The following is a 57,671-nucleotide window of genomic DNA, read 5'->3' on the forward strand; positions in this document are numbered from 1 at the left end:
TCTCGAGAGCGCCCCCCCCCCCCCCTCCCCCTTTTTTTTGTTTCTCTCTTCCCCCCTCTCCTTTTGTTTCGTTGCCCCTCCCGACCGGGGGAGGATCCGGCCGGCCGGCACCGAGGGGATGATCAGCTGGGCAGTCGCCAGGACTGATTGGCTCCGCCGTCGCAGTCCCAGATGTCCAGCCGGGTGCCGTTCGTCGTGTTGAGGGCCGGGTCGTCCAGACAGCGTCCGGACTGGAGGCTCTTCAGGCTGCCGTTCGGCTGCGGCGACCACTGCTGGTTGGCGCCGCCGTTGCAGTCCCAGAGCTCGACGGGTGAGCCGTTGGCCGTGGCCTGGCCGGTGACGTCCAGGCACTTGCCGTTGTGCTTGAGGTTGCCGCTGTCCAGGGTCCAGACCTGGGACGAGCCGCCGGTGCAGTCCGACAGTTGCACCCGGGCGCCGTTCAGGCCGGAGTCCTGATCGACGTCCACGCACTTGCCGGCCGCGAGACCGGAGGTGATCGGGCCGGTGGGCAGCGGGGTGGCGGCGCCCGGGGTGAGGGCGAAGTTGTCGAACTGCTGGGTCCGGTAGCCTCCACTGCCCAGCCCGAGACCTGCCAGGCCGCTGTTGAACGAGGTGTCGGTGGCCCGGCCGACCTCCTGGCCGCCGACGCTCGCGATCAGGGTCGAGCCCTGCAGGGTGAAGGCGACGCCGGTCCAGGTGTTCAGACCGGGTGCCGCGACCGACCCGGTGGCGAGGGTGGTGAAGTTCCAACTGGTGTCGCTCTTGAGGATGGACCACGTGCCGGTGTCGGAGAGCCGCAGGTGGTAGGCGTTGAGGCCGTTGTTGTTGTGCCCCTGCTGGCCGATCCGTCCGAGCAGTTCGACACTGCCGGGTTGCTCGAACAGGACGTCCGAGGCGACGGTGTAGTTCTGCCAGGTGCGCTCACCCATGATCGTGTACGGGGAGTTGAACGGTTCGTCGGTCCAGCGCATCGGCACGCTGGGGGCCATCTGCCGCACGCACGTCCCGGTCCGGCCGCCGCCGCAGGCCACCGTCTTGAAGGCGCCGTTCATGTCGGAGAAGTACTTCGGCGAGGTGGTGGCCGCAGGTGTCTCGAAGTCGTCCGCGTAGGGCAGTTGGAGGACGCTGCCGGGCGGGGGCGTGGCGGTGCCCTTGCCCTGCCCGGTGGTGGTGGTCACGGTGTAGACGTAACCGGGCTGGAGGGTCAGGGAGTAGCGGCCGCCGCCCGTCACGGACGGGTCCGCCTGTCGGACGAACCAGTCGCTGCTGTTGTTCGACCGCACGTTGGTCGCCCACACGTGTACCTGGCCGGTGGGCAGGCCGCCGGTGACGGTGAAGTTCACGGTCTGCGCGGCGGTGGCGTCCATGGTCTCGATGACGGTGGAGTACGAGGAGTTGTCGGCCGACCTCAGGGTCGCGTAGCTGCCGTTGGTGCGCTTGTTGCCGATGTAGTTGCTGGCGGTGTCGATGTAGTGCCAGCCGGGCCGGGTGAACTGGGTGGTGTGTGCGGTGACCCAGGCCGTCTTGCCCACGGTGTAGCTGCCGGACCACGGCTGGTTGGCGAGCGCCATTCCGTCGGTGGAGAACTCCAGGTTGCCGTACAGCGCGGCGACGACCGGCCAGTTGACGAAGGCGGTGAACCGGGAGTCGATGTACCCGCGGTTGATGCCGCGGGCCACCGAGCTCGCTCCGGTCTGGTAGTCCTCGGAGCCGTTCTCGCTCGCCCAGACCGGCTTGCCGAGCCCCTGGGCCTTGTCGATCGAGGCGGCGTCCGCGGCCGGCTTGCAGTTGCTGAAGTCGCTGTTGTACCCGCAGGGGTAGTGCACGCCGACGACGTCGACGGCGTCGCGGAAGGCGGCGTCGTCGGCCATCTGGTCGACGACCCGGTAGCCGAACTGGTCCGGGGCGACGACCTTCACCGAGCCGTAGCCGCCCGCGACGAGCTTGTTCTTCAGGCCCACGTACCACTGCGGGTCGGCGTCGTGCTCGTTCCAGCCGCCGAGGTAGTCGATGGTGAGGTTGTGCTGCCGGGCGCAGCCGAGCCACGAGAGCAGGTAGTCGTGCATCTTCGCGGTGTAGACGGTGTTGCTGGTGGTGCTGTTGTCGTTGACCCAGCCGGGCGCGCCCCAGGAGAGCGCGGCCAGCTTGATGGCCGGGTTGCGGGCCTTGGCCTGCTCCATCATCGTCCACTCGTAGCCCTGGTTGCAGTCCACGGTGTCGGCGGTGTGCATGTGGCTGGCCTCGGCGCCGTCGGTGGAGTTGGTGTCACCGCCGATCTCCACCTTGAGGATCTGGAGCGCGGCGCCGTAACCGGGCTTGAACAGGTAGTCCAGCACCTGGCTGCGCTGCGGTTCCGGATAGTCCGCCAGCAGCCGGGAGTTGCCGCCGCCGCCGGAGATCGCGCCGACGCCGTCGAACACCCGGCCCGGCTGCGTGCCGTCGATGGTGATCGTGGTCGCGGCGGCGGCCTGCGCGGGGGTGGTCGCCGCCACGCCGGTGAGCGTGCCCACCGTCAGGGCGAGGGCGGAGAGCAGGGTGGTGCGTGGTCGTGATCGCCAGGTCATACCAGCTCCTTGTGGGGGAATCCGTACAGCTCGGACGGACCGTCCGAGGGTCGTGGGGGCGGCTCGTGCGGCAGCCCGCGTGTTTCGTGCGACGCGGTGCGGGCCCTCGGGGCGACGCGGTGCGGGCCCTCGGGTGACGCGGTGCGGGCCCTCGGGTGACGCGGTGCGGGCCCTGAGGGCGGCGGGTCAGGCCGGCAGGCCGACGGCGCGTTCGCCGCTGCGGCGCTGCTGGACGACGACCGCGACAACCAGCAGGGTGCCCTGGGCCACGTTCTGCCAGAAGGAGTTGATGCCCTGGACGGTGAGTCCGTTCTCCAGGCAGCCGAGCAGGGCGACGGCGAGCAGGGTGCCGCCGATCCCGCCCTTGCCGCCCTTGAGGGCGCAGCCGCCGAGCGCGGCCGCGGTGATCGCCTTGAGTTCGAGGCCCTCGCTGCCGGAGACCGGCTGGCCGGACCCGGTGCGGGCGGTGAGCAGGATGCCGGCGACGGCGGCGACCACGCCGATCAGGCCGTACACGGCCACCAGGTACCTGTTGATGTTGATGCCGGCGAGGCGGGCGGCGGTGTCGTTGCCGCCGATGGCGTAGATGTTGCGGCCGATGTCGGTGCGGGTGAGCAGGATGTGCACGCCGACGGCGACGAGGATGAGGATCCACACCATGACCGGCAGCCCGGCGATCTTCCCCCGGCCGAGGAAGACGAAGACGTCGTCATTGAGGACGTAGCCCTGGGCCCGTCCGTCGGAGACGAGTTGGGCGAGACCCTTGTACGCGGCGAGGCCGGCGAGAGTGGCGATGGTGGGGTTGACCCGGCCGTAGACGACGATCGCGCCGTTGAGCAGGCCGATCAGGAGGCCGACGCCGACCGCCGCGGCCATCCCGGCGAAGGCGTTGGAGCCGGTCGAGGTGAAGGCCATGGCGCTGACCACCGAGGCGACGCCGGCCTGGGAGCCGACCGAGATGTCGAGGCCGCCGCAGATGATGACGACGGTCTGGACCACGGCGAGCAGGCCGGTGATGGTGGCCGCCTCCGCGATCACCTGCATGTTGTTCAGGCTGAGGTAGTTGTCGTTCAGCACTCCGAAGAGCGTGAGAACGAGGGCGAGCGCGCCGATCAGGCTGAGGTTCTGACCGCCGATGGCGGCGAGGGCCGCCGAAGGGGTCGAGGCGGCGGTGCGCCGGGCGGGTGCCTGCTTGGTCGCGGGCGGGGTGGTGGTGGTCATGACGGTGCTCCAGAGGAGGTCGCGCCGACGATGTCGTCGGCCATGGCGAGGGCGAGGATGGCCTCCTCGGTGGCGTTCTCGTGGCTCAGCTCACCGGTGACCCGGCCGTTCTGCATCACCACGACCCGGTCGGCCAGGCCCAGGAGTTCAGGCAGTTCGGAGGAGATCACCAGCAGCGCGACGCCCTGTTCGGCGAGGTCGGCGATGATCTGGTAGATCTCGGCCTTCGCCCCGATGTCGATGCCGCGAGTGGGCTCGTCGAGGATGAGCACCTTCGGCTTGCGGGCGAGCCAGCGGGCGAGCACGACCTTCTGCTGGTTGCCGCCGGAGAGCTTGCGGACCTCCTGCTCGATCGAGGGGGTGCGCACCCGCAGCCGGTCCGCGTACTCCTGGGCGAGTTCGCGCTCCGCGCCGCGCCGGACGAAGCGCAGTCGGCGCAGCCGTTCCAGGCTGACCAGTGAGGTGTTGTCGCGGATCGAGCGGTGCAGGAACAGCGCCTGCGCCTTGCGCTCCTCGGGGGCGAGGCCGAGGCCGGCCCGGATCGCGTCGCCGGGGGTGGCGGCCCGCAGCGGGACGCCGTCCAGGGTGATGCTGCCGCGGTGGACCGGCCGGTCGCCGGCCAGTGCGAGGGCGAGCTCGGAGCGGCCGGCGCCGATCAGGCCGGCCAGTCCCACCACCTCGCCGGCGTGGATCCTCAGGCTGACGTCGTGTACGTCGTCGGTGGTGACGTCGTCCACATCCAGGACCAGCCGGTCGGTGGCGGTGCGGCGGCGGGAGAACAGTGCGGACAGGTCGCGGCCGACCATCAGCCGGACGATCTCGCTCTCCGTGGTGGACCGGGCGTCCTTGACTCCGGCGAGTGTGCCGTCGCGCAGCACGGCAATCCGGTCGGAGAGTTGGAAGATCTCCTGCATGCGGTGCGAGACGTAGATGACGGCGACGCCGTCGTCGCGCAGGCGGCGGATCAGCCGGAACAGGGCGTCGACCTCGTGGTCCGACAGCGAGGAGGTGGGTTCGTCGAATGCGATCACCCTGGCCTCGCCGGTCAGTGCCCGCAGGATCTCCACCAACTGCCGCTGAGCGGGCGTCAGTTGTGAGCCGAGCAGGTCGGGGTCGAGGACTCCGGCGAAGCCGAGCCGGTCGAGGTCGGCGGTGATCCGGCGGCGCAGCTCGGCGCGGTCCAGCCGCCGCCCGGCCCGGCGGGGCAGGGCGCCGGCGTAGACGTTCTCGGCGACCGAGACGTGCGGGATGATCTCCGGTTCCTGCGGGATGATCCGGATGCCCGCCGCCCGGGCGGCGGCGGGCGAGGCGAGGTCGAGCCGCCGGCCGTCGAGGGTCACGTGGCCCTCGGTCGGCCGGTGGTCGCCGGTGAGGATCTTCAGCAGGGTGGACTTGCCCGCGCCGTTCTCCCCCATCAGGGCGGTGATCCGGCCGGCGGGGAAGTCGAGGGTGATCCCGCCGAGGGCCTGTACCGGACCGAAACGCTTGGTCAGGCCGTGCACGGCGGCGCCCTCGTCGGCGGCACCTGGGGGTCGGGGGTCGGGGGTCGAGCGGCGTGCTGTGCTCATGGCGGGGTCACCTCGGGTGGGTTCGCGACGCTGGGAATTTGAACTGACGTATCGTCAGTTGCAGCTGACTCCAGCCGACTTCCATGTGGTGGCGTCGACCATTTGGGTCGGGGCGAAGGCCTCGGCGGGGAAGTCCTTGCCGTTCTTCAGCCGGTCGTACATGGTCTGGACGGCCAGCGCGCCGACGTCCTTGCCGTTGATGAACAGGGCCGCCTTCATGCCGGACGGCTTGTCGCTGCCCCAGTTCTTGCAGGCGAGGTACGCGCCGAGGCCGACCCCGATGACGTTGTCCGCGCTGATGCCGGCGTTCTGGAGGGCGGTGACGCCACCCTGCACGTTCTCGTCGTTGCAGCCCCAGAGCACCCAGTGCTTGACGCCCGGGTTGGCGGTGACGGTCGCGGCGATCTTGTCCTGGGCGCCGGTGGGGGTGTTGTCGGTGGCGACGTCGATGTTCTGCACACCGGTGACGGCGGCGCCGAAGGTCTCCTTGGCCGCCTTGACGCGGTCTCCGCAGACCGTGACGTCCTGCTTCCAGGCCGAGATGATCCGGGTGTCGGCCGGGTTCCAGCCCGCCTTCCTGAAGTCCTCCGCCGCGCGCTTGCCGACCTCGCCGCCCATCTGGGCGCCGCTGAAGCCGATCCGCGGGACGAGCTTGGCCTTGTCGCAGGCGGCCGGGTCCGGGCCGGTCGCGCAGATCTGGTCGTCCGAGGTGAGCAGCGCGACCTTGGCGTCCTTGGCGGCCTGCACGACCTGGGGGCCGACGGCGGGGTCGGGGACGACGACGATGAGGCCGTTCGTCTTCTGGGCGATCGCGGACTGCACCTCGCTGACGGTCTTGTTGGCGTCGTTGCCGAGGTTCACGACCTTGAGGTCGATGCCGAGCTCGGCGGCCTTGGCCTTGGCACCGGCCGCCTCGCCGACGAAGTACTCCTGGTCGCCCTGCTTCTGCAGGTAGGTCAGCGAGATCTTGCCGGACACCGGGGCCACCGAGCCCTCGGCGGAGCCGGAGGTGGACTCCTGGCCGGTGGAACAGGCCGTGGCCGCCAGGCCGAGGGTCATGAGCGCGGCGGTGGCGGCCAGGCGGCCGGAGAGAATTCTCGACATGAGGGTGCTCCTTCGAGCCCCCCGCGCCGCGAGGGCGCGGGGAGTGGGACTGGGTGGGGTGACCGGTCTCGCCGCCGCACAGTGCGACGAGACCGGCCATGAATCAGGCCGGCGCCATGCCGTACCGGCGGTGCGAGGTGCTACTGCGTCGTGGTCCACTGCTGGTTGGCCTTGCCCGGACCGCAGGTCCACTGGATGGCCTGCGCGCCGTCGGTGGTGGAGGCACCGGTGACGTCCAGGCACTTGCCGCTGCCGGCGGAGACCAGCTGGACGGCGCCGGTACCCGCCACAGGGGCGAGCGTCCACTGCTGGTTGGCCTTGCCCGGACCGCAGGTCCACTGGATGGCCTGCGCGCCGTCGGCGGTGGAGGCACCGGTGACGTCCAGGCACTTGCCGCTGCTGACGCTGGTGACCGGGGTGACCGCCGGACCGGCGAGCGGGGTGACGGCGAGGTTGGCGAAGTCGGCGTGCTGGAAGCCGCCGACGGCAAGACCGCTCTGGCCGACGACGTGGCCGGCGTCGGTGACGGCGGCGACCTGGACGTTGTCGACGGACGCGGTGATCGACGGGCCCTGCATCGCGAGCGCGAGGTTGTGCCAGGTCCCGGCGCCGGCGCCGGAGTAGTTGCCGCTCGCCAGCAGCGTGTCCGTGCCGGAGCGGTTCTCGGTGGACAGCCTCCACGTCCCGGCGTCGTCGATCTTCAGGTGGTAGGCGGACCGGTCGTGGTCCACGTGGTCGATCCGGCCGAGGAGTTCGGCGGAGCTGCCGCCCTGTTCGAGCAGAACGTCCGTGCTGACCCGGTAGTTGCTCCAGGTCGGATCGCCCATCAGGGTGGCGGGCGTGTAGTTCATGTCCCAGTGCCACGGGTGAGGCGCCTGGGTGAGGACCTGGCGCAGGCACGTCGGGGTGCCGGCCCCGGCCGGGCAGGGTGCGGTCTCGAATGCGCCCGCCCAGTCGTGGAAGTAGCGGGCCGTCCCCCCGGTCTGGTAGCCGCTCAGGTCGGCCTGGTAGGGCAGCGGGAACGACTTCGCCGCCGGCGCGACGGCGTCACCCTTGCCCTGACCGGTGGTGGTGGTCACGGTGTAGACGTAGCCGGGCTGGAGGGTGAGCGAGAAGGCTCCACGCTGCGGGGTGACGTCCTGGGTGTGGACGAACCACTGGGAGGAGTCGGTGCTGTTCATGTTGGTGGCCCAGACGTGCACCGCGCCGGTGGACAGGCCGCCGGTGACCGTGAAGTCGACCGTCCTCGCGGCGGAGGCGTTGGTGGTCTCGATGACGGTGCTGTAGTCCTGGCCGGACTTGAGGGTGACGTAACTCCCGCTGTGGCGGTCACCGTTGATGCCGGCACCGGACAGGTAGCCGACCGAGGTGTCCAGGTACCGCCAGCCCGGCTGGGCGAACTGCGTGGTGTGGGCCATCGCCCAGATGTTGCGGCTCACCGAGTAGCTGCCCGACCAGGGCTGGTCGGCCGCCATCAGGCCGGCCCCGGCGAACGGCAGGTTCGATGGCCAGGAGCTGACCAGCGCCCACTTGATGTCCGAGGTTATCTTGGCGTCGATGTACTCACGGTTGAGGTTGCGCGCGAGCGCCGCCGGCTGGGAGCCGTAGCTGTCGACGTCGTCCTCGGCGACCCAGAGCGGCTTGCCGAGCCCCTCGGCGGTGGCGCTGCCGGGGCAGGCGGTGTACTCCGGGGTCGAGTGCCAGCAGACACCGTGCAGGCCGACGGCGGCGACGGCCTTGTTGAAGGCCGGGTCGGCGGCCAGGTCGTCCGCCACCGACCAGTTCTGGTCGTCGTTGTCGGACGCCACCAGCAGGGTGTCGCTGTGACCGCTGCTGTCGAGGGCGGCGCGGAGGCTCTCGTACCAGGCCTTGTTGTAGCCGTTCTCGTTCCAGCCGCCCAGGTAGCCGACCTTCAGGCCGTGGCTCTCGGCGCACCCCAGCCAGGACTGGAGGTAGGTGATGTTGTCCTGGGACCACACCCCGCCGTTCAGCCAGCCCGACGCGGCCCACTCCAGGCCGTAGAACTTGATGTCCGGATTGCGCGCCTTGGCCTGCTCCATCAGCCACCACTCGTAACCCCGGTCGCAGTTGACCTCGGTGGGGGTACGCATGTGGCTGGGCTCGGGGCCGTCGGAGGAGTTTCCGTCGCCCCCGATCTCCACCTTCAGCATCTGCAGCGAGGCGCCGTAGCCGGGCTTGAACAGGTAGTCCAGCACCTGGCTGCGCTGCGGCTCCGGGTAGTCGACCAGCAGCCGCGAGGTGGCGCCGCCGCCGCTGATGGCCCCAAGTCCGTCGAAAGCGCGGCCACTTGACGAGCCGTCGATGGTGATCCGCTGCTGCTGCGCAGCCTGGGCTTCCGACGCCACGGCGGGCGTCCAGGTGGCGGCGATGCCCAGGGCCAGCGCCGCCAGCGCAGTGATCCCGCCTCTGGGGGCGCGGGGAAGTGTTCGCACGGAATGCTCCAGTTCCATGGATGGGGGTCCTGTCGCGGAGGGCTCGCAACGGGATGGAACGCATGGGCCTTTGATGCCCCGGTTGGGTGGGCCGGGCTTGAGCGCACGCCGGAGCCCGATGCCGGGCCGGCGGTGCGAGCGCTCAATTTCGCCCAATATGAAGCGCAATCACACAGAAGTCAACATGACTGCACAGGCACTTGCGCCTTTCGTTTGCCGAGGAGATGCCAGGGGGCGGCGCCCCCTCTTCGATGCTCGACTGGCCTGGACCGACCGCACGAAGGTCGGGGGTTCACCGGCGGCTCCGCCCCGCAGCGGGAGGGCAGGCTGCAGCCCTGGCCGGCGGGGAGCGGTCGGCGATACCGCATGCAGAGTGTCCGGCGGAGTCGACCTGTCGGCGAATGGTTCGCCTTGGCAGAATCCGGCATGGCGGAAAGATGACAGCCTCACTTGCCGGATCCGGTCGGCCTCGTGAGACGATCGAGAGATGTATTCGCTCCATGGCATAGGTATGAACGAGACGGCCGAGAGCGCCTACCTCCTCCTCGTCGAGCGCGGCCCGCTGGCCCCTGCCGAGCTGGCGGGCGCCCTGCGGGTGACCTCGCACGCCATGAGCACGGCGGTCGGCGAACTGACCGGCCTCGGCCTGGTCGAACCGGACGGCGCACGGCTGGTCGCCCGCCCCCCGCGCGCCGCACTGGACGTCGTCGTGAGCAGGCGCACCAAGGAACTCGCCGCCCTGCACGACGGCGTCGAGGAACTGTCCCGCTTCTGGCGCGACCACCACCACGCCGATGGAGCCGACTACATCGAAGTCGCCCGGACGGAGGCGGCCCGCAGTGCACTGGTCCGGCGGCTCTACGACGAGGCCACCGGCCGGGTGCGCGGCCTGACCATCGGCTTCACCGGCCGATCCGCACAGCCCAACATGCTGGCCCCCGGCTGCCGGGAGGCGCTGACCCGCGGCGTCAAGTGCACGGTCGTCTACGGGTCCCGGGTACTGCGGGACGGGGCCGCCCGGCAGGCCGTCCAGACCTCCATCGACCTCGGGGAACGAGCCCGTGTCTTTCCCGAGGTCCCGCTCAACATGGGCATCTGCGACGACCGATTCGCCCTCGTTTGTCCCCCATCCAGCGACTTTGACCGTCGGCACCACATCCTCGTGCAGCGATCGGACCTCCTCGACTCGCTGATCGGCGTGTTCGAGTCGTTCTGGCAGATCGCCGTCCCGCTGCCGGCCGCAGTCGAGACGACGGACGACAGCGGGACGGCTCCCGGAGTCGAGAGCCGGCAGCTGCTCACCTACCTGAGCGGCGGTCTGACCGACGAGTCGATCGCCCGCGAGATCGGCGTCAGCGAGCGGACGGTGGCCCGCCGCATCACCCGCCTCCAGGAGGTCCTCGGCGCGCGGACGCGGTTCCAGCTCGGCGTCCAGGCAAGCCGTCGCGGCTGGCTCTGACAGCGGAGCCCGGCCCTCGCCCGCTCGCGATGTCCGCCGGCTGCGCGGCCGCGCTCCAAGAATTGGTGGAGCTCGCCGAGCTTCAGCGAGGGCAGGATGTGGCCCTGGGCGGAACCGTCGGTCCGTCGTAGCCGCGATCCCGCACCGGCGAGCCAGGAGAGTACCGCCCTACGGCGGGTGTTCCAGGGTGTTCACCAGGGAGGATTCCAGGGGGCGCGGGAGTAACCCGGCCTACCTGTCACCCAGTTGTGGAGCTCCCGGCCGGGTCGGGGCCGGGAGCGTCATTCGTCCCAGGCGGCCGCCGCGCTCCCGGCGGTCATGACCAGCCAGCCGAGGGCGGGGATGCCCAGGGTGACGGCGAGCGGCCACTGCGTCGACATGAGGATGAGGCCGCCGAAGAACGAGAGGAAGCTGAGGAAGGCGGCGATGAGGATGGGGCCCGCTTGCGCGCCGGAACGCCACCAGGTCAGGCCGTGGGCGGTGAGCGCCGATCCCAGGCCGGCCAGGAGGGCCACCTTCAAGCTGGTCAGCCAGGGCGTGTTCGGGTTCTGGGCGCGGTGCCCGTGGTAGGAGACCTCGGACACGTGCCCCCGAAAGACCGCCAGGTCCACGTCCAGGCCGACTTTCGCGTCGTCGTAGAAGGCCTTGCCGACCACATAGGTGTGTTTGGGGGCCGTCTCGCGTGCCACGGTCAGCGAGTAGGTGGTGCCTTCGTCGCCGTTGTCGGCCCTCCGCGCCGTCACCTTGCCGGTCTCGTGCAGTACGCAGTCCGCGCCGGGCGTGGCCGCCGCCGTGCCGCACACCGGGGCGTGGCGGTAGGCGCCCACCGCGTGGTAGCCGTCGACGAACCAGTTGAAGCCGAGCACGGTGGTGGCCAGTCCGGCCACCAGGAACAGGACCTGCGTCAGCACGCGGACGACCGGCCCGGCGATCCGTCGGAATCCGCCGGGCGGCCTCGCGTCCCTGATTTGCGCGTGCATCGCAACCCCCTCGATCGCGTACCCGGGCACCTCCCCGATGCCCGGCAACGATGCTTTCAGGGACGTGGCCGTCGGGGGAGGGGGCCCGGCGTCCTTGTGACGAACCTGTGGAAGTTTGATCGGCGGGCCGGGCAAGGGCAGCAGGATGACCGCCAGTTCGTCGAGCAGCTCGTCGACCGCGTGCCTGGTCCGGGTCCGAGCCGGTCTGAAAGGGTCGAGGCCGTAGAAGGCGGGGACGTGACCAGACAGGGTTCCGGCACGACACCAGGGCGCCGGATCCCTCGTCCTGCTCTACGGCATCCCCGGTGAACGCCTCCGCCACCTGACCGCCGAACAGATCCACGGTGCCACAACCGAGAAGACTTCTCTCCAACTCGGCCAGTCAAGGCTATGGATCCCACCACGCCTGGCCGAACTCCTCCACCAACTCGCCGACGCGCCGTACCAGCGCTCTGCCATGACCCGAAACCTCACCGGTCAGCCGCCGCGGCTGTTCCCCGGCGTCGTTCCCGGCCGTCCACTCAGTCGCAAAGCGTTCAACGACCGGCTCGCGCGCCAGGACATCCACACCAGACCCGCCCGCACTGCAGCCCTCATCGCCCTCGCCACCGAGCTACCCGCACCGGTACTGGCCGACCTCCTCGACATTCACATCCATACTGCGCTGAAGTGGGCCCGCCACGCGCAACGCGACTGGAGCACCTACCTCACCGCGAGAGCCACCGACCTGACTGCTGCCACGCAACCAGCTCGGCCATGAACGACCTGCAGCACAACCCGGTGGCGTCTCCGGAGGGCCAATTAGGAGACTACGAGCGTCCATCTCATTGACACTGAGCAAGAATTGACGTTCATTCTGTTGGTTTCGTTCAGCGTGGGGCTGCTCGGGGGCGCCCTGCTCATCCATCGTGAGGAGCCCTGGCTTGACTGTCTCATGGGATCTGCTGATATCCACCGCAGGTGGTGTCACCGCAACGGTCGTGGGCGTCATCGCCGGCGGTGTCGTCGGGCGCCGCAGCCAGCACCAGCAATGGCTGCAGGGTACGCAGACCGCCGCCTACGAGAAGTTCCTGCAGGCGTTCGGGGGCGTGGAGGCGGAGCTGCGCGAGGCCCTCCTCGACGAGCGCAGGCCCGCCGGTGACTGGGTGCCTTTCGTGGCCGCCCAGCACTCGGTCAGCCTAGTTGCCGACCCGGCGACCAGCGCAGCAGCCGAGCGGGTCTGCGAGATCCTGGAGGACTTCACCATCCTCTTCCATGGTCGTCAGCCGACCGACCTCGAAGAACTGCGGCCGATTCATGCCGCGCTGGGGGAGGCTCACCTGAGCTTCGTCAATGCGGCCCGCTGTTCCCTTGCCCCGTCCCAACGGCGCCTGGACCGATCACTGGGCGGCCCCTCGCCCTGGCGGGGCGTCGAGTCCTTCTACACCCGACCTGACAGAAGCCTCGACTGAGCCTTGGCTGGACGTCCGACTGAAAGGTAGGAATAGCATGAATCTCCCGTGGGGAACCCTCATATCCACCGCCAGCGGAGTGGCCGCGACAATCCTTGGCATCCTCGTAGGCACCCTGGCCGGGCGCCGCAATGAATCCGGGCAGTGGATACGCGATCGGAAGATCGCGGCGTACGAGCGCCTTCTCCAGAGCTTCGGCGCGGTCGAGATCGGCATGCGCCACGCGTACTGGGAGCAGCGCGAGCCCGAGGGGATCGACTGGGAGGAGTGGAACGCCGCCTTGGTGTCGGTCAGCCTGGTAGCCGATACCGATGTGGGGATCGCTGCGGAGCAACTCGCCTCAGTCGTAGGAGAGTTCAGTGCCTTCCCGTTCGGGGAGTCAAAGGACATGGCGATGCTTCGTCAGATTCATACGAAACTCGACGCTGCACAACGGGAGTTCGTCAACGCCGCCAGGCGATCGATCCACGCGTCAGACGCGAAGCAAGTCCCCTGGCGTTTGGGTGGTCCGCCACCCTGGGGTGAGATTGAACAGATCCATCAGCGAGACAACGACATCGGTCGCGTCATCCCCTGAACCACATTGGGTTTGGAGCGTCACGGGACATGCACAAAGGGCCCTTCCCATACCATGTCGGGCCGAACAGTCACGCGAATGACGGCCACCGGTAGGCGGCCCACTCCCGCCAGCCCGCCCAGCCAGAGGGCGGGCCGGCGACCTCGCCGCCTCCCAACTCCGCCGCGTCGGGCTCCTCGAAGTGCGCCCGGCCATCCTGGATGTCGGCCTCGGTCATCGGGAACGTCTCCTCGGGGGTAGTCGCCCAGCGATGGGCGATCCGGGCGCGCTGGGTCGTATCGTCCACCGGCAGGTAGAGCATGCGGAAGGACGCGCCCTCGGCCTGCGCCAGCCACCGGATCGCAGACCGTTCGTCACGGGACCAACAGCCGTAGTCCACCACAACGGCACCTGGAGGAGACCGCGCGGGCGGCCCGCTACCGGACGCTCTCCCTGGTCGCCGTGCACGGCTCGCAGACGATGTGGACGCTGCTGGGCTACCGCACCCGGCCGGAGACCCGGCTGCCCGCGAGCTACGGTGCCGAGGCGGTCTACATGGCGAAGCCGCTGGGACCCGCTGTGACCGATCAGGCCCGCCACGGAGGAATCCACCGCTGAGGATGAGGCCCCGGGCCGCCGCTGTACCGATGGCCCGGGGTCCTGTGGGCGATCACCTGTCGAGCAGCGGGGCTCGGTTTGTCTCGTGATCCGCGTGCGCGCGATGTGCGCCCGTGTGCCCGCGAGCCGGAGGAGTGATGATCATGCCTCGTCAGTACCGCCAGCGGACGGCCTCGATGACGTCCTCGTCCGTGTGTGCGGCGAACAGTTCCGCCTCCGCCCGCCGTACGGCCAGCACGTTCTCGTACAGCTCGGGGCCGAGCGCCTGCCGCAGCAGTGCGGACTTCTCGTACGCGTCGGTCGCCTCCGACAGGCTCGCCGGGAGGCGCTCGGCGCTGCCGAGGGCGGCGGGGTCGCTCCGGGTCTCGGGCGGGAGGGGCAGGCCGGCGTCGAGGCCGGCGAGCCCGGCGGCCAGCACGCCGCCGATCGCCAGGTACGGGTTGGCGGCGGCGTCGAAGCACTTGAACTCGGCGTTGGCCTGCCCGGCGGTGGAGCCGGCGATCAGGCGCAGCGCCGCCTCGCGGTTCTCCAGGCCCCAGCAGCGGTAGGCGCCGGCGAAGTGGGAGGGGACCAGGCGCAGGTAGGAGGCGACGCTGGGCGCGCCGAGGGCGAGCAGGGCGGGCAGTTCGGCCAGCGCGCCCGCGAGGAACTGCTCGGCTTCGGGGTGCAGCCCGTGGCGGCCGGGGCCGCCGTGCCCGAGGTTCCGGCCCTGTCGCCAGAGGCTGAGGTGCAGGTGGCCGCCGTTGCCGATCGCGCCCTTGGTGAAGACGGGCGCGTACGAGACCCGCAGGCCGTGCCGGGCGGAGACGGCCCGGATGGTGTGGCGCACCAGCATCGCGGTGTCGGCAGCCTCCACGGGCCCCTCGGCGGCGACCGAGACCTCGAACTGCCCGGCGGCGTACTCGGGGTGGACCTGCAGCACGGCCAGCCCCTGTTCGGTGAGGGCGCGCAGCACCTCCCGCAGGTAGTCGGAGTGCTCGATGAAGCGGGCCATCCCGTACGCGGGCTCGACCGTCGCGGGGTTTCCGGCGGCGTCGGCCACCACCCACTCGATCTCGATCCCGGCCTGCACCGAGAGTCCGCGTCGCTCGACGGCCTCGGCGGCCCGGCGGGCGAAGCTGCGCTGGCAGCCGGGGTGCGGGGTGCCGTCCTGGGTGTGGCGGTCGGCCGGGGCCCAGGCCCAGCCGGGCTGGGCGGCGAGCGGGGTGAGCCGGTCGAGGTCGGGGACGAGCCGCAGGTCGCCCACCGGGCCGGTGCTCGAAGGCGTGGTGGTGAAGGAGTCGTCCACCAGGGAGAGGTCGAAACAGGGTACGGCGCCGACGCCGTACTCGGCGGCGTGTTCGAGCTGGTTGAGCGGGACGGACTTCACCCGGGTGATCCCGGCGTTGTCGACCCAGCCGAACACCACCCCGTCGATTCCGTCGGCAGCGAGCTGGACTTCGGCCGACCGGGCCTGGGCGGCCCGTTCGGCCCGGGAGCGCATGGTGGTCATGACGTCCATGCTGGTGCTCGCGGCGGCGGGCGTGCCGAGAAATCGGCTGGGGTTCACTCGTTCGTGAACGCCTGAAGCGGCGACGTGACACAGGACGCACGCGCGGGGGACGCCGGGGAGGCCCTTGTCGGTCCGGAGGATCGTTCAGGCGTGCCGGAGGCAGAGGGTGCCCCACTGGAAGCCCGCGCCGATCCCGGACAGCACGTAGGTGTCTCCCGGGAGCAGGGAGCCTGCGGAGACGGCGCAGTGGAGCGCGGTGAACAGGCCGGCCGATCCGGTGTTGCCCAGCCGGTCGACGGTGACGGGCACGCGCTCACGGGGAACGCCCAAGGCTGCCAGGGCCGCGGTGAGGATGTTCAGGTTGGCCTGGTGCAGGAAGAAGTACCGGATCTCGTCGATCGACACTTCGGCTCGCTGGGCGGCGCTGGTGATGCTCTCGGGCAGGCGGGTGGTGGCCGCGTTCCAGACGGCGCGACCGTCCATGGACAGGTAGTGGTCTCCGGCGGCGACGGTGGCGGCGCTGGCGGGCAGCCGTGAGCCGCCGGCGGGAATCTGCACGCCGTAGGACAGTTGGGAGCCGAGATCGTAGGAGAGCAGGCCCGATCCGGGGGTGTCGGAGCGGGTGAGGACGACGGCTGCCGCGGCGTCCCCGAAGAAGACGGCGGTGGTGCGGTCGGTGGGGTCGGTGATCCTGGAGGCGCAGTCGGCCGCGAGGACCAGGACGGTGGTGATGGAGGGGTTCTGCAGGAGGTGGGCGGCGATCAGCACGGCCTGGATGCCGGAGGCGCAGGCAGCCTGGGTGACGTCCAGGGACAGGGCGCGGTGGGCGCCGAGGGCGTCCTTGACGATCAGCGCGGTCGACACGAGCGGCTGGTCCCCGGTGTAGGTGGCGACGATGACCGCGTCCAGCCGGGCGGGCTCGATGCCGGCGGCCTCCAGGGCCGGGTGGGCGGCGGCGACGCACATGTCGGAGGTCGCCAGGTGCGGGGCCAGGCGGCGGCGTTCGCGGATGCCGGTGCGACTGGTGATCCACTCGTCGCTGGTGTCCAGCGTGCGGGTGAGCTCCTGGTTGGTGACGACCGCCGGTGGCAGGTGCATCCCCGTCCCCGCGATGGAGAACGGCACGGACAGGCCGGCACCGGTCTGATGGAACAGGGTCTGGTCCACGGCCACGGTCATGCCGCGGCGCTCCGTCCTGGTGCGATCGGCGCACCTCGAAGAACTCCCATATTCCGTTCCTTTCACTGTCGTCCGTGAATGGCCTGGCGCTCCCGGGCCGGTCTAATTCCGACGCCGCCGAATCGTCTCACGGAAAACAGGTGAGGAGATTGCTCTTTAATCCCTGGGTGTGAGGAACATTTGATCGCTTGACATCGCAGTGCCGGAAAACGGGCCGAGGCCGGGGATCTCGTCGGCCGCCGCGATCCGGGCGGTACCGTGGTCCGCCAGGGGGGTGGTCGTCGAGGAGGCGGCGGCGCCGCCGCAGCCGCTCAGCGCGGGTCGAGGCGGTGAGGGAAGCTGCCGGGATGACCGGCGGGGTGCGTCGGGGCACGGCGTCATGGCGTCATGGCGTCATGGTGTCATCGGGTCCGCTCGTGGTGAACCAACTCACGTGTGCAGCAAACGCGTTCGAGCATCCGGAGGCGCCTGGTGGCTGGCCCGGGAGTCCCCCGGGGTGAGGGGGTGCGCGATCGTTGTTCGCCCCGTCGAGGGAGTGGTGGGGGCTCGCTGCCGCGAGCCCGACGGGGCGGGAAGCCGCCGTTCCCGGGGCTGCGGCGGTGGGCGGCGCGGCAGTGTGACGCTCATCCGGGGCGGATGGTCGGGTCATAGCACCACATGGTGTTCGAGTGCGCTGGGCTTCGGGTTTCGCGGAAGGCCATAGGACCACTCACATGAGTGAACCCGGCCGGATCCATTTGGTTCAGGCCGATGTGGTTCGAGTACGGTGACCATGGGAGCGGGCGGCGCGATCCGGTGTCCGGGAATTCGATTCGTTAGGTGAATTCCGGATTTCGAGATGGAATGCTTCCATCCGCCCGGCTGTGCGCTGCTCCGGTGTTCGCCGTGCCCGGGTTCCCTGTCATACGTATGCGCAGAGAGGACGGAGCATCATGCCGCCCCTGGTTCCCCCCTTCCTGATCGGTCTCATCGTCGCCCCGCTGGCCAAGCGACTTCTCAAGCCACTGGTGCGCGGAGTCGTCAAGACATCCGTCGGCATCGCGATGGAGGTGAAGAAGGCGGCCCACGAGGCCGGGGAGAGCATCCACGGCCTCGCGGCAGAAGTGGCCGCCGACGTGGTGGCCTCCCAGATCGCCGCCGGTGAGACCGAGGACCACTCCGGCGACGGCCGGCACACCGCCGGGAACGCCGCAAAGCCAGGGGCTGCCGGCCACGCCGAGGGGGACGCGAGGACCCCGAAGATCCGGGCGGCCGCCGGCACCCCCGCCGGAACGTCGCACTGACGGTCCATGAGGAACTGCGGCCGCCGCCAGGCGCGCACGCCGATCGATTTCGGCGGACGCGCTTGGGCGGGGCCGTCCGCAGGCAGGCCGTTCGGCCGCGCAGAACCGCTGTCCAGAATCTCCGCTCCGTCGCCGTGATCCGTCGTCTCCGTGACAGTTCTCCGTGACCTCCGCAAACAGGTGATCGTACACATGCCATCGCTACTGGGTGCCGCAGCCGGATCCGGCTCCGTGGAACCGGGCGTGAGCCCCCGCTCGGTCATCCCGGGCCGCCAGCGCTGGGACGTCAAGCTGGTGCTCGGACGGCCCCGGACGGCCGAGATCCTCGCCGCCGCGCTGCGCCGCGTTCCGGGGATCACCGAGGCCCGGGCCAACCCGGTCACCGGCGGGGTGCTCGTCCGGCACGACGCGCGGCTGCGCCCTGCGGACGTCGGCCGGATCGTCCGCAGGGCCGTCACCCGGGTCGCGCAGGACCTGACCGGGGCTGGACGCCAGGGGCCGGCCCGGCCCGCCCCCGCCCCGCAGCCGGGCCGCGGCGTGGTCGTGCGCCCCGTGCTGGCCGTCGGCGGCGGAGTCGCGGCCGGGATCGCGCTGGTCAAGGGGTCGGCATTGAGCCGGCAGTTGGTGGCGGTGGGCGGCGTTGCCGCGGCGACCGCCGTCGTCCTGCGGAAGGCCTGGCACAGAACGGCCGACGCGTCCCGGGACGCGGCCGGGCCCGGTACCGAACGCCACGCACTGCTGGAGATCGTCGGACCGCACCGCCGCCGCCTCTACCGGGCCGCCGCCCTGTCCGTCGCCTGCCAGGTCGCGGAAGTCGCACTCGGCACCTTCCTCGGCTGGAGCGGCCTGGTCCTCATCAAGGGTGAGGCAGCTCCGCTGGTCAGCCTCGGCCTGACCACGGCCTCCGCCCAACTCTGGGGACTGGCCGGGCTGGTGGCCGTCTCCTGCGCCGCGGTGGCGGGCCTCTCGTACGTCTCGAACCTCCAGTGGCGCCGACTCGGCCAGGACATCGAGCACGACTGGCGGAGCCGCACGTACCGACACGTCCAGCGCCTCGAACTGGGGCACCTGGAGGGCGAGCGGACCAGCCGGGTGGCCGGCACGCTCACCAACGACGTCGGCCAGCTGGGCGCGTTCTTCGCCGGCCCGGCCAACGACGTGCTGCAACTCGGCACCAGCCTGGCCCTTCTGGTGCCGGCGTTCCTCCTGCTGGCACCGCAGATCGCCTGGATCGCGTTCCTGCCGATCCCGGTCATCGCCTGGCTGTCGCTGCACCACCAGGACAAGGTCGCGGCCGACTACGCCGCCGTCGGCGAGCGCCGGGCCAGGCTGGGCAGCCAGGTGATCAACTCGCTCGAAGCCGGTGCGACCGTCAAGAGCTTCTGCACCGAGGACTACGAGGCCGCACGCATCGACGGGCTGAGCGAGGAGGTCCAGGAGAGCAGCCGGCAGACCGATCTGAGCACGATCCGCCACGCCGAGACCGTCCGGGCCTGCACCACCGCGTCGATGGCCGGCACCCTGCTGATCGGCGGCCGCGCGGTGCTCAACGGCACCCTGCGCTTCGAGGTGTTCAGTCCGCTGATCGGGCTGCCCCAGATGGTGCTGATGCGGATGAGCCGGCTCGGCGGCATCGCCGACCAGTACCAGCGCACCCTCGCCTCCTACGACCGGGTGCAGCGGTTGCGCGCTCTGCCCGTTGAGGCCGACAGCGGCGACGGGACGCTCGACCCCGCCGAGGTGCGGGGCGAGATGCTCCTCGACGGGGTCACCTTCGCCTACCCCGGCCGGCCGGCGGCACTGGAGGACCTCTCACTGACCATCCCGGCCGGGCAGGTGACCGCCCTGGTGGGCGCCACCGGCTCCGGCAAGACGACGATCGCCAAACTGTTGATGCGCTTCCAGGACGCGGAGTTCGGCCGGGTGCTGCTCGACGGACAGGACGTCCGGGACCTGCGGCGGCACGAGCTGCGCCACGCCATCGGCTTCGTCGCCCAGGACCCGTTCCTCTTCGACGGCAGCATCGCCGACAACATCCGCTACGGCAGCTTCGGGGCCTCGGACGAGGCCGTGGTCCAGGCCGCCGCCATGGCCGAGGCGCACCCCTTCATCGCGATGCTGCCGGACGGCTACGACACCCTGATCGGCGAACGCGGCGCCGCGCTCTCCGGCGGCCAGCGGCAGCGGATCGCCCTGGCGCGCGCGATCCTCAAGGACTCGCCGGTCGTCATCCTCGACGAGGCCACCTCCGCCGTGGACAACGAGACCGAGGCCGCCATCCAGCGCACACTGCGCAGCTTCGCGGACCACCGGACGATGGTCGTCATCGCCCACCGCCTCTCCACGGTCCGCCACGCCGACCGGATCTACGTCATGGACAAGGGCGGCACCGTCGCCGAACAGGGCACCCACGACGAACTCGTCGCCCAGCACGGACTCTACGCATCCCTCTGGCAGCTCCAGGCCGGCGAACTCGCCGCCTGACCGCAGAGAACCACCCCGCCCGCCGACCGCGTGACGCCACCGCGGTCGGCGAGGCCCGGCATGCCCTGCGTGCCTGCCCGCCCACACTTCTGAGAGGTACCCCCATGTCCCGCCCGCCCCGCCGTCACGGCGACGTCCTTCCTCTGACCGCGGCCCAGCGGGAGATCTGGCTCGCCGAGCAGAGCTCCCGGACGCCAATCCCGGGCTACCGCGTCGGGGAGTGCCTGGAGATCCACGGGCCGGTCGATCCGGAGCTGTTCGAAGCCGCGCTGCGCCGGGTGGTCGACGAGGTCGACGCCCTGCACGTGACCTTCGTCGACGACGGTGAGGGCCCGCGGCAGATCCTCCGCGAGAGCTGGGACTGGGCGCCCGCGCACCTCGACCTCGGCGCGGAGCCGGACCCCCGGGCCGCGGCCATGGCATGGATGGAACGGGACCTGGCCCGCCCGCTGGACCTCGCCCGTGACCCGCTGTTCGGCCACGCGCTGATCCGGCTGTCGCCGACGGAGTTCCTCTGGTACCTGAACTACCACCACGTGGTGCTGGACGCGATCAGCAGCTCCATGGTCCGGCAGCGGGTCGGCGAGGTGTACTCGGCGCTGGCCGAGGACGAAGCCGTCCCGCCCTGCCCGTTCGGCTCGCTCCGGGACCTGGTCGACAGCGACGCCGCCTACCGCTCGTCCACCGACTTCACCGCCGACCGTGCCTACTGGACCGGGCGCTTCGCTGATCTGCCCGCCCCGACCAGGCTCACCGACACCTCCGTGACCGACCCGCACCGGGCCCTGCGCCTGGCCCAGGAACGGGCACTGCGCAGCCCCGAGGCGCTGCGGGCGGCGGCAGGCCGGGCCGGTGTCCGGTGGTCCCGGCTGGTGATCGCGGCGACGGCGCTCTACGCCCACCGGCTGAGCGGTGCCCAGGACGTGGTGCTCGCCCTCCCCGTCACCGCCCGCCGGGGCTCCGAACGCGACCTGATGTCGGTGCCCGGCACGATGTCCAACGTGGTGCCGCTGCGGCTGGCCGTGCGACCGGACATGCCGTGGGGCGAGCTCGTCGCCCAGGTGGCGCGGGAAGTCGACGCGGCCGTCGCGCACGAGCGCTACCGCAGCGAGGACCTGCTGCGCGACCTCGGCGCGCCCGGCAGTATCGGAACGGCCTTCCCGCTGATCGTCAACATCATGGCCTTCAACGCCAGGCCGAGCTTCGCCGGGCACCCCGCCGCGGTGCACCACTTCGTGTCGGGGTCGACCACCGACCTGGCCGTCTGGGTGTTCGACTACCGGGACGGCAACCCCCCGCTGCTCAGGCTGCACGGCGCACCGCAGGCGTACGGCGACGGTGACCTCGCCGCACACCAGCAGCGACTGCTCGCCCTGCTCGACGCCGTCGCGGACTGCGACCCGGACGAGACGGTCGGCCGGATCGACCTGCTCACGGCCGAGGAGCGCGGCGAGCTGGCGGCGCTGGGCGCCGGACCGGTGGCGCAGGCTCCCAGCGCGAGCCTGCCGGAGCTGTTCCGGGCGCAGGTGGCGGCGATCCCGGACGCCCTCGCGGTGGTGGGGCCGGAGGCGTCGCTGACGTACGCGGAGCTGGACGCGCGGGCGAACCGGTTGGCGCAGGCGCTGATCGCGGGGGGTGCGGGCCCGGAGCGGCTGGTGGCGGTGGCGCTGCCGAGGTCGGCCGAGCTGGTGGTGGCGATCCTGGCGGTGCTGAAGACCGGTGCCGCGTACGTGCCGGTGGACCCGCAGTACCCGGCGGCCCGGATCGGGTACCTGCTGGAGGATGCCCGGCCGGCCCTGGTGGTGACCGACGGCGCGTCCGCGGAGCGGCTGCCCGACGGTGGTCCGTTCGGCAGGCTGGTGCTGGACGATCCGGAGATGTCCGCCCTGGTGGGGTCCTGCCCGGCGACGGACCCGATGGTGGCCGTCGATCCGGCGCACCCGGCGTACGTCATCTACACCTCCGGATCCACCGGCAGGCCCAAGGGCGTGGCGGTGACGCACGGCGGCCTGCTCAACCTGCTCGCCGAACTCCGTCAGGTGCACCTCCCGCCCGTGACCGATGAGCGGCGGCGGCAACGGGTGGCCCTGACCACGTCGGTGTCGTTCGACGCGTCGTGGAACCAGTTGCTCGCCCTGTTCGCGGGCCACGAACTGCACGTCCTGGACCACGCGACGTGGACCGACCCGGACGCCTTCGTCGACTACGCGCGGCGCTGCGGCCTGGACTACGTCGAAGCCACTCCCTCCTATCTGCACGACCTCGTGGAGCACGGGCTGCTGGGCGGCGAAGGGTGGCGTCCGGCGGTGGTCGCCGCGGGCGGCGAAGCCGTCCCGGAGCGGCTGTGGGAGCGGCTGCGGGCGGCGGACGGAGTGTCCTGCCTCAACCTCTACGGCCCGTCCGAGTGCACCGTCAACCCGGTGATCGCGTCAGTGGGTCCGAGCCCGCGCCCGGTCATCGGCCGACCCGTCGCCAACACCCGGCTGTACGTGCTCGACGGCGCGTTGCAGCCGGTGCCGGCGGGTGTGCCGGGTGAGTTGTACATCGCGGGTGCGGGTCTGGCGCGCGGCTACCTGAACCGACCCGGCCTGACCGCCGGGCGGTTCGTGGCGGACCCGTTCGGTCCGGGTGGGGACGGGCCCCTCCTGCCCGGTGGCGGGCACGGAGGTGGGCCCCTCCTGCCCGGTGGCGGGCAAGGAGGGAGGATGTACCGGACCGGCGACCTGGTGCGGTGGAACCCGGCCGGGAATCTGGAGTTCCTCGGCCGCACCGACGACCAGGTCAAGATCCGTGGCTTCCGGGTGGAGCTCGGCGAGATCGAGGCCGTCCTCGCCGAACACCCGCAGGTCGCCCGGGCCGCCGTCACGGTGCGCGGCGAGGAGGAGCCCCGGCTGGTCGCCTACGCCGTCCTCGTGTCCGGCGCCACGACGACCGGCACCGTCCTGCGCGAGTACCTGCGTGAGCGGCTGCCCGCCCACATGGTGCCTTCGGCGCTGATGGTCCTGGACGCGCTGCCGCTGACCCCGAACGGCAAGCTGGACCGGCGCGCCCTCCCGGCGCCCGAATGGCAGTCCGCCGCACCGGGCCGTGCTCCGCGCACGGCGGTCGAGCACCTGCTCGCCGGGCTGTTCGCCGAGGTGCTGGGGGTCGCCGGGGTCGGGCTGGACGACAGCTTCTTCGAGCTGGGCGGTCACTCCCTGCTGGCCACCCGGCTGGTTGCCCGGGCCCGGTCGGTGCTGGGCGTGGAGCTGAGGCTGAGCGACCTGTTCGACGCGCCGACGGTCGCGGACCTGGCGGCCGCGGTGGACGTCGCGGCCCTGGCCAGGCCCGCGCTCGCGGTCAGCGAGCGGCCCGGGACCGTCCCGCTCTCCTTCGCACAGCGCCGCCTGTGGTTCCTGCACCGCATGGAGGGCCCGAGCGCCACCTACAACATCCCGCTGGAACTGCGGCTCTCCGGAAGCCTGGACCAGCGCGCCCTGGAAACCGCTCTGGCGGACGTGGTCGAGCGGCACGAGAGCCTGCGCACCGTCTTCCCGGTGGTCGACGGCGTGCCGTGCCAGCGGGTGCTCGACCCGGATGCGGCCCGGCTGCGGTTGCGGGTGACCGCGACCGGCGAACGCGGCCTGCCACAGCGGCTGGCGGCGGCGGCGCGGCACGGCTTCGAGCTGGCGGAGGAACCACCGCTGCGCGCCGAACTGTTCGAGCTCGGCCCCGAGGAGCACGTGCTGCTGCTGGTGGTGCACCACATCGCCGGCGACGGCTGGTCGACGGGGCCGCTCTCGCGGGACCTGGCGACCGCCTACGCGGCCCGCAGCGAGGGATCGAAGCCGGAGTGGTCGCCGCTGCCGGTCCAGTACGCCGACTACACCCTCTGGCAGCGGGAACTGCTGGGCGACGCCGCCGACCCGGACAGCCTGATCAGCGGCCAACTCACCTACTGGCGACAGCAGCTGGCCGGCCTGCCCGAGCAGGTCGAGCTGCCCTTCGACCGGCCCCGGCCCGCGGTGATGTCCTACCGGGGAGCCCAGCTGCCGGTACGGATCGACGCCGAACTGCACCAGGGCCTGCGCGCCCTCGCCCGCGACGGCGGAGCCAGCCTCTTCATGGTGCTCCAGGCCGGCCTGGCCGCCCTGCTGGGCAAGCTCGGCGCCGGCACCGACGTCCCGATCGGCACGCCGGTCGCGGGGCGCACCGACGAGGCCCTGGACGACCTGGTCGGGTTCTTCGTCAACACCCTGGTGCTGCGCACCGACCTGTCCGGCGACCCGTCGTTCACCGAACTGCTGGGCCGGGTGCGCTCCGACGCGCTGGCCGCGTACGCGCACCAGGACGTGCCGTTCGAGCACCTCGTCGAGGCCCTCAACCCGACCCGGACGCTCGCGCACCACCCGCTGTTCCAGACCATGCTCACCCTGCAGAACGCGCCGTCCGGCACCTTCGACCTGCCGCGGCTGCGGGTGGCGGCCGATCTGGTCCCGACCGGGACGGCCAAGTGCGACCTGACCTTCGTCCTGGCCGAACAGCCCGGCGCGGACGGGCTGTCGGGCGTGGTGGAGTACAGCACCGACCTGTTCGACGCGGCCACCGTCACCGGGATCGTCGAGCGGTGGCTGCGGCTGCTGCGCGCCGTCGCCGCCGACCCCGGCCGGCGGATCGGCCGGGTGGACGTGCTGTCCGCCGACGAACTCCGGGCCCTGCTGCCGACCGCCGCCGGCCGGGCCGGGAAGCTCCCGGAGAACGGCCTGCCCGCGCTGTTCGAGCGGCAGGTGCGGGCGAACCCCGCCGCGACCGCCCTCACCGACGGCGAAGTCCACCTGACGTACGGCGAGTTGAACTCCCGCGCCAACCGCCTCGCGCACGCCCTGATCGACCGGGGAGTGGGGCCCGAGCAGTTGGTGGCGCTCGCCCTGCCGCGCTCGGCCGAGCTGGTCGTCGCGGTGCTCGCGGTGCTCAAGGCCGGCGCCGCGTACGTCCCGGTGGACCCGGAGTACCCGGCTGCCCGGATCGCCTTCCTGCTCCAGGACACCCGGCCCGCGCTGCTCGTGACGACGAGCCGGACCGGCGGACTTCCGGGGGCGGAGCACGTCGACCGGCTGTTGCTGGACACCGCCGACCTGGACGGGAGGCCGGACACCGACCCGGCGGTCGCCGTCGACCCCGGCCACGCCGCCTACGTCATCCACACCTCCGGCTCCACCGGCAACCCCAAGGGCGTGGTGGTCCCGCACCGCAACGTGGTGCGCCTGTTCGACACCACCCGGGAGTTGTTCGGCTTCTGTGCCGAGGACGTCTGGACGCTCTTCCACTCCTACGCCTTCGACTTCTCGGTGTGGGAGCTGTGGGGCCCGCTGCTGCACGGCGGGCGCCTGGTGGTCGTCGACCACGAGACCAGCCGCTCGCCCGGCCGGTTCCTGGACCTGCTCGCCCGGGAGCGGGTGACAGTGCTCAACCAGACGCCGTCCGCCTTCTACCAGCTGATGCAGGCGGACGAGGAGGCACCGGAGACCGGCCGGTCGCTCGCCCTGCGCACCGTGGTGTTCGGCGGCGAGGCACTGGAGCACGCCCGGCTGGAGGGCTGGTACGAGCGGCACCCGCAGGACGCGCCGCTGCTGGTCAACATGTACGGCATCACCGAGACCACGGTGCACGTCACGTACGCGGCGCTCGACCGCTCCGGCACCGCCGCAGGACAGGTCGGCACGTCCCTCCCGGACCTGCGGGCGTACGTGCTCGACGCCGGCCTGCGGCCGGTGGCCCCGGGCGTGCCCGGCGAGCTGTACGTCGCGGGCCCGGGCCTGGCGCGCGGCTACCTGAACCGGCCCGGCCTGACCGCCGGGCGGTTCGTGGCGGACCCGTTCGGGCCGCCGGGGTCGCGGATGTACCGCAGCGGCGACGTGGTGCGCCGAGGGGCGGACTGCAGCCTGCGCTACGTCGGCCGGGCCGACCAGCAGGTGAAGGTGCGCGGCTTCCGGATCGAGCTCGGCGAGATCGAGGCGGCGCTGGCCGCCCACCCCGGCGTCGCCCAGGTCGCCGTCCTGGCGCGGCAGGACCGGGCCGACGACACCCGGCTGGCCGCGTACCTGGTGCCGGCCGCAGGCACCGCGCCGAGCCCGGCCGAGCTGCGGGCGCACCTGCGCGAGCGGCTGCCGGAGTACATGGTGCCGTCGGCGTTCGTCGCGCTGGACGCGCTGCCGCTGACCGCCAACGGCAAGCTGGACCACCGGGCCCTGCCCGCCCCCGACCTCGCCCCGGCCACTGCCTCCCGCGCGCCGCGCACCCCGCAGGAACAGGTCCTCTGCGAGCTGTTCGCCGAGGTCCTGGGCGTGGCGTCGGCCGGCGTCGAGGACGGGTTCTTCGACCTGGGCGGACACTCCCTGCTCGCCACCCGCCTGGCCGCCCGGATCCGCGCGACGCTCGGCGTGGAGATGCCGCTGCGCACCCTGTTCGAGGCGCCGACCCCCGAGGGCCTGGCCGCCGCCCTGGTGGCCGCCGGGCCGGCCCAGACCGCCCTGCTGCGGCGCGAGCGCCCCGAGACGGTCCCGCTGTCCTTCGCGCAGCGACGGCTGTGGTTCCTGCACCAGTTGGAGGGCGCCGGCGCGAACTACCACATCTCGCTGGCCTGGCGGCTGTCCGGCGAGTTGGACCGGCGGGCCCTGGAGGCCGCCGTGGCGGACGTCGTCGAGCGCCACGAGAGCCTGCGCACCGTCTTCCCGGCAGTGGACGGCGTGCCGTGCCAGCAGGTGCTGGACGCAGTGGCGGCCCGCCCGCGGCTGCTCGTGCACCGGACCACCGAGGCAGAGCTGTCAACCGCGCTGGCGGAGGCGAAGGCCCGCCCGTTCGACCTGGCGGTCGACGTGCCGCTGCGGGCCGAGCTGTTCGAGCTGGCGCCGGACGAGCACGTCCTCCAGCTGGTGCTTCACCACATCGCCGGTGACGGCTGGTCGCTGGGCCCGCTCGTGCAGGGGCTGACCGCCGCCTACGCGGCCCGCCGCCGGGGCGAGGAGCCGCGGTGGACGCCGCTGCCCGTGCAGTACGCCGACTACACCCTGTGGCAGCACGAACTGCTCGGCGACTCCACCGACCCGGACAGCCTGTTCGCCGGCCAGGCGGACTACTGGACCCGGCAACTGGCCGGCCTGCCGGAGCGGATCCAGCTGCCCACCGACCGGCCCCGCCCGGCGGTCGCCTCGCACCGGGGCGGCTCCGTGCGCGCCGGGCTGGACGCCGAACTCCACCGCGGTCTGCGCGAACTCGCCCGGGAGCACGGGACCAGTCTGTTCATGGTGCTCCAGGCGGCTCTGGCCGCGCTGCTGAGCAAGCTCGGTGCGGGCGACGACATCCCGGTCGGCAGTCCGGTCGCCGGACGCACCGACCAGGCGCAGGACGAGCTGGTCGGCTACTTCGTCAACACCCTGGTCGTCCGCACCGACACCTCGGGCGACCCGACGTTCGCCGAGCTGCTGGGCCGGGTCCGGGACACCGCGCTGGCCGGATACGCCCATCAGGACCTCCCGTTCGAGTACCTCGTCGAGGTCCTGAACCCGTCCCGGTCGCTGGCGCACCACCCGCTGTTCCAGGTCATGCTGGTGCTGCAGAACGTGCCCCGGGCCGACTTCGCGCCGCCCGGCCTGCACGTCGAGGACCTGCCGCAGTCCTCGACCACCGCCAAGCTCGACCTGATCTTCACCATGTCCGAGCAGCACGCGCAGGACGGCACTCCGGAGGGGATCGACGGGTCCGTCGAGTACACCAGCGACCTGTACGACCCGGCCACCGTCGAGACGATGATCAGGCGGTGGGAGCGGCTGCTCCGTGCCGCCGTCGCCGAGCCGCGGCGGCGGCTCAGCAGGCTCGACCTGCTCACCGCCGAGGAGCGGGCCGGGCTGGCGACGCTGGGTACCGGTCCGGCCGCCCAGGACTTCACCGCGAGCCTGCCGGAGCTGTTCCGCGAGCACGTCCGGGCGACCCCGGACCTTGTCGCCCTGGTGTGCGGCGACGTGTCGTTGTCGTACGCGGAGCTGGACGTGCGGGCGAACCGGTTGGCGCAGGCGCTGGTCGCGCGGGGTGCGGGGCCGGAGCGGTTGGTGGCGGTGGCGCTGCCGAGGTCGGCGGAACTGGTGGTGGCGATCCTGGCGGTACTGAAGACGGGTGCGGCGTACGTTCCGGTGGACCCGCAGTACCCGGTGGCCCGGATCGCCTACCTCCTGGAGGACGCGTCTGCGGCTCTGGTGGTGACCGATACCGCGTCCGCGGAGCGGCTGCCCGACGGTGGTCCCCTCGACCGGCTGGTGCTCGACGCCCCGGAGACGGCCGTCCTGCTGGCGGCCTGTCCGCAGACGGACCCGATGGTGGCCGTCGGTCCCGACCATCCGGTCTACGTCATCTACACCTCCGGTTCCACCGGTAGGCCCAAGGGCGTCATGGTGACGCACGGCGGCCTGCTCAACCTGTTCGCCAACCAGGTCCCGCTGGTCTTCCGGACGGGGGAGCGGATGCGGGTCGGACTGACCACGTCCGTGTCCTTCGACGCCTCCTGCGACCAGCTGTTCGCCCTCTTCGCGGGCCACGAGCTGCACGTCCTGGACGAGGCGACCTGGACCGACCCGGACGCCTACCTCGCGTACGCGGTGCGGGCCGGGCTGGACACCGTCGGCGGCACTCCTTCCTACGTGCAGGTCCTCGTCGAACACGGCCTGCTGGACCACCCGCAGTGGCGCCCCTCGATGATCGGGCTGGGCGGGGAGACCGTCCCCGAGCAGCTGTGGGAGCGGCTGCGGGCCGCCGAGGGAGTGCTCTCCCTGAACTACTACGGGCCGTCCGAGTGCACGGTGGACTCGGTCTTCGCGCCGTTGGGGTCGAGCCCGCGGCAGGTGATCGGCCGACCGCTCGGCGGAGTCCGGCTGTACGTGCTCGACGGTGCGTTGCAGCCGGTGCCGGCGGGTGTGCCGGGTGAGCTGTACATCGCCGGTGCGGGTCTGGCGCGCGGCTACCTGAACCGGCCGGGCCTGACGGCCGGGCGGTTCGTGGCGGACCCGTCCGGTCCGAGCGGATCGAGGATGTACCGGACCGGCGACCTGGTGCGGTGGAACCCGGAGGGGAACCTGGAGTTCCTCGGCCGCACCGATGACCAGGTCAAGATCCGCGGCTTCCGGGTGGAGCTCGGCGAGATCGAGGCCGTCCTCACCGAACACCCCCAGGTCGCCCGGGCCGCCGTGGTGGTACGGAAGGACCGGGCACGAGACCCCCGCCTGGTCGCCTACCTGCAGCCCGCCACCGGGGCGGAGCTGCGGCCCGAGGAGCTGCGGGTGCACCTGCGCGAGCGGCTGCCGGAGTACATGGTGCCGACCGCGTTCGTGACCATGGAGAGCCTGCCGCTGACCGTCAACGGCAAGCTGGACCGGCGCGCCCTGCCCGAGCCCGAGTCCACCGCGCCGCACGTCGGCCGGGCACCGCACACCCCGCAGGAGCAGGTGCTCGCCGGGCTTTTCGCCGAGGTGCTGGGCCTGCCGCAGGTCGGCGTCGACGACGACTTCTTCGACCTCGGCGGGCACTCCCTGCTCGCCACCCGGCTGGTCGCCCGGGCCAGGGCGGCCCTCGGGGTCGAGCTGGAACTGCGCTCCCTGTTCCGCACCCCGACCGTGGCCGGGCTGGCCGCCGACCTGGGCGGCGCGGACCGGGCCCGGCTCGCCCTGGAGCGGGCGGAGCGGCCCGCGCTGGTGCCGCTGTCGTCCGCCCAGCGGCGGCTGTGGTTCCTGCGCCAACTGGAAGGCGCCGACTCGGTCTACAACATGCCGCTCGCGTGGCGGCTCACCGGACCGCTGGACCCGGCAGCTCTGGAGGCGGCGCTGGGCGACCTCGCCGACCGGCACGAGACACTGCGCACGGTCTTCCCGGCCGTGGACGGCGTGCCCCACCAGCAGGTGCTGGCCGTCGGGGAAGCACGGCCCAGGCTGGCAGTCACCCCGACCGCCGAGTCGTCCCTGGGGGAGCTGCTGGCGGGATCCGCCGCGCGCGGATTCGACCTCGCGGCCGAACCGCCTCTGCGCGCAGAGGTGTTCGAGATCTCGCCGGACGAGCACGTGCTGCTGCTGGTCATGCACCACATCGCGGGCGACGGCTGGTCGCTGGGCCCGCTGGCCGCCGACCTGGCCACCGCGTACGCGGCCCGCCGCCGGGGCGATGAGCCGCAGTGGGCGCCGCTGCCCGTGCAGTACGCCGACTACACCCTGTGGCAGCAACGGCTGCTCGGCGACGCGGCCGACCCGGACAGCCTGTTCGCCCGTCAGACGGATTACTGGAAGCGGACGCTGGCGGACCTGCCGGAGCAGATCAGGCTTCCCGCCGACCGGCACCGTCCCGCGATCCCCTCCCACTCCGGTGGCCACCTGGCGGTCGAACTGGACGCCGACCTGCACGCCGGACTGGTCAGGCTGGGCCGGGAGCACGGCGCCAGCGTCTACATGGTGATGCAGGCCGCCCTGGCCTCGCTGCTGGACAAGCTCGGCGCGGGCACGGACATCCCGGTCGGCAGCCTGATCGCCGGCCGGACCGACCAGGCGCTGGACGACCTCGTCGGGTTCTTCGTCAACACCCTGGTGCTCCGTACGGACACCAGCGGCGACCCGTCCTTCGCCGAACTGCTGGTGCGGGTCCGGGAGGCCGCGCTCGGCGCGTACGCGCACCAGGACCTGCCGTTCGAGCACGTCGTCGAGGCGCTCAACCCGTCCCGGTTCCTGGCCCGTCAGCCACTCTTCCAGGTCCTGCTCGCGTTGCAGAACGTGCCCAGCACCGAGTTCGCGCTGGACGGCCTGGACGCCGAGATCGTCCTGGTGCGGACCCCGACCACGATGTTCGACCTCGGCTTCCACCTGCTGGAGCGCGGCGGCACCGGCGGCCCGGCCGAGGGCATCGTCGGACGGGTCGAGTACAGCACCGACCTGTTCGACCCCGCCACGGTGGAGACCCTGGTCGCCCGGTGGCTGCGCCTGCTGGCGGCTGTGGTCGCCGAGCCGTCCCTGCCGCTGAGCCGGATCGGCGTCCTCACCGCCGAGGAGCGTCGCGAGCTGCTGGTCGCCCGCAACGACACCGCCTGCCCGGCCCCCGATGCCACCCTGCCCGCGCTGTTCGAGGCGCAGATCCGGGCGACACCGGAGGCCCCGGCGGTGCTGTTCGAGGACACCGTCCTGACCTACCGCGAGCTGAACCGCCGGGCCAACCGCCTGGCACACGCGCTGATCGCGCGCGGGGTGGGCCCCGAGCAGGTCGTCGCGCTGCGGTTGCCGCGCTCCGCCGAGTTGGTGGTCGCCGTTCTCGCGGTGCTCAAGACGGGCGCGGCGTACCTACCGGTCGACCCGGACTATCCGGCCGCCCGTATCACGTACATGCTGGAGGACGCGCGTCCTGCCGTGGTGCTCGACGACCTCGCGGCCGTCACCCCGCCCGGGGACCTGCCGGAGCACGACCCGGCCGTCCCCGTGGACGCCCGGCACCCGGCGTACGTCATCTACACCTCCGGCTCCACCGGCCGGCCCAAGGCCGTGGTGATGCCCGCCGCCGGGCTGCTGAACCTGCTGGCGTGGCACCACCGGGCCGTCGGCGGCGAACCCGGCACCCGCACCGCGCAGTTCACCGCGATCAGCTTCGACGTCTCCGTGCAGGAGATGCTCTCCGCGCTGCTGTACGGCAAGACCCTGGTCGTGCCGACCGAGGAGCAGCGCCGCAGCGCCGAACTGTTCGCCCACTGGCTGGACCGCCACCGGGTCGAGGAGCTGTTCGCCCCCAACCTGGTGGTCGAGGCGCTGGCCGAGGCCGCCGAGGAGACCGGGCTGGACCTGCCGCACCTGCGGCTGGTCGCCCAGGCCGGCGAGGCGATGCGGCTGAGCGGTGCCGTGCGCCGGTTCCAGGCCCGCCGACCGGGCCGGGTACTGCACAACCACTACGGGCCCGCCGAGACCCACGTGATCACCGCCTACGCACTCCCGGCCGACCCAGCCGACTGCCCGCTGCCGGTGCCGATCGGCCGCCCGATCGCCAACTGCCGCGTCTACGTGCTGGATTCGGCCCTGCGACCGGTCGCCCCCGGCGTGCTGGGCGAGCTGTACCTGGCCGGAGCGGGGCTCGCCCGCGGCTACCTGAACCGCCCCGGACTGAGCGCCGGGCGCTTCGTCGCCGACCCGTACGGTCCGGCCGGCACGCGGATGTACCGCACCGGCGATCTGGTGCGCTGGCGCGCTTGGGGGTCCCCCCGGCCGGAGGCTGGGGGAGGGGAGTTGGAGTTCGCCGGCCGGGTCGACCACCAGGTCAAGGTCCGCGGGTTCCGGATCGAGCCGGGCGAGATCGAGGCCGAACTGACCGCGCACCCGGGCGTCGCCCAGGCCGCGGTGCTCGCCCGGGAGGACCTGCCGGGCGAGACCCGGATCGTCGCGTACGTCGTCCCCCCGGACGGGAGCGGGACGACCGCGGCGACGCTGGCGGCGTACCTGCGCGACCGGCTGCCGGACTACTTGGTTCCAGCTGCGTTCGTGCTGCTCGACGCGTTGCCGTTGACACCGAACGGGAAGCTGGACCGGGCGGCGCTGCCCACGCCCGAAGCAGCCCCCACAGGCAGTGGAAGGGCGCCGCGCACCCCACAGGAGCAGATCCTGTGCGAGCTGTTCGCCGAGGTGCTGGGCCTGGCCCGGGTCGGCGTGGACGAGGACTTCTTCGCACTGGGCGGCCACTCCCTGCTCGCCACCCGGCTGGTCTCCCGCGTCCGGGCGACCCTCGGGGTCGAGCTGGAGCTGCGCGCCCTGTTCCGTACTCCGACCCCCGCCGGGCTGGCGGCCGGACTGCACGACGCCGGCGTCGCCCGGCAGGCCCTGGTGCCCCGGCCCCGCCGCGAACCGATGCCGCTGTCGTTCGCCCAACGCAGGCTCTGGTTCCTCCAGCAGTTCGGGATGCCCAGCGCCACCTACCACATGCCGCTGGCCCTGCGGCTGTCCGGCCGCCTCGACCGGGCCGCCCTGAGCGCCGCGCTCGTGGACGTGGTGGCCCGGCACGAGACGCTGCGCACGGTCTTTCCGCACACCGCCGGAATCCCGCACCAGCGGGTGCTGGACCCCGCCGAGGCCGCCGTCCCGCTGACCGTGCGCGCAGCCGCCGAGGCGGAGGTGCCCGCCCTGCTGCGCGAGGCGACGGTGCGGGGCTTCGACCTGACCTCGGACGTGCCGCTGCGGGCGGAGCTGTTCGCCCTCGCGCCGGACGAGCACGTGCTGCTGCTGGTCATGCACCACATCGCGGGTGACGGCTGGTCCATGGGCCCGTTGGCCCGCGACCTGGCCGCCGCCTACACCGCCCGGCAGGGCGGTGGGGCACCGGAGTGGCCTCCCCTGCCGGTGCAGTACGGCGACTACACCCTGTGGCAGCACGAGATCCTCGGCGACGAGCACGACACCGACAGCGTGTTCACCCGTCAGGTCGCCTACTGGAGGCAGGCGCTGGCCGGGCTGCCCGAGCAGCTGCAGCTGCCCGTCGACCGGCCGCGACCGGCCGCCATGTCGTACGGCGGTGACCTGCTCGAACTCCGGATCGAGGCCGAACTGCACGCCGCGCTGGTGGAGCTGGCCCGGCGCTCGGGGACGACCCTGTTCATGGTGCTGCAGGCGGCGCTCGCGGCGCTGTACACGCGGCTGGGCGCGGGCACGGACATCCCGATCGGCAGCCCGGTCGCCGGTCGCACCGACGAGGCGCTGGACGACCTGGTCGGCTTCTTCATCAACACGCTGGTACTGCGGACCGACACCAGCGGGGACCCGTCCTTCACCGAGCTGCTGGGCCGGGTGCGGGAGACGGCGCTGTCCGCGTACGCGCACCAGGACGTGCCGTTCGAACACCTGGTGGAGGCGCTGAACCCGTCCCGCTCGCTCTCCCACCACCCCCTGTACCAGACCGGTCTGGTCGTGCAGAACGCGCCCGGTGGCGACTTCGACCTGCCGGGCCTGAAGGGCTCCGGGATGGCCGTGCTCACCGGGACCGCCCGCCTCGACCTGACCTTCGGGTTCGCGGAGGAGCACGGGCCCGACGGCGCGCCGGCCGGGCTCAGCGGCGCGGTCGAGTACAGCACCGACCTGTTCGACCGTCCGACGGTCGAGGCCCTGGCCGCCCGGTGGCTGCGGCTGCTGGCCGCGGTCGCCGCCGCGCCCGACCGGCCGATCGGCGGGATCGACGTGCTCTCCGCCGAGGAACGCGGCGAGCTGCTGCCCGCCGCCGAGGACTGGGCTGCCGGGGCGAGCCTGCCGGAGCTGCTCGCGGCGCAGGTGGCGGCGACGCCGGACGCGGTCGCGCTGGCCTTCGGTGAGCAGGAGTTGACCTACCGGCAGCTCGACGCCTGGGCGAACCGGTTCGCGCACGCGCTGATCGCTCAGGGTGTGGGCCCGGAGCGGGTGGTGGCGGTGGCCCTGCCGCGGTCGGTGGAGTCCGTGGTGGCGGTCCTGGGCGTGCTGAAGGCCGGGGCGGCGTACCTGCCGGTGGACCCGGCCTACCCGCAGGCGCGGATCGCGTACATGCTGGAGGACGCCCGCCCGGCGGTGGTGGTCGACGACCCGGCGATGGTGACCGGGGCTCTTGAGCAGCCGGAGACCGATCCGGGCATCGTGGTGGACGTCCGGCACCCGGCGTACGTGATCTACACCTCGGGCTCGACCGGCCGCCCCAAGGGCGTCGTGGTGAGCCACAGCGGCGTGTCGGGTCTGGTGGCGGCGCAGGTCGAACGGCTCGGCGTGGCGCCGGGCAGCCGGGTACTCCAGTTCGCCTCGCCCAGCTTCGACGCGTCCTTCTGGGACCTGTGCAGCGCGCTTCTCACCGGCGCCGCTCTCGTCCTGGCCCCCGCCGAGGCCCCGTTGGAGGCCCTGACGGACCGTCGGCTGGACGTCACCCACGTGACGCTGCCGCCCTCGGCCCTGGCCGCGCTGGAGAGCGCCGACCTCACGGCCGCCACCCTGGTGGTGGCGGGTGAGGCGTGCCAGCCGGAGCTGGTGGAGCGGTGGGCGCCCGGGCGGCGGATGATCAACGCCTACGGCCCGACCGAGACCACGGTGTGCGCGACCATGAGCGACCCGCTGTCCCCGGGGTCCGGTGTGCCGCCGATCGGCCGACCGGTCGCGGGCTTCCGGGTGTACGTCCTGGACGAGCGGCTGCGACCGGTGCCGCCGGGCGTGGCGGGGGAGTTGTACGTCGCGGGCGCGGGCCTGGCGCGCGGCTATCTGAACCGGCCGGGCCTGACGGCCGGGCGGTTCGTCGCCGGCCCGTTCGGCCCTGCGGGCGCGCGGATGTACCGCACCGGCGACCTGGTGCGGCACCGGGCTGACGGCGGGCTGGAGTACGTCGGCCGCGCCGACCAGCAGGTCAAGGTCCGCGGCTTCCGCGTCGAACTCGGCGAGGTCGAGGCCGCGCTGGCCGAGCATCCCGCCGTCGCCCGGGCCGCCGTCCTCGCCCAGGACGACCGGCTCGTCGGCTACGTGGCGGTCCGTTCCGGTCAGGCCCTCCGTCCCGCGGAGTTGGCGGCGTACCTGCGCGAGCGGCTGCCGGACTACTTGGTTCCGTCCGTGTTCGTGCTGCTCGACGCGTTGCCGTTGACGCCGAACGGGAAGCTGGACCGGGCGGCGCTGCCCACGCCCGAAGCAGCCCCCGCAGGCAGCGGGCGGGCGCCGCGAACCCCGCAGGAGCAGATCCTTGCCGAGCTGTTCGCCGAGGTGCTCGACGTGCCGCAGATCTCGGTCGACGACGACTTCTTCGACCTGGGCGGGCACTCCCTGCTCGCCACCCGGCTGGCCGCCAGGGTGCGCTCGGTGCTCGGCGTGGAGCTCGGGCTGCGCGCACTCTTCCAGGCGCCCACCGTGGCCGGCCTGGCAGGGGCACTGGCCGGGGCCGGGCGTACCCGCCCGGCGCTGACCGCGCAGGAGCGGCCGCAGGCGGTGCCGCTGTCCTTCGCCCAGCGCCGGCTCTGGTTCCTGCACCGCATGGACGCCGCCGCGGCCTATCACATCCCGCTGGCGCTTCAACTGACCGGAACGCTCGACCGGCCCGCGCTGGACCAGGCACTGGCCGACGCGGTGGCCCGGCACGAGAGCCTGCGGACGGTGTTCCCCGAGATCGACGGCTCGCCCTGCCAGCGCGTGCTCGACCCGGCAGCGGTCCGCCTCCGGGCCCGGCCGACCCAGGTAACGCAGGACGAACTGCCGCAACGGCTCGCCGAGTCCGCCCGGCAGCCCTTCGACCTGGCGACGGAGCCGCCGCTGCGGGCGGAGCTGTACGAGCTCGCACCGGACGAGCACGTGCTCCTGCTGGTCATGCACCACATCGCCGCCGACGGCTGGTCCACCGGGCCGCTGGCCCGGGACCTGGCCGAGGCCTACGCGGCCCGCTGCGAGGGCCGGACGACGGACCGACCGGCCCTGCCGGTGCAGTACGCCGACTACACGCTGTGGCAGCGCGAGCTGCTCGGCGACGCCGCCGACCCGCAGAGCCGGTTCGCCGAGCAGCTCGACTACTGGAAGCGGCAGCTGTCCGACCTGCCGGAGCTGCTCCAACTACCCGTCGACCGGACCCGCCCGGCCGTCGCCGGCTGGGCGGGAGACCACCTCGGCCTGCAGCTCGACGCCGAACTGCACGCCGCACTGGCGAAGTTGGCGCGGAACACCGGGACAAGCCTGTTCATGGTGCTGCAGGCGGCGCTCGCGGCGCTGTACACGCGGCTGGGCGCGGGCACGGACATCCCGATCGGCAGTCCGATCGCCGGTCGCACGGACGAGGCGCTGGACGACCTGGTCGGGTTCTTCGTCAACACGCTGGTGCTGCGGACCGACACCAGCGGGGACCCGTCCTTCGCCGAGCTGCTGGGCCGGGTGCGGGAGACGGCGCTGTCCGCGTACGCGCACCAGGACGTGCCGTTCGAGCACCTGGTGGAGGCGCTGAACCCGTCCCGCTCGCTCTCCCACCACCCCCTGTTCCAAACCGTCCTGGCCGTCCAGAACGCTCCGATGGGCCGGTTCTCGCTGCCCGGCCTGGACGTCACCACCTACGCGGTCGCGACCGGAACCGCCAAGTTCGACCTCGGCCTGAGCATGGTCGAACAGTTCGGCCCGGACGGGAACCCGGCCGGGATCGCCGGCGCGGTCGAGTACGCCACCGACCTGTTCGACCGCTCCACGGTCGAGGCCCTGGTCCGGCGCTGGACGCTCCTGCTGAAGGCCGTCACCGCCGACCCGGAGCAGCCGATCGGAGGGATCGACCTCCTCGACGCCGACGAGCGGCACCGGCTGCTGGAGAAGGGCAACGCGACCGCCCGGGACGTGGGCGCCGTCCCGGTGCCGCAGGCCTTCGCGGCGCAGGTGGCGGCCGAGCCGGACACAGTCGCGCTGGCCTGTGGTGAGCAGGAGTTGACCTACCGGCAGCTCGACGCTCGGGCGAACCGGTTCGCGCACGCGCTGATCGCCCGGGGCGTCGGCCCGGAGCAGATCGTCGCGGTGGCCCTGCCGCGGTCGGTGGAGTCCGTGGTGGCGGTCCTGGGTGTGCTGAAGGCCGGGGCGGCGTACCTGCCGGTGGACCCGGCGTACCCGCAGGCGCGGATCGCCTACATGCTGGAGGACGCCCGCCCGGCGCTGCTGGTCGACGACCCGTCCATGGTGACCGAGGGCGACTGGCCGGACACCGACCCGCAGGTCGCCCTCGACGTCCGGCACCCGGCGTACGTCATCTACACCTCCGGCTCCACCGGCCGCCCCAAGGGCGTCGCGGTCGGCCACGGCGGTGTGGCGAGCCTGGTCGCCGCCCAGATCGAGCGCTTCGCGATCGAACCCGACAGCCGGGTGCTCCAGTTCGCCTCGCCCAGCTTCGACGCCTCGGTGTCGGAGATCTACACCACCCTGCTGCGCGGAGCCACCCTGGTGCTGCCCCCCGCAGCCGATCCGCTCGCCGCGCTGACCGACCCGGGACTCGGCATCACCCATGTGACGGTGCCCCCGTCCGTCCTCGCCGCCGTGCCGGACGGTGCGGTGACCGCGTCGACCCTGGTGGTGGCAGGTGAGGCGTGCCCGCCGGAGCTGGTGGCGCGCTGGGCGCCCGGACGCCGGATGATCAACGCGTACGGCCCGACCGAGACCACGGTGTGTGCGACCATGAGCGACCCGCTGTCCCCGGGGTCCGGTGTGCCGCCGATCGGCCGGCCGATCACCAACTCCCGGGTGTACGTCCTGGACGACCGGCTGCGACCGGTGCCGCCGGGCGTGGCGGGGGAGTTGTACGTCGCGGGCGCGGGCCTGGCACGCGGCTATCTGAACCGGCCGGGCCTGACGGCCGGGCGGTTCGTCGCCAGCCCGTTCGGCCCTGCCGGGGATGGGCCCCTCTCCCCCAGCCTGGCGGCCGGGAGGTGCCCCCAGCCCGATGGCGGGCAAGCAGGGAGGATGTACCGCACCGGTGACCTGGTGCGCTGGCGGGCCGACGGCGAGCTGGAGTATGTCGGCCGCGTCGACGACCAGGTGAAGGTGCGCGGCTTCCGGGTCGAGCCGGGCGAGGTCGAGGCCGCGCTGGCCGAGCACCCCGCCGTCGCCCGGGCCGCCGTCCTCGCCCAGGACGACCGGCTCGTCGGCTACGTCGTCCCGCGCCAGGACGCGGCCCGGGACGGCGCGTTGGAGGCGGACCACGTGGGCGAGTGGCAGGACATCTACGACGCCCTGCCCATCGCCCCGGAGGAAGCGGCCTTCGGTCAGAACTTCGTCGGCTGGAACAGCAGTTATGACGCGAGCCCGATCCCCGTCGAGCAGATGCGGGAGTGGCGGGACGCCACCGTGGCCCGCATCCTGGCCCTGCGCCCCCGCCGGGTGCTGGAGGTCGGCGTCGGCACCGGCCTGCTGCTCTCGCAGGTCGCGCCGCACTGCGAGACCTACTGGGCCACCGACTTCTCCGCCACCGCGATCGACGCCCTGAGCGCCCAGGTGGCGGGGGAGGAGCGGCTGGCCGGCCGCGTGGTGCTGCAGACCCGGCCGGCGCACGACACCGACGGGCTTCCGGCCGGGGAGTTCGACACCATCGTGATCAACTCGGTGGTGCAGTACTTCCCGTCCGCCGACTACCTCGCGGACGTGATCGGGAAGCTGATGCGGCTGCTCGCCCCCGGCGGCGCGCTCTTCGTCGGCGACGTCCGCAACCTGCGACTGCTGCGCCCGCTGGCCACGGCCGTCCAGCTGCACCGGACCGGCGACGACGCCGACCTCGCGGCCGTGCGTCGCGCGGTGGAACAGGCCGTCCGGGTGGAGAAGGAACTCCTGGTCGACCCGGACTTCTTCACCGTCCTGCGGGAGCACGGTGCGGACATCGGTGCGGTGGCCGTGGAGGTCAAGCGCGGCCGCCACCACAACGAACTGACCCGTTACCGCTACGACGTGACGCTGCACAAGCCCCCGATCGCGCCGGCGGCCCCGAGTCGGCCCGTCGAGCTGGAGTGGGGGCGGCAGGTCGCCGGCCTGGCCGGGCTGCGCGAACTCCTCGCCCAGCCGCCCGCCGAGGTGCTGCGGATCACCGGGGTGCCGAACCGCCGCGTGGCGCAGGAGGCCGCCCTGGCCCGGGCCGTGCAGGACGGCAACGGGACGCTCACCGAACTGCGGAACCGGCTGCACGTCCCGGAGGACGGCGACCTCCCCGACCCGGAGGACTTCCACGCCCTCGGGCGGGAGTTCGACCGCACGGTGGCCGTCACCTGGTCGGCCACCGAGGCCGACGCCCTGGATGTCGTCCTCACCGACCCGCAGACGCTCCACAGCTCCCCCGCCGAGCCGTACCGGCCGGCCGGGGCAACCGGCGGCGCGCTGTCGGCGCTGACCAACCGCCCGACCGGCGGCCGCGGCACCGGCGCCCTCCTCGGCGAACTCCGAGACTGGTTGCGCGGGCGGCTGCCCGACTACCTGGTCCCGTCGGCGTTCGTGGCGCTGGACGCACTACCGCTGACGGCCGGCGGCAAGCTCGACCGCCGCGCGCTGCCCGCCCCCGACCTCGGCCCGGCCGCGGGCGGGCGGGCCCCGCGCACCCCGCAGGAGCAACTCCTCGCCGAACTGTTCGCCGAGGTGCTCGGGCTGGCCCAGGTCGGGGTCGAGGACAGCTTCTTCGACCTCGGCGGGCACTCGCTGCTCGCAACCCGCCTCGCCTCCCGGGTCCGGGCGACCCTCGGCGCGGAGCTGGAGGTCCGCACCCTGTTCGAGGCCCCGACCGTGGCCGCACTGGCGGCCCGCCTCGACGGCTCCGGCACGGCGCGGCCCGCACTGACCGCCCACCCGCGCCCCGAGCACGTACAGCTGTCCTTCGCCCAGCGCCGCCTGTGGTTCCTGCACCGGATGGACGGGCCCAGCGCCACCTACAACATGCCGCTCGCACTGAGCCTGACCGGCGACCTCGACCGGCCGGCCCTGCACGCCGCGCTCGCCGACGTGGTCGCCCGGCACGAGAGCCTGCGGACGGTCTTCCGAGAGACCGACGGCGTCCCGTACCAGGTCGTGCTGAGCGCCGCGCAGGCCCGTCCGGCGCTGCCGGTGGTCGAGCTCGACGAGAGCCGGCTGGCCGAGCGCCTGGTGGACGCCGCCCGGCGCGGCTTCGACCTGGCCGCGGAGCCTCCGGTCCGGGCCGAGCTGTACGCCCTCGCCCCCGACCGGCACGTGCTGGTGGTCGTGGTGCACCACATCGCCGCCGACGGCTGGTCGATGGGCCCGCTCTCCGGCGACCTCGCCACGGCCTACGCGGCGCGCTGCCGGGGCGAGGAGCCGCAGTGGTCCCCGCTGCCGGTGCAGTACGCCGACTACACCCGCTGGCAACGCGATCTACTCGGCGACACCGCCGACCCGGACAGCCTGTTCGCCCGCCAACTCGCCTACTGGAAGGACGAGCTGGCGGGAATCCCGCAGCAGGTGCAGCTGCCCGCCGACCGGCCCCGCCCGCCGGTGGCCTCCCAGCGCGGCGACCGGGTCGTGGTCCGGCTGGACCGCGAACTGCACCAGGCCCTGCGGGACCTGGCCGCCGCGCGCGGCGCCAGTATGTTCATGGTGCTCCAGGCCGGTCTCGCCGCCCTGCTCACCCGGCTCGGCGCCGGTACGGACATCCCCATCGGCAGCCCGATCGCCGGCCGCACCGACCAGGCGCTGGACGAGCTCGTCGGCTTCTTCGTCAACACCCTGGTGCTGCGCACCGACACGACCGGCGACCCCGGCTTCGCCGAACTGCTCCGCCGGGTGCGGCAGAAGGCGCTCGCCGCGTACGACCACCAGGACGTGCCGTTCGAGCACCTGGTCGAGGTGGCCAACCCGGTGCGGTCGCTCGCCCACCACCCGCTGTTCCAGGTCATGCTGGCCCTGCAGAACGCGCCGTTCGGCGAGTTCGCCCTGCCCGGCCTGGAGACCGGCCACCTGGAGGCGCCGACCGGGACCTCCCGGGTCGACCTGACCTTCAGCCTGGCCGAGCAGTTCCGCCCGGACGGCACCGCCGACGGCCTGGTCGGCGCGGTGGAGTACGCCACCGACCTGTTCGACGCGCCCACCGTGGAGCTGCTGTTCGAGCGCTGGGCCCGCCTGCTGCGCACGGCGGCCGCCGACCCGGACCGGCCGATCAGCCGGATCGACCTGATGTCCGGCGCGGAACGCCACCGCGTGCTGCACGGCTTCAACGACACGGCCGCACCGCTGTCCACAGCCTCGCTGCCGGAGCTGTTCACCCGCCAGGTGCGGGCCACCCCGGACGCGGTCGCGGTCGTGGCCGGCGGCACCGAGCTGACCTACGCGGAACTCGACCGGCGGGCCGACCGCCTGGCCGGGGCACTGATCGGCCACGGCGTACGGCTAGAGACGCCGGTCGCGGTCATGCTGCCCCGCTCGGCGGACCTGGTCGTGGCGATCCTGGCGATCATCAAGGCGGGCGGCGCCTACGTGCCGCTGGACCCGCGCTTCCCCTCCTCCCGCATCGACCTGATCATGCGGGAGAGCGGAGCCGCCCTGGTGCTCACCACGGAGGTGCTCGCCGCACTGGCACAGTCCGCGGACGCCCACCCGTCCGGCTTCGAAGCCCCCTGCCGGCCAGGTCAGCTGGCGTACATCATGTACACCTCCGGCTCGACCGGGCGGCCGAAGGGCGTGGCCGTCACCCACCGCGACGTGGCGGGCCTCGCCCTGTCCCCCGAATGGCGCGGCGGCGGACACGAGCGGGTGCTGATGCACTCCCCGACGGCCTTCGACCTGTCGACCTACGAGCTGTGGGTGCCGCTGCTCAACGGCGGCCGGGTCGTCGTCGCCCCGCCGGAGCAGCTCGACCTCGACCTGCTGCAACACACGATCGCCACCCACGGCGTGACCGGACTCTGGCTGACCGCCGGCCTGTTCCGGCTGGTCGCCGAGGAACGGCCGGGCCTGCTCTCCGGGGTCCGCGAGGTCTGGACCGGCGGCGACGTGGTCTCCCCGGCCGCCGCCGCCCGGGTGCTCGCGGCCTGCCCCGGTATCGAGGTGGTCAACGGCTACGGGCCCACCGAGGCCACCACCCTGGCCACCCGCCACCCGGTGCGCGACCTCGCGGAGAACGCCGCGACCGTGCCGATCGGCGGCCCGATGGCGAACATGCGCGCCTACGTGCTCGATGACCGGCTGCGGCCGGTGCCGACCGGCATGGTCGGCGAGCTGTACCTCGCGGGAACGGGCGTGGCCCGCGGCTACTTCGGCCGCCCCGGCCTGACGGCGGAGCGATTCACGGCCGACCCGTACGGGCCGGCCGGGAGCCGGATGTACCGCACCGGCGACCTCGCCCGGTGGCTTCCCCGGGAGCACCCCCGGCCGGTGGGGGCACCTCCTGGCCTCCCCGTGGGGGCACCCCCGGCCGAAGGCTGGGGGACTTCGGCCGGGGGGACCCCCATGGCTGGGGGCGCCGGGGGAGGGACACTGGACTTCGCCGGACGCGTCGACCACCAGGTCAAGCTGCGTGGCCTGCGGATCGAGCCCGGAGAGATCGAGGCCGTCCTGGCGGCCTGCCCCGACATCGCCCAGGCGGCCGTGGTCGCCCGCGAGGACCGGCCGGGCGACAAGCGGCTGGTCGCCTACCTGGTGCCCGCCCCCGAGGGCGGGCCCGAAACGGCGGAACTGTCCGCCCGGCTGCGCCGCGACCTGCCCGACTACATGGTGCCGGCCGCGTTCGTCATCGTGGACGCCCTGCCGCTGACCGCCAACGGCAAGCTCGACCGGGCCGCCCTGCCCGCCCCCGACTACGGAGCCTCGGACGCCGGACGCGGCCCCCGGACGCCGCAGGAGCAACTGCTGTGCGGTCTGTTCGCCGAGATCCTGGGCCGGGAGCAGGTGGGCATCGACGACGGCTTCTTCGACCTGGGCGGGCACTCGCTGCTGGCCGCCCGGCTGGCCTCCCGGGTCCGCGAGACCCTCGGCCTGGAACTGGGGCTGCGAATGCTGTTCGAGGCGCCGACCGTGGCCGGGCTCACCGACCGCCTCGCCATGAACGACCCGGCCGACGCGCTCGACGTGCTGCTGCCGCTGCGCGCGACCGGGACGGACACCCCGCTGTTCTGCGTCCACCCCGGCGGCGGCATCAGCTGGTCCTACAGCGGGCTGCTGAACCACCTCGGCCCGCAGCACCCGGTCTACGCGCTCCAGGCGCGCGGCCTCGGCCGGCCCGAACCGCTGCCGACCTCCTACGAGGAGATGGCGGCCGACTACGCCGACCACGTCCAGAAGATCCAGCCCCAGGGCCCTTACCTGCTGCTCGGCTGGTCCGCGGGTGGCCTGATCGCCCACGCGCTCGCCTGCGAACTCCAGGCGCGGGGCGAGCGGACCGCACTGCTGGCGATCCTCGACGCCTACCCGGTGAAGGACGTGCGGTTCGAGGAGGAGCCGGTACCCACCGTGCGGGACGTGCTCGTCGGAGTGCTCGACGTCGACCCGGACGAACTGGGAGACCGGGAGATCACCTACGCCGAGGTCGCCGAGGTGCTGAACCGGCGCGGCAGCGCGCTGGCCGGCCTGAACGAGCGGCAGGTCGAGGTGATCGTCCAGATCATGATCAACAACGCGAAGCTGGCGGTCGACTTCGTCCCCGGCAGGTACGACGGGGACCTGCTGCTGTTCAACTCCACGATCGGCCGGGGCGACGACGACGCCGGTCCGGAGGTCTGGCGCCCGTACATCGCGGGCCGGATCGAATCGCACGAGATCACCACCCGGCACGACCAGATGACCCAGGCGGGCTCGCTGGCCCAGATCGGACCGGTCCTGGCCGCCAGGATCGCCGGGGCCACCGGCGACGCCCACGACTCCGAGGCCACCGGTGACACCGGTGCCGCCACCCTTTCCCACCAGGAGGACTGACCCATGACCAACCCCTTCGACGACCAGGACGGCACCTTCCTCGTCCTCGTCAACGACGAGAACCAGCACTCGCTCTGGCCGCAGTTCGCCGACGTCCCGGACGGCTGGACCGTCACCCACGGCCCGGACACCCACGCCGCCTGCCTGGAGTACGTCGAGGGGGCCTGGACCGACATGCGGCCCAAGAGCCTCGCCGACGCCATGGACGCCCAGCGGTAGCGCGGCCGACATGACCTCCACCGACACCCTGGACGGGGCCCGCGACGCCGCGGGCCCCGCCCGTCCGGACGACCTCGCCGCAGCCCTGTCCACCTCCGAGGCCCGGCGCGACCCGTACCCGCTCTACGCCCGCATGCGGCGCGAGGAGCCGGTCCACCGCAGCGCCCAGGGCATCTGGTACCTCACCCGGTACACCGACGTCGAGGCCGCACTCGGCGACCTGCGGCTGTCCAACGACCGGGACCGGATGACCCGCGCCTTCACCGCGCTCGGCGGCGACCTCAAAGCACTCAGCCGCCTCACCGACCGACTCGGCCGGGTGATGACCAACACCGACCCGCCGGACCACGCCAGGCTGCGCAAACTGGCCAACAAGGCCTTCACCGCCCGGCGCGTCGAGGCCCTGCGCGACGGCGTCCAGCGGATCGTCGACCGGCTCATCGACGAGGCGGTCGCCGCCGGACCGACCATGGACCTGATCCAGGCGGTCGCCTCCCCGCTGCCGATGTCCGTCGTCGGCGAGCTCTTCGGCATCCCGGACGAGGACCGGCCGCAGGTCAACAGCTGGTTCCAGCAGTTCGGCCGGCTGGCCGAGGACATCGACAAGTCCGAGGCGGCGATCGAACAGTACGAGGAGTACCTCTCCGGGCTCATCCGGCAGCGCAGGCGTGAGCCGGGCGACGACCTGATCAGCGCCCTGGTCGCCACCCAGGCGCAGGACGACCGGCTCACCGACTCCGAACTGCTCTCCACCTGCTTCGTCCTGATCACCGCCGGCGACGAGACCACCACCCACCTGATCGGCAACGGCACGCTGGCCCTGCTGCGCCACCCGGACCAGCTGGCCCGGCTGCGCGCGGACCCGCACCTGATCCGCGACGCCGTCGAGGAACTGGCCCGCTACGACACGGTCACCCAGGCGATCGTCCGGGTCGTCGCGCAGGACCTGGAGATCGGCGGGCGGACGCTGCGGGAGGGCGAGCTGGTGTACCTGTTCCTCGGTGCGACCAACCGCGACCCCGAACGCTTCGAGAACCCCGACCGGCTCGACCTGTCCCGGCCCGGCAACCGCCACCTCAGCTTCGGCAACGGCCCGCACTTCTGCCTCGGTGGCCCGCTGGCCAAGCTCCAGGTGGAGGTGGCCGTCGGCACGCTGGTCCGCCGGCTGCCCGAACTGCGGCTCGCCGCCGGGGCGGAGCTGGACTGGCGGCCCAACCCGCTGCAACGGCGGCTGTGCACCCTCCCGATCGCCTACTGACCGTGAACCACGACGAAGGAGCAGTACCGACCATGGCCCGAGAGTTCGAGGTCCGCCGGGAGCAGGACCTGCCCGCCACGCCCCAGCAGGTCTGGGACGCGGTGGCCACCGGCGCCGGCAACCTGGGCTGGCTCTATCCGATGGAGGTCGAGCCGCGCGTCGGCGGAAAGGCAACCCGGGGCGACGCCACCGTCGTGGCCTGGGAACCGCCGCGGCACCTCGCCGTCCGGGCGACCCAGGACGGCGGGTTCTCCAACACGCTCAGCTACCACGTCGAACCGGCCGACGACGGAGCCAGCCACCTGCGGATGGGGATCCACTGGGTGCACACGGGCGTCGTCGACGAGGCCTGGGCCTGGGACGCCAAGACGGACGCGGCCGAGAAGCACGTCGACTTCTACCAGCACGGCCTCGCCGAGTACCTCCGGCACTTCGGCGGCCGCCCCGCTACCTACGTCAGGGCCCAGCAGCCCGAACCCACCGCCGACCCGGCCGACTTCGCCGCCCTGCGCCTACGCCTCGGCCTCCCCACCGACGCAACCGTCGGCGACCGGTTCACCCTCCGCGCCCCCGGCCAGGAGCACGACCCCGAGGAGGTGGTCGTCGACTGGATCAGCACCGACTTCCTCGGCCTTCGCGGCCCGGACGCGCTCTACCGGTTCTTCAACGGCAGCACCTGGAACGTGCCGATCTGGCTCGGCCACCACCTGTTCGCCGAGGACACCGACGAGCAGCAGACCACCAAGGAATGGACGGCCTGGCTCAACGACACCCAGACCCGGGAGCTCTGATGGAAACCTCCACACAGACGCTGCTCTTCGCAGCCGAACTCGTCGAGGAGAACGGCACCTACGCCCTCGTCGTCGAGGACGTGAGGAGTGGCACCGTCCAGACCACCCCGGTCCCCAAGAACATGGTCGACAAGCTCCCGGCCTTCCTCTCCGCGCTCGCCGCCAAGCTCAACCCGGCGCTGCCGCGCCGCCGCTGGTAGCCGCTCGGGTGCGCCGGCCCGGGCGCCACCGCGTGCCCGGGCCGGCCTCGAACCGGATGGCGCCGGCGAGATCTCTTGCAACTGGCCCGAGCTGTGTGCTGCGTGGATCTTTACGATGAGCATCAACTTTCAATGGCTTGGCGCTTCGAACCTTCGCACAACATCTGGTGCTTCGCCCGGTAGCCGCTAACATGAGGACGCCTCATATTTGATGCTTCCGTTGAGTGCATACTCATCGCCATCGCGAGCAAGGAGCGAGCCGTGCCGGATCGTCTCGACCTGCCGGCGGGGTTCCGCTGGGGTGTTTCCACCGCCGCCTACCAGATCGAGGGAGCCGTCGAGGAGGACGGCCGCGGCCCGTCCGTCTGGGACGTCTTCGCCGCCCGCCCCGGCGCCGTCCGCGACGGCCACACGGGAGCGGTCGCCTGCGACCACTACCACCGCTATCCCGAGGACATCGTCCTGATGCAGGGCCTCGGGCTGGACGGTTACCGCTTCTCCATCGCCTGGCCCCGTGTGCAGCCCACCGGCGCGGGCCCGGTCAACCCGGCCGGACTCGCCTTCTACGACCGCCTGGTGGACGCCCTGCTGGAAGCCGGCATCACCCCGCTGCCCACGCTCTTCCACTGGGACCTGCCGCAGGCCCTGGAAGACGCGGACGGCTGGCTGAACCGCGACACCGCGTACCGCTTCGCCGAGTACGCCGCCGTCGTCTCCGACCGCCTGGGCGACCGGATCCCCGCCTGGATCACCCTCAACGAGCCCTTCGTCCACATGGTCTACGGCTACGCGCTGGGCATCCACGCCCCCGGCCGGACCCTCATGATGGAGGCCCTGCCGGCCGCCCATCACCAGCTCCTCGCCCACGGACTGGCCGCCGCCACCCTGCACGAGCGCGGCCTGGAGGTGCTGATCGCCAACAACCTCACCCCGGTGCGGCCCGCCTCCGACGCTCCGGCCGACCTCGCCGCCGCCGAGGCCTACGACGCTCTGCACAACCGTCTGTTCACCGACCCCGTCCTCCTCGGCACCTACCCCGACCTCTCCGCCCTCGGCGTCCCGGACGACATCTACGGCGCCATCCACCCCGGCGACACCGACCTCATCCACACCCCCGGCCTCGACGGCCTCGGCGTCAACTACTACAACCCCACCCGCATTGCCGCCCCCACCGACGCGGGCCTGCCCTTCGACCTCGTCGACATCCCCGACGTCCCCCACACCGCCTTCGGCTGGCCCGTCGTCCCCGACGGAATCCGCCAACTCCTGATCGGCTTGAAGGAGTCGTACGGAGCGGCACTCCCGCCGATCACCATCACCGAGAACGGCTGCTCCGTCGAAGAGCCCACCACCCCCGACCAGCCCCGCATCGACTTCCTCGCCGCCCACCTCGACGCTCTCGCTCAAGCGGTCGCCGAAGGCATCGACGTCCGCGGCTACTACACATGGTCGCTGATCGATAACTACGAGTGGTCAGATGGGTTTAGCCAGCGTTTTGGTCTAGTCCATGTCGACTTCGAGACCCAGAAGCGCACTCCCAGGGCTTCCTATGCCTGGTATCGAGATCTGATCGCTGCCCATCGGAGGCGGTTCGCGAAGTAGGCGGGCTGGCTGAAGATCGCAACTCGGGTGCCAGATAGGCGACTTGCAAGAGTTTGGTGACTCACGGTTACGGACTCGCTGTAATGACAGCCTGTTCGACGGGCTGAGGGGTTCAATCAACGATTCGATCTCGTGCACGTCGACTTCGAGACGCAGCGGCGGACGCCCAAGGCGTCCTACACCTGGTGTCGCGACCTGATTGACACTCACAGGGCGGGGCATGAAAGGTAGTTGGGTGACGAGCTCAGATCCTCCCGAGGTCCGGGGCGCGATCGATCGCCAGCAGTGCGGCGCCGATCGCGCCGGCATCATTGGCGAAGCGGGCCGTCAGTACGGGCACGGGCGGGCGATCTCCGGGTGAATAGAGCCAGCGGGCGAACGAGGCGCGCGCGGGTGCGAGCAGCAGTTCTCCTGCGGAGATCGGACCGCCTCCGACGACCATCACGGAGGGATCGAACAGGTTGGCCAAGGCGGCCAGTCCGGTGCCGGTGAGCGCTCCCACCCGGTCCAGGATCGCCAGGGCCTGCTCATCGCCGCTGCGGGCGGCCTCGGTGACCGCCTCTCCCGCGCCTGCGGGGCCCTGGCCGATCAGGCGGGCCAGCAGCGACGTCGGGTGGGCCGCCGCAGCCTGTCGCCCGAGTCTCGCGATGGCGGCGCCGGACGCCGACACTCCCCAGCATCCGCGGTTGCCGCACTCGCACAGTGGGCCGCGGGGATCGACCGTCAGGTGGCTGGCCTCGGCCGCGAAGCCGTGCGAGCCGCGAAGCAGGCGGCCGGCGACGACCACGCCGCAACCCAGACCCGTGCCCAGCGTCACCAGCACCAGGTGGTCATGTCCGCGCCCTGCACCAAGGCGGTACTCGGCCCACGCGGCCGCGTTCGCGTCGTTGTCGGTCACCACCGGCAGTCCCACCGCGTCCGCGATCAGCGTCCGAAGCGGAGCTCGCGCGAAGTCCAGACCGGGCGCGAAGGCCAGCGCCCCGGTACGGGCGTCGACCATCCCGGGCAGCCCGACGCCGACCGCGGTGACCCGCTTGCTCCGCACCTGCGCCACCAGGTCGCTGATGGCACCGACCAGCGCGTTCGCCGTGCGGCGCGGTGTGGCACAGCGGGCCCGCGCCGACACCGTGCCGTCGGCCGCCACCCGCACCGCCGCGATCTTCGTGGCGCCGACATCGACGCCGACGGCCTCTGCCGGGGCGGCGGCCGGGAGCGATGGGGACGACGGTGTCATGGCCCCTCCGGCAGGAGCACGCGGGCCTCGCCCTGCACTCCGGCGGTGCGCAGCTCGAAGCTGCCCGGCCCGCGCACGGCGGACAGGTCGCACGGCCGGTCGGCGTTCAGCAGATCGCGTCCGACCCGCACCCGGACCGGCACCCCCGCGCCGGTCCGCTCGTTCAGCCCCTTGACGTAGCACGCCCCCAGCCGTCCGTTGGACACCCGCACGACGGCGCATCCGTCCCCGACGAGGTCGACGGCGACGACGTGCTCCCCGCACGTGGTGCGTGCCCGTAAGGGTCCGCCCGAGCGGTTGAAGAGGAAGACGAGCACGTCCTCGGGTTCCGCGGTGGTCCTGCGCAGCTCGAGCCATTCCCGTGGTCCGGTACGCCGAGGTACGCCGCTGCTCTCGCCAAGCCACTCCTCGACGGCCGTTCCGACGGGCTTCCCGCCGAGGGCCACCGCGCGCACCCTGGCCGGCTCGCCCAGCGGCGCGGCGTATCGCCGCACCGCATCGGCCAGATCGGTACAGGAGCGCAGGTTCTCATCCAGGTGGGGGAGTTCCCCCACCACGAGGAGCGACCCGCCCTGCTCGGTGAACCTGGCGAGCCGTTGTTGCAGTGCCTGCTCCATGAAGCGGCCCGACACTGCGACCAGTGGCCCTGCATCAGGGTCGAGTGCGACCCGGCCGGTCAGTTCCTCCAACTGGAAGGGCAGGTTGCGTCGCAGGCAGTGGGCGACGAAGGGCAGCAGGGTCCGACCGGCCGAGGGCACGGGCCGATCCGCGGCCCCGCCGCTGCGCCGGCTCGTCGCCCGGTACCACGCACCGATTGCCGCGTACGGCGGATGGACACCCCACCGCACTCCGGGCTCCGGGCGGGAGACGGCCAGCACGTCCTGCTGGCCGGCCAGAAAGTGGGTCAACACCTGTACGGCGGCGAAGGCCGGGCCGGGGCCGGCGTCGACCAGGATCGGAGCGGCGTCCCCGTACGGCGGATCGAACTGCGCGGGATCGCCGGCCGTCTCCGTCAACCAGGAGCGATCCACCGCAAGGTGGTCGCCCCAGCCCGCAGTGGCGCAGGCCGGATAGACGCTGATGCCGGTCGCCCCGCACGCCACGCCGAGCAGGGTGTGGTGGATCGGGACCACCGGGAAGGCGCAGCTCGCATCCGCCCAGCGGAGCCCCCAGTTCTCCTCGATGTTGGGGCCTCGTCCCCCTTTGGCCGCCAGAACGTAGTTGACCAGCGCCTCCTCGTCCGCCAGCACGTTGCCCGCCCAGCTCGTGTAGGCGCGGGGCAGTGCAGTGGGCGCGCCGACTCTGTTCCTGGCCAACCAGGCGTCGTACCGTCCGGCCGCCCGGCCGGGCACGCGGTCGGCCCTGGCCGGCGGCGAGTACGTGGTGAAGACGGGGATGTCCGGCCCGAGCGCCTCGGCCAGCCCCGCCATCCCGGCGGCGAGGACCTCGGCCGACCACTGCCCCCAGCTGACCAGGGAGAGCAGCCCGTTCGGGGACGGCGGACACTCCGCCCGGGTGGGTGCCTCCACGCCGGGTGCGAAGCGGGCGAAGGCGTCGGCACAAGGCTGCGAGTAGTCGAGCGCGTCGATCGGCAGGGCGGTCTCCCCGTAGTGCCCCTCGTTGCCGATCTGGACGGCGACGACCGGCCCCTGCGGATGAACGAATGGCCGGAGGAACCGGCCGACAGCGCGAAGCCAGCCTGTCGCATCCTTCAGGAATTTCGGGTCCAGAGCCGACGGAAGCGCGAACTGCTGGCAGGGCAGCGGTCGGCCGTCGGCCGACCGTGCGGCGTGCCGATCCGGATCGAGGGTGGGGCTGACGCGGTCGGGCAGTCCACCGAAGGGCAGTTCGGCATGGACGAAGGGGCCCGGCTTCAGGAGTGCGAGCAGGCCCGTCGCCGCAATCAGCTCCAGGAAGGCGGCCAGATCGCGGTTGCCGTCCCGGTCGAAGCACAACCGCCGGCCGCCGCCCTGGCTGATCTCGTGGTGCCGCCAGGGAACGTAGCAGGTCACCACCTCGATGCCGGCGTCGCGCATGGCGCCCAGCTTGGCCGCCCACCGCCCGCGGTGATCCCGGTAGTAGGGGTACTCACCGGCGATGAGGAACCGGGGGCGGTCGTCCAGCCAAAGCGTTCCGTCCACGAAGGACGGGTGCGCACCATCCCGTCCGGCGCTCATGAGGCCGGGTTCTCGTCCGGGGCGAGCAGGACCTTCATCGCACTGTACCCGCGGCCGGGCGACGGCCGTCCCCGCCCGTCGGGTGCGACCGCCAGCAGCGCCAGGGCCTCGGCGTACCGTTCGAGCGGCAGCACGTGGGTCACCAGTTCTTCGAGTGGCAGATCCTGTGCGAGGTCCAGCGCCAGCTCGAAGTCCGTGGGCCGGTACGGTCCTGCCCCCACTAGACGGATCCCTCTGGTCACCAGAGCCCTCAGCGGGATGGTGGCGACGCCGGCCTCCCGCTCGCCCATCGCCACGACGGTGCCCCCGGCCGCCACCGCGCTCAGGACATCACCCGGTACCGACCCTGTCGTATCTATGACCACGTCGGATACCGGCCTGCCTGACCCGGCCGCCTCCTCCGGGGAAAGTACCCGCACCGTTCGCGGCAGCATCAGGCGGGCGATCTCCGCCCTCCTCGGATCACGCTCGGTCAGTGTCACCCTGGCGCCGCGCCGTGCCACGACCATCGCGCACAGTGTGCCGATGGGGCCGGCGCCGAGCACGAGCACCTGGTCGTCCCACCGCAGCCGAGCTGCCCTCAGGTTGTTGAGCACGCAGGCGAGCGGTTCCACCAGCGCCCCTCGCCGGTAGGACACCGAGACGGGCAGCTGATGGACGAAGCGCTCGGGCACGACGGCGAAGTCGGCCATCGTCCCGTCACGGTCGACGCCGACCTCCCGGCCTTCCTTCGCCGCGCAGTGCGCCGGCATCCCTCGGCGGCAGGGACGGCACCGGCCGCAGTAGTACGTCGGGTTGATCACCACACGGTCGCCCGGCATCACCGAGCTGATGCCGGACCCGACCGCGGCCACCGCGCCGACCGCCTCATGCCCCAGCACCACACCGCGTCGTGCCGGGAACTCACCCAGCAGGATCGCCCGGTCCGTGCCGCAGACACCGGTGGCGGCCACCTTGACCAGGACCTCGCCGACGTCGAAGGAAGGGACCTCACGATCGTGGATGCCCGCCAGGCCCACATCTTCGAAGACGATGGCCTTCATCACAGCCTCCCATCGGAGCTCTCACCAAAAGTGTCATAAAATGCCTGATATGAGCTTGTTTCGGCGGCCGGGCGGGAGCGAACTCCCGTCGAACTCGCGCCTGAGGATCCTGCTGCTCGGCGCGTCGGGGTTCGTGGGGGGCGGCCTGTGGACCTACCTGACACCCCGTCACAATGTCGTCGGCACCTTCGGTACCCGGTCGATCGCGGGGCTGGTCCACGTGGACCTGCGCGACGAGCGGCGACTGGCGGCGCTGGTGGCCGACGGCTTCGACCTGGTCGTCCACGCAGCCGGCCTGGTCCCGTTGGAGGCGGCCGAAGCCGACCCGGAGCTGGCCCACCGCCTCAACGTCCGTCCCGTCGAGGTGCTGCTGGATGCCGTGCGCGCCTCGGCGGCGAAGCTGGTCCTCCTGTCCAGCGACAACGTCTTCGACGGCACCCGCCACCAGTACACCGAGGAAGACCCCCGATCCCCCGTCAACGTCTACGGGCGGACCAAGGCGGCAGCCGAGGACTTGCTGCTCGCCGACGGCGCACACCTGATCGTACGGATCCCCTTGGTCTTCGGACGCGGCCCCTGGTCGAACACCTTCCTGGCGCGGCTGGCCCAGCCGACGACCACCGCCCGTACGGACCTGGTCTGCGCCCCCGTCTACCTTCCCAGCCTCGGCCCGGCCCTGGCCCGGCTGTGGGACCGCACGGGTGTCGTGCACTACGGCGGCAGCGATGTGGTGACCCGATTCGAGCTGATGTCCAGAGTCCAGCAGGCACTGGACCTGCCCACCCAGGTGGTGGCCGCCCAGGAGAAGGAGGCCTACCCCGGTTGCCGCCGCCCGCCGCGGCTGGTGCTGCGCAGCACCCGGCACCGCCTGCTGGGCCCCGGACTGGACTCCGCGCTCGCCCACCTGGCGGGCCTGCCGCCCACCTGATGGCCTGCCATCTGCGGGCCGGCTGCTCGCCATGTCACCCGCCGGGGAGGTGGTCGGTCACCAGAGCCAGGTGGCTCTCGGCGTCCACCCGCCCGGCGCGGCCGAGCTGCTGGGCGAGATCGTTGATCAGCAGGGTGCCGAGCAGATAGTGGCCGAGCGCGAGCTCCGCGGGTGCGGAGTCCCTTCCCCGCAGGTCGGGCTTCGGCTTGCGGTCCGAAAGCCGGCACGGCGCCTCCGCCAGGACATGCAGGTCGTGCGTGAGCAGGAGCCGCTGCGTCCAGCCCGGATCGTCGCGGAACAAGCCCGACAGGCCCTCGCACGACTCCAGGTGGGGCAGGAACCGGTGAATCGCCGCGCGGTAGCCCGGGAAGGGCGGCTGCCGGAACCCCACCTGGTAGCCGTACCGCTTCGACCTGCGCACCGAGAAGCCCATCCGGAGCGCGGGATCCCACACGGTGAGGCTGAAGAGCGTCTTCGCCACGTCGTAGACCGGATCCCACGGCTCGGTGGAGCCGCGCGGATCGATGAGCCGGAAGTCTCCCGCTGCCGCACCGGGGCGGGTGGACAGCAGCACGTTGCGTGTGTTGGCGTCCCCGTGGGCAGGGGCCATCAACCTGGCCGGCGCCATCCGGGCCGACCGGCCCGCCAGGCGTTCCAGCACGAGGTGTGGGGCCTCGCACGCCACGCCGTTGACCGTGACGCGCTCGGCCGTCATCAGGCCGGCGGGCAGCGCCCCCTGCAACGCGGGCAGCCGCCGGAGGAACCGGCCCACGACGACTTCCGTAAGGTATCCGGCCGGGGTGGGGTGGGACTGCACGGCGTACCCGTCCAGGACAAGGGTCTTGACGAGCGCCGTGTACCGGCTGAAGAACTCCCGCGTGCCCTGTGGCGACTCCCGCAGGGGCGCCGCCAGGTCCGCCGAGTCGTAGAACGGCGTCGTACAGGCCGACCATCCGTCACCATCGACGAAGTGCACGATCGGCAGGTAGTGCGCCGCCAACCGCGGTGCCAGGGTACGCAGTAGCTCGATCTGGCCCAGCTTGCGGCGGAAGGACACCAGGTCGTGGCCGTCCACGGCGCCCTGTGCGGGCACCAGGACCTTGACCGCCAGGTCCTCCCCGGCCGAGGTGGTGGCCCGGTACACCCGGGCCGGGGATCCGCCGTCCAGGATCTCGTGTGCGACTTCGAGGCCGAGGGTGTCGGTGACGGCCGCCAGGGCCGCCTCGTCGGTCCACCCGCCGGGCGGGCGGGAGGTCATGGCCGTGATGTGCCGGCGATCGGTCACCACAGGTGTCTCCTTGCTGAGCTTCGCCGCCCCGCCTACCAGCGGATCGAGTCGATCAGTGCCGCGTGCAGCTGCTGTGTGCAGGCGGCGATGCACGACCGCTGGTTGAACGGGCTGATGTCCAGGAGCAAGGTGTCGTGCAGCGACTTGCCGTAGGCGTCGGTGATGGTGACCCCGGCCCGTTCCGCCAGGAACACCGAGGCTGCGATGTCGTACGGGAACAGATGCAGGATGCTCCCGCGGCCGACCCGGCGAAAGTCCGCCTCGGTGGCAGGGCGGTCGCGGAGCAACCGGTTGCCGATGTCGACGTAGGCGTCCATCTGTCCGGTGATGATCCGTGAGATGGAGAAGGAGGCGCTGTTGAACACATACACGCCGCCGGTGTTGGCCGATGCGTCGATCAGGTGGCCGTAGGCACCGGTCATCAACTCCGCCGGATGGCCGTTGAACTCCAGCGACCAGAACATCCGGTCGAGATCGACGCTGGACGACAGCTGGGGCACCGGAGCGGGATAGCCGCCGGACTCGATCCCGGCCCCTTGGGCGTCGGCGTAGAGCCAGTTGCCGGACTTGATCTCCTGGAGCATCGCGTACCGGATGTCCCCGATGGCGGGCGCCTCGCCGAAGGGGGCCGCGGCGATGGATACGCAGGCCATCTCCAGATCGGCGGCAGCACCGCGCGTGCCGTCGATCGGATCGATGATCAGGACGTACGCGGGGTTCCGGCCGAGCGTGCGCAGCCCCTCGCTCTCGGTGTAGACGGCGACGGGCTCGTTCTGCTCCCTCAGGAAGTCCCATGCGGCGCGTTCGGCGAGCACATCGACGGGGAACTCGGCGTCTCCCCCCTTCGCCGTGCCCATCACGTAGCGGCTGCCGACGTCGTGCAGGCCGGTGCGGACGGCCGCCCGGATTCGCCGGGACAGCTCCTGGACCAGGCCCCTCATGAGACCGAGAGGAAGAGTCGTTCCAGCAGGTCGCACATCTCGTCCGCCTCCTGACGGGTCATGATCAGCGCCGGTCGGACCTTCAGCACGTTGCCGTGCCCGTACAGCGAGGTCCGCAGCAGCAGCCCGTGGTCCATGCCGAGTTCGGCCAGGTGGTTGGTGAGCTGAGGGTCGGGCCGGCCCGCACGGTCCACGATGTCGATGCCGATCATCAGCCCCACACCGCGGACCTCCTGAACGAACGGCACCTTCGTGGCCAGGTCGCGCAGCCGGTCGAGAACGTACGCGCCGACGGCTCGCACGTTCTCCAGGAACCCGGGGCGGCCGATGATCTCAAGTGTCTTCAGAGCGGCCGCGGCGGCCATCACGTTGCCGCCGAAGGTCGAGTTGATGTGGTGCCCCTCCACACCGGCCAGCCGGTCCTCGGTCAGGATGCCGGCGATGGGCATCCCGGAGCCGCCGAGCCCCTTGCCGAAGGTCATCATGTGCGGGGTGACACCGAAATGGTCGGCCGCGAACATGCGGCCGGTGCGCCCGAACCCGGTCTGGATCTCGTCGAAGACCAACACGATGCCGCGCTCCTCGCACAGCTCCTTGAGCGCCTTCAGATAGCCGTCGGGCGGGACCACGTTGCCGCCGTTGCCGCTGATCGGCTCCAGCACCACACAGGCCACCCGGCCGGTGCTCGCGTAGTCGATGAAGTCGTTGATCCGCTCGACGCACATCAGGCCGCAGGTGGCCCGTTCCTGCCCGTAGAAGCAGCGCAGGCAGTGCGGATCGGGGACGTGCACGACACCGGGGAGGTGCGAGGGGAAGGGGGTGCGCCGGAACGCGGCGCCGGAGGCGCCGATCATGCCGAGGGTCTGGCCCAGGTGCCCGCGGAAGAGCGTGATCACGTCGGAGTTCCCGGTGTGGACCTGGGCGATCTTCACCGCGCTCTCGTTGGCGTCGGAGCCGCTCGCCGACTTCAGGTGTACCCGGGTGAGGTTCGGTGGTGAGACCTCGGCCAGCTTCGACACCAGCGCGTTCAGCGGTTCGGTCTGGAACTTCGAGGTGACGTGGATGAGCTGGCCGGCGTGCTCGCGGACGGTCGCCACGATCTCGGGGTGGGCGTAGCCCAGGCTCAGGTTGAACGTCCCCGAGGAGCAGTCGAGATAGCGCCGACCGTCATCGGAGTAGAGGTAGACACCCTCGCCCCTGACCACCC

General features: G+C 72.1%; 28 protein-coding genes and 2 pseudogenes (1 of these 30 running past the window's edge). 15 read left to right on the plus strand and 15 right to left on the minus strand.

Annotation, left to right across the window (positions count from 1 at the left end):
- Positions 1 to 122: 122 nt before the first annotated feature.
- The 5 genes from ACZ6NC_RS14545 to ACZ6NC_RS14565 all read right to left on the minus strand — a co-directional run bounded on the left by ACZ6NC_RS14545 (position 123) and on the right by ACZ6NC_RS14565 (position 8,910).
- A complete protein-coding gene (locus ACZ6NC_RS14545) occupies positions 123 to 2,564 on the minus strand; it encodes a ricin-type beta-trefoil lectin domain protein (RefSeq protein ID WP_465732502.1) in 2,442 nt (813 codons plus the stop codon).
- Positions 2,565 to 2,750: 186 nt separating this feature from the next.
- Positions 2,751 to 3,785: an ABC transporter permease gene (locus ACZ6NC_RS14550; RefSeq protein ID WP_465732504.1), complete on the minus strand. Its 1,035-nt coding sequence runs from the start codon at positions 3,783 to 3,785 to the stop codon at positions 2,751 to 2,753.
- A complete protein-coding gene (locus ACZ6NC_RS14555; protein WP_465732506.1) occupies positions 3,782 to 5,353 on the minus strand; it encodes a sugar ABC transporter ATP-binding protein in 1,572 nt (523 codons plus the stop codon). Before ACZ6NC_RS14555 ends, ACZ6NC_RS14550 begins: the two co-directional genes overlap by 4 nt.
- A gap of 54 nt (positions 5,354 to 5,407) precedes the next feature.
- Positions 5,408 to 6,457, minus strand: coding sequence for a substrate-binding domain-containing protein (locus ACZ6NC_RS14560; RefSeq protein ID WP_465732508.1), 1,050 nt, complete (start codon positions 6,455 to 6,457; stop codon positions 5,408 to 5,410).
- A 140-nt stretch (positions 6,458 to 6,597) separates the two neighbouring features.
- On the minus strand, positions 6,598 to 8,910 hold the full coding sequence (locus tag ACZ6NC_RS14565) for an RICIN domain-containing protein (protein ID WP_465732510.1): 2,313 nt from the start codon (positions 8,908 to 8,910) through the stop codon (positions 6,598 to 6,600).
- 511 nt (positions 8,911 to 9,421) lie between these two features.
- On the opposite strand from ACZ6NC_RS14565, the gene ACZ6NC_RS14570 reads away from it, so the two are divergent.
- Positions 9,422 to 10,369: a helix-turn-helix transcriptional regulator gene (locus ACZ6NC_RS14570; protein WP_465732512.1), complete on the plus strand. Its 948-nt coding sequence runs from the start codon at positions 9,422 to 9,424 to the stop codon at positions 10,367 to 10,369.
- 281 nt (positions 10,370 to 10,650) lie between these two features.
- Here ACZ6NC_RS14570 and ACZ6NC_RS14575 read toward each other — a convergent pair whose 3' ends face one another.
- Entirely contained in the window at positions 10,651 to 11,349 is a 699-nt protein-coding gene (locus ACZ6NC_RS14575; protein ID WP_465732514.1) for a hypothetical protein, read from the minus strand.
- Between the two features lie 457 nt (positions 11,350 to 11,806).
- On the opposite strand from ACZ6NC_RS14575, the gene ACZ6NC_RS14580 reads away from it, so the two are divergent.
- From ACZ6NC_RS14580 to ACZ6NC_RS14590, 3 genes are all read left to right on the plus strand, one after another.
- Positions 11,807 to 12,109: a hypothetical protein gene (locus ACZ6NC_RS14580; protein WP_465732516.1), complete on the plus strand. Its 303-nt coding sequence runs from the start codon at positions 11,807 to 11,809 to the stop codon at positions 12,107 to 12,109.
- A gap of 163 nt (positions 12,110 to 12,272) precedes the next feature.
- Positions 12,273 to 12,800 carry a hypothetical protein gene (locus ACZ6NC_RS14585; RefSeq protein ID WP_465732518.1) on the plus strand — a complete coding sequence of 176 codons (528 nt, stop codon included), beginning with the start codon at positions 12,273 to 12,275 and terminating at the stop codon, positions 12,798 to 12,800.
- A gap of 37 nt (positions 12,801 to 12,837) precedes the next feature.
- Positions 12,838 to 13,377: a hypothetical protein gene (locus ACZ6NC_RS14590; protein WP_465732520.1), complete on the plus strand. Its 540-nt coding sequence runs from the start codon at positions 12,838 to 12,840 to the stop codon at positions 13,375 to 13,377.
- 70 nt (positions 13,378 to 13,447) lie between these two features.
- On the opposite strand, the pseudogene ACZ6NC_RS14595 reads toward ACZ6NC_RS14590, so the two are convergent.
- Positions 13,448 to 13,762, minus strand: a pseudogene (locus tag ACZ6NC_RS14595) (P-loop nucleotide/nucleoside kinase family protein); the annotation flags it as partial.
- A gap of 56 nt (positions 13,763 to 13,818) precedes the next feature.
- Here ACZ6NC_RS14595 and ACZ6NC_RS14600 point away from each other — a divergent pair.
- Complete coding sequence (locus ACZ6NC_RS14600) at positions 13,819 to 13,974, plus strand: hypothetical protein (RefSeq protein ID WP_465732522.1); 156 nt, start codon at positions 13,819 to 13,821, stop codon at positions 13,972 to 13,974.
- 151 nt (positions 13,975 to 14,125) lie between these two features.
- Here ACZ6NC_RS14600 and ACZ6NC_RS14605 read toward each other — a convergent pair whose 3' ends face one another.
- Both ACZ6NC_RS14605 and ACZ6NC_RS14610 read right to left on the minus strand, forming a co-directional pair.
- Entirely contained in the window at positions 14,126 to 15,466 is a 1,341-nt protein-coding gene (locus ACZ6NC_RS14605) for a type I glutamate--ammonia ligase (RefSeq protein ID WP_465732524.1), read from the minus strand.
- 144 nt (positions 15,467 to 15,610) lie between these two features.
- Positions 15,611 to 16,645 carry a 3-oxoacyl-ACP synthase III family protein gene (locus ACZ6NC_RS14610; RefSeq protein ID WP_465732526.1) on the minus strand — a complete coding sequence of 345 codons (1,035 nt, stop codon included), beginning with the start codon at positions 16,643 to 16,645 and terminating at the stop codon, positions 15,611 to 15,613.
- A 932-nt stretch (positions 16,646 to 17,577) separates the two neighbouring features.
- On the opposite strand from ACZ6NC_RS14610, the gene ACZ6NC_RS14615 reads away from it, so the two are divergent.
- The 9 genes and pseudogenes from ACZ6NC_RS14615 to ACZ6NC_RS14655 form a co-directional block, all read left to right on the plus strand.
- A complete protein-coding gene (locus ACZ6NC_RS14615; RefSeq protein WP_465732528.1) occupies positions 17,578 to 17,928 on the plus strand; it encodes a DUF5132 domain-containing protein in 351 nt (116 codons plus the stop codon).
- A gap of 243 nt (positions 17,929 to 18,171) precedes the next feature.
- Complete coding sequence (locus tag ACZ6NC_RS14620; protein WP_465732530.1) at positions 18,172 to 20,412, plus strand: ABC transporter ATP-binding protein; 2,241 nt, start codon at positions 18,172 to 18,174, stop codon at positions 20,410 to 20,412.
- A 104-nt stretch (positions 20,413 to 20,516) separates the two neighbouring features.
- Positions 20,517 to 44,783, plus strand: coding sequence for a non-ribosomal peptide synthase/polyketide synthase (locus ACZ6NC_RS14625; RefSeq protein WP_465732532.1), 24,267 nt, complete (start codon positions 20,517 to 20,519; stop codon positions 44,781 to 44,783).
- A gap of 3 nt (positions 44,784 to 44,786) precedes the next feature.
- Entirely contained in the window at positions 44,787 to 45,002 is a 216-nt protein-coding gene (locus tag ACZ6NC_RS14630) for an MbtH family protein (protein WP_465732534.1), read from the plus strand.
- Between the two features lie 10 nt (positions 45,003 to 45,012).
- Positions 45,013 to 46,260: a cytochrome P450 gene (locus ACZ6NC_RS14635; RefSeq protein WP_465732536.1), complete on the plus strand. Its 1,248-nt coding sequence runs from the start codon at positions 45,013 to 45,015 to the stop codon at positions 46,258 to 46,260.
- 32 nt (positions 46,261 to 46,292) lie between these two features.
- Complete coding sequence (locus ACZ6NC_RS14640; RefSeq protein WP_465732537.1) at positions 46,293 to 47,051, plus strand: SRPBCC family protein; 759 nt, start codon at positions 46,293 to 46,295, stop codon at positions 47,049 to 47,051.
- A complete protein-coding gene (locus ACZ6NC_RS14645; RefSeq protein WP_465732539.1) occupies positions 47,051 to 47,251 on the plus strand; it encodes a hypothetical protein in 201 nt (66 codons plus the stop codon). Before ACZ6NC_RS14640 ends, ACZ6NC_RS14645 begins: the two co-directional genes overlap by 1 nt.
- A gap of 261 nt (positions 47,252 to 47,512) precedes the next feature.
- On the plus strand, positions 47,513 to 48,853 hold the full coding sequence (locus ACZ6NC_RS14650) for a GH1 family beta-glucosidase (RefSeq protein ID WP_465732541.1): 1,341 nt from the start codon (positions 47,513 to 47,515) through the stop codon (positions 48,851 to 48,853).
- A 111-nt stretch (positions 48,854 to 48,964) separates the two neighbouring features.
- Positions 48,965 to 49,084: pseudogene (locus ACZ6NC_RS14655) on the plus strand (hypothetical protein); the annotation flags it as partial.
- A gap of 13 nt (positions 49,085 to 49,097) precedes the next feature.
- On the opposite strand, the gene ACZ6NC_RS14660 reads toward ACZ6NC_RS14655, so the two are convergent.
- From ACZ6NC_RS14660 to ACZ6NC_RS14670, 3 genes are read right to left on the minus strand one after another with little or no spacing between them, the layout of a single operon-like run.
- Positions 49,098 to 50,087 carry an ROK family protein gene (locus ACZ6NC_RS14660; protein WP_465732543.1) on the minus strand — a complete coding sequence of 330 codons (990 nt, stop codon included), beginning with the start codon at positions 50,085 to 50,087 and terminating at the stop codon, positions 49,098 to 49,100.
- Positions 50,084 to 52,228, minus strand: a complete 2,145-nt coding sequence (locus ACZ6NC_RS14665; RefSeq protein ID WP_465732545.1) for a beta-galactosidase — start codon at positions 52,226 to 52,228, stop codon at positions 50,084 to 50,086. Before ACZ6NC_RS14665 ends, ACZ6NC_RS14660 begins: the two co-directional genes overlap by 4 nt.
- A 32-nt stretch (positions 52,229 to 52,260) precedes the next feature.
- Entirely contained in the window at positions 52,261 to 53,307 is a 1,047-nt protein-coding gene (locus ACZ6NC_RS14670; RefSeq protein WP_465732547.1) for a zinc-dependent alcohol dehydrogenase, read from the minus strand.
- Positions 53,308 to 53,356: 49 nt separating this feature from the next.
- Here ACZ6NC_RS14670 and ACZ6NC_RS14675 point away from each other — a divergent pair, with 49 nt between their 5' ends.
- A complete protein-coding gene (locus ACZ6NC_RS14675; protein WP_465732549.1) occupies positions 53,357 to 54,235 on the plus strand; it encodes an SDR family oxidoreductase in 879 nt (292 codons plus the stop codon).
- A gap of 34 nt (positions 54,236 to 54,269) precedes the next feature.
- On the opposite strand, the gene ACZ6NC_RS14680 is transcribed toward ACZ6NC_RS14675, so the two are convergent.
- The 3 genes in view from ACZ6NC_RS14680 to ACZ6NC_RS14690 are tightly spaced (at most 35 nt apart) and all read right to left on the minus strand, a layout consistent with a single transcriptional unit that may run on beyond the window.
- Positions 54,270 to 55,520, minus strand: a complete 1,251-nt coding sequence (locus ACZ6NC_RS14680; RefSeq protein WP_465732551.1) for a phosphotransferase family protein — start codon at positions 55,518 to 55,520, stop codon at positions 54,270 to 54,272.
- Positions 55,521 to 55,555: 35 nt separating this feature from the next.
- Positions 55,556 to 56,464 carry an inositol monophosphatase family protein gene (locus ACZ6NC_RS14685; RefSeq protein WP_465732553.1) on the minus strand — a complete coding sequence of 303 codons (909 nt, stop codon included), beginning with the start codon at positions 56,462 to 56,464 and terminating at the stop codon, positions 55,556 to 55,558.
- On the minus strand, positions 56,461 to 57,671 hold the 3' portion of the coding sequence (locus ACZ6NC_RS14690; RefSeq protein ID WP_465550480.1) for an aminotransferase class III-fold pyridoxal phosphate-dependent enzyme. 751 nt of this gene lie beyond the right edge of the window; 1,211 of the gene's 1,962 nt are visible here — the last part of the coding sequence; its start codon lies beyond the right edge, outside the window — the gene reads right to left on this strand; it ends in the stop codon at positions 56,461 to 56,463. The genes ACZ6NC_RS14685 and ACZ6NC_RS14690 overlap by 4 nt, the downstream gene beginning before the upstream one ends.

This window comes from Kitasatospora sp. NPDC041988 (assembly GCF_055588525.1).

What these genes read in the sequence shown, in the direction of transcription:
- ACZ6NC_RS14590 (WP_465732520.1), top strand. Translation starts at nt 12,838, where the DNA reads ATGAATCTCCCGTGGGGAACCCTCATATCCACCGCCAGCGGAGTGGCC.
- ACZ6NC_RS14550 (WP_465732504.1), bottom strand. Translation starts at nt 3,785, where the DNA reads ATGACCACCACCACCCCGCCCGCGACCAAGCAGGCACCCGCCCGGCGC.
- ACZ6NC_RS14570 (WP_465732512.1), top strand. Translation starts at nt 9,422, where the DNA reads ATGAACGAGACGGCCGAGAGCGCCTACCTCCTCCTCGTCGAGCGCGGC.
- ACZ6NC_RS14645 (WP_465732539.1), top strand. Translation starts at nt 47,051, where the DNA reads ATGGAAACCTCCACACAGACGCTGCTCTTCGCAGCCGAACTCGTCGAG.
- ACZ6NC_RS14545 (WP_465732502.1), bottom strand. Translation starts at nt 2,564, where the DNA reads ATGACCTGGCGATCACGACCACGCACCACCCTGCTCTCCGCCCTCGCC.
- ACZ6NC_RS14635 (WP_465732536.1), top strand. Translation starts at nt 45,013, where the DNA reads ATGACCTCCACCGACACCCTGGACGGGGCCCGCGACGCCGCGGGCCCC.
- ACZ6NC_RS14660 (WP_465732543.1), bottom strand. Translation starts at nt 50,087, where the DNA reads ATGACACCGTCGTCCCCATCGCTCCCGGCCGCCGCCCCGGCAGAGGCC.
- ACZ6NC_RS14555 (WP_465732506.1), bottom strand. Translation starts at nt 5,353, where the DNA reads ATGAGCACAGCACGCCGCTCGACCCCCGACCCCCGACCCCCAGGTGCC.
- ACZ6NC_RS14625 (WP_465732532.1), top strand. Translation starts at nt 20,517, where the DNA reads ATGTCCCGCCCGCCCCGCCGTCACGGCGACGTCCTTCCTCTGACCGCG.
- ACZ6NC_RS14580 (WP_465732516.1), top strand. Translation starts at nt 11,807, where the DNA reads ATGACCCGAAACCTCACCGGTCAGCCGCCGCGGCTGTTCCCCGGCGTC.
- ACZ6NC_RS14615 (WP_465732528.1), top strand. Translation starts at nt 17,578, where the DNA reads ATGCCGCCCCTGGTTCCCCCCTTCCTGATCGGTCTCATCGTCGCCCCG.
- ACZ6NC_RS14685 (WP_465732553.1), bottom strand. Translation starts at nt 56,464, where the DNA reads ATGAGGGGCCTGGTCCAGGAGCTGTCCCGGCGAATCCGGGCGGCCGTC.
- ACZ6NC_RS14610 (WP_465732526.1), bottom strand. Translation starts at nt 16,645, where the DNA reads ATGACCGTGGCCGTGGACCAGACCCTGTTCCATCAGACCGGTGCCGGC.
- ACZ6NC_RS14605 (WP_465732524.1), bottom strand. Translation starts at nt 15,466, where the DNA reads ATGACCACCATGCGCTCCCGGGCCGAACGGGCCGCCCAGGCCCGGTCG.
- ACZ6NC_RS14675 (WP_465732549.1), top strand. Translation starts at nt 53,357, where the DNA reads ATGAGCTTGTTTCGGCGGCCGGGCGGGAGCGAACTCCCGTCGAACTCG.
- ACZ6NC_RS14575 (WP_465732514.1), bottom strand. Translation starts at nt 11,349, where the DNA reads ATGCACGCGCAAATCAGGGACGCGAGGCCGCCCGGCGGATTCCGACGG.
- ACZ6NC_RS14630 (WP_465732534.1), top strand. Translation starts at nt 44,787, where the DNA reads ATGACCAACCCCTTCGACGACCAGGACGGCACCTTCCTCGTCCTCGTC.
- ACZ6NC_RS14640 (WP_465732537.1), top strand. Translation starts at nt 46,293, where the DNA reads ATGGCCCGAGAGTTCGAGGTCCGCCGGGAGCAGGACCTGCCCGCCACG.
- ACZ6NC_RS14670 (WP_465732547.1), bottom strand. Translation starts at nt 53,307, where the DNA reads ATGAAGGCCATCGTCTTCGAAGATGTGGGCCTGGCGGGCATCCACGAT.
- ACZ6NC_RS14560 (WP_465732508.1), bottom strand. Translation starts at nt 6,457, where the DNA reads ATGTCGAGAATTCTCTCCGGCCGCCTGGCCGCCACCGCCGCGCTCATG.